51 protein-coding genes, 1 tRNA gene and 2 pseudogenes (1 of these 54 running past the window's edge) are annotated in these 55,987 nt (G+C 73.1%); 27 read left to right on the top strand and 27 right to left on the bottom strand.

Annotated elements, in window-relative coordinates; all coding sequences use genetic code 11:
• The 3 genes in view from ABVB68_RS23415 to hmgA are tightly spaced (at most 27 nt apart) and all read right to left on the bottom strand, a layout consistent with a single transcriptional unit that may run on beyond the window.
• Positions 1–621 carry the 5' portion of a type ISP restriction/modification enzyme gene (locus ABVB68_RS23415; RefSeq protein WP_353603070.1) on the bottom strand. The gene continues 534 nt to the left of window position 1, outside the view, so only the first 621 of its 1,155 coding nucleotides appear in the window; it begins with the start codon at positions 619–621; the stop codon falls past the left edge of the window.
• Between the two features lie 25 nt (positions 622–646).
• Entirely contained in the window at positions 647–1,396 is a 750-nt protein-coding gene (locus ABVB68_RS23410) for a GntR family transcriptional regulator (RefSeq protein WP_353603069.1), read from the bottom strand.
• Between the two features lie 27 nt (positions 1,397–1,423).
• The gene (gene hmgA / locus ABVB68_RS23405) at positions 1,424–2,740 is read right to left on the bottom strand and encodes a homogentisate 1,2-dioxygenase (RefSeq protein ID WP_353603068.1); all 1,317 of its coding nucleotides are present in this window, start codon (positions 2,738–2,740) and stop codon (positions 1,424–1,426) included.
• 152 nt (positions 2,741–2,892) lie between these two features.
• Between hmgA and ABVB68_RS23400 the strand changes: the two genes are divergently transcribed.
• The 9 genes from ABVB68_RS23400 (at position 2,893) to ABVB68_RS23360 (ending at position 14,855) form a co-directional block, all read left to right on the top strand.
• On the top strand, positions 2,893–3,474 hold the full coding sequence (locus tag ABVB68_RS23400; protein WP_353603067.1) for a hypothetical protein: 582 nt from the start codon (positions 2,893–2,895) through the stop codon (positions 3,472–3,474).
• Positions 3,475–3,884: 410 nt separating this feature from the next.
• A complete protein-coding gene (locus ABVB68_RS23395) occupies positions 3,885–4,502 on the top strand; it encodes a TetR/AcrR family transcriptional regulator (RefSeq protein ID WP_353603066.1) in 618 nt (205 codons plus the stop codon).
• A gap of 605 nt (positions 4,503–5,107) precedes the next feature.
• The gene (locus tag ABVB68_RS23390; RefSeq protein ID WP_353603065.1) at positions 5,108–7,339 is read left to right on the top strand and encodes a molybdopterin oxidoreductase family protein; all 2,232 of its coding nucleotides are present in this window, start codon (positions 5,108–5,110) and stop codon (positions 7,337–7,339) included.
• A 124-nt stretch (positions 7,340–7,463) separates the two neighbouring features.
• Positions 7,464–8,966, top strand: coding sequence for a CitMHS family transporter (locus ABVB68_RS23385; RefSeq protein ID WP_353603064.1), 1,503 nt, complete (start codon positions 7,464–7,466; stop codon positions 8,964–8,966).
• Positions 8,967–8,994: 28 nt separating this feature from the next.
• On the top strand, positions 8,995–10,233 hold the full coding sequence (locus ABVB68_RS23380; RefSeq protein WP_353603063.1) for an MFS transporter: 1,239 nt from the start codon (positions 8,995–8,997) through the stop codon (positions 10,231–10,233).
• Positions 10,234–10,335: 102 nt separating this feature from the next.
• A complete protein-coding gene (locus ABVB68_RS23375; RefSeq protein ID WP_353603062.1) occupies positions 10,336–11,031 on the top strand; it encodes a hypothetical protein in 696 nt (231 codons plus the stop codon).
• Positions 11,018–11,719 carry a class F sortase gene (locus tag ABVB68_RS23370; RefSeq protein ID WP_353603061.1) on the top strand — a complete coding sequence of 234 codons (702 nt, stop codon included), beginning with the start codon at positions 11,018–11,020 and terminating at the stop codon, positions 11,717–11,719. The genes ABVB68_RS23375 and ABVB68_RS23370 overlap by 14 nt, the downstream gene beginning before the upstream one ends.
• A 648-nt stretch (positions 11,720–12,367) precedes the next feature.
• On the top strand, positions 12,368–13,756 hold the full coding sequence (locus ABVB68_RS23365) for an aldehyde dehydrogenase family protein (RefSeq protein ID WP_353603060.1): 1,389 nt from the start codon (positions 12,368–12,370) through the stop codon (positions 13,754–13,756).
• 16 nt (positions 13,757–13,772) lie between these two features.
• A complete protein-coding gene (locus tag ABVB68_RS23360; RefSeq protein WP_353603059.1) occupies positions 13,773–14,855 on the top strand; it encodes a Zn-dependent alcohol dehydrogenase in 1,083 nt (360 codons plus the stop codon).
• Between the two features lie 3 nt (positions 14,856–14,858).
• Here ABVB68_RS23360 and ABVB68_RS23355 read toward each other — a convergent pair.
• The 3 genes and pseudogenes from ABVB68_RS23355 to ABVB68_RS23345 form a co-directional block, all read right to left on the bottom strand.
• A pseudogene (locus ABVB68_RS23355) lies at positions 14,859–15,498 on the bottom strand (DMT family transporter); the annotation flags it as partial.
• Positions 15,499–15,735: 237 nt separating this feature from the next.
• Positions 15,736–16,449: an ArsR/SmtB family transcription factor gene (locus ABVB68_RS23350; RefSeq protein WP_353603058.1), complete on the bottom strand. Its 714-nt coding sequence runs from the start codon at positions 16,447–16,449 to the stop codon at positions 15,736–15,738.
• A gap of 180 nt (positions 16,450–16,629) precedes the next feature.
• Positions 16,630–17,271 (bottom strand): TetR/AcrR family transcriptional regulator, encoded by a 642-nt coding sequence (locus ABVB68_RS23345; RefSeq protein ID WP_353603057.1) that lies wholly within the window; start codon positions 17,269–17,271, stop codon positions 16,630–16,632.
• A 102-nt stretch (positions 17,272–17,373) separates the two neighbouring features.
• Between ABVB68_RS23345 and ABVB68_RS23340 the strand changes: the two genes are divergently transcribed.
• The 3 genes from ABVB68_RS23340 to ABVB68_RS23330 all read left to right on the top strand — a co-directional run bounded on the left by ABVB68_RS23340 (position 17,374) and on the right by ABVB68_RS23330 (position 19,568).
• Positions 17,374–18,525, top strand: coding sequence for an acyl-CoA dehydrogenase family protein (locus tag ABVB68_RS23340; protein ID WP_353603078.1), 1,152 nt, complete (start codon positions 17,374–17,376; stop codon positions 18,523–18,525).
• 59 nt (positions 18,526–18,584) lie between these two features.
• On the top strand, positions 18,585–18,872 hold the full coding sequence (locus tag ABVB68_RS23335; RefSeq protein ID WP_353603056.1) for a YiaA/YiaB family inner membrane protein: 288 nt from the start codon (positions 18,585–18,587) through the stop codon (positions 18,870–18,872).
• Positions 18,873–18,944: 72 nt separating this feature from the next.
• Positions 18,945–19,568, top strand: a complete 624-nt coding sequence (locus ABVB68_RS23330) for a TetR/AcrR family transcriptional regulator (protein WP_353603055.1) — start codon at positions 18,945–18,947, stop codon at positions 19,566–19,568.
• Between the two features lie 13 nt (positions 19,569–19,581).
• On the opposite strand, the gene ABVB68_RS23325 is transcribed toward ABVB68_RS23330, so the two are convergent.
• Entirely contained in the window at positions 19,582–20,043 is a 462-nt protein-coding gene (locus tag ABVB68_RS23325; RefSeq protein ID WP_353603054.1) for a MaoC family dehydratase, read from the bottom strand.
• A gap of 107 nt (positions 20,044–20,150) precedes the next feature.
• Here ABVB68_RS23325 and soxR point away from each other — a divergent pair, with 107 nt between their 5' ends.
• Entirely contained in the window at positions 20,151–20,606 is a 456-nt protein-coding gene (gene soxR, locus ABVB68_RS23320; protein WP_353603053.1) for a redox-sensitive transcriptional activator SoxR, read from the top strand.
• Between the two features lie 261 nt (positions 20,607–20,867).
• On the opposite strand, the pseudogene ABVB68_RS36985 reads toward soxR, so the two are convergent.
• Both ABVB68_RS36985 and ABVB68_RS23315 read right to left on the bottom strand, forming a co-directional pair.
• Positions 20,868–21,041, bottom strand: a pseudogene (locus ABVB68_RS36985) (3-keto-5-aminohexanoate cleavage protein); the annotation flags it as partial.
• A 129-nt stretch (positions 21,042–21,170) separates the two neighbouring features.
• Positions 21,171–21,773 (bottom strand): hypothetical protein, encoded by a 603-nt coding sequence (locus ABVB68_RS23315; protein ID WP_353603052.1) that lies wholly within the window; start codon positions 21,771–21,773, stop codon positions 21,171–21,173.
• 207 nt (positions 21,774–21,980) lie between these two features.
• Here ABVB68_RS23315 and ABVB68_RS23310 point away from each other — a divergent pair, with 207 nt between their 5' ends.
• Positions 21,981–24,767, top strand: a complete 2,787-nt coding sequence (locus tag ABVB68_RS23310) for a penicillin acylase family protein (protein ID WP_353603051.1) — start codon at positions 21,981–21,983, stop codon at positions 24,765–24,767.
• Between the two features lie 273 nt (positions 24,768–25,040).
• Here ABVB68_RS23310 and ABVB68_RS23305 read toward each other — a convergent pair whose 3' ends face one another.
• On the bottom strand, positions 25,041–26,339 hold the full coding sequence (locus ABVB68_RS23305) for a serine-threonine protein kinase (protein WP_353603050.1): 1,299 nt from the start codon (positions 26,337–26,339) through the stop codon (positions 25,041–25,043).
• A gap of 83 nt (positions 26,340–26,422) precedes the next feature.
• A complete protein-coding gene (locus ABVB68_RS23300; RefSeq protein ID WP_353603049.1) occupies positions 26,423–27,646 on the bottom strand; it encodes an exo-beta-N-acetylmuramidase NamZ family protein in 1,224 nt (407 codons plus the stop codon).
• A 159-nt stretch (positions 27,647–27,805) separates the two neighbouring features.
• On the opposite strand from ABVB68_RS23300, the gene ABVB68_RS23295 reads away from it, so the two are divergent.
• From ABVB68_RS23295 to ABVB68_RS23285, 3 genes are read left to right on the top strand one after another with little or no spacing between them, the layout of a single operon-like run.
• Complete coding sequence (locus ABVB68_RS23295; protein ID WP_353603048.1) at positions 27,806–28,576, top strand: SDR family oxidoreductase; 771 nt, start codon at positions 27,806–27,808, stop codon at positions 28,574–28,576.
• Positions 28,573–30,255: a class I adenylate-forming enzyme family protein gene (locus tag ABVB68_RS23290; protein WP_353603047.1), complete on the top strand. Its 1,683-nt coding sequence runs from the start codon at positions 28,573–28,575 to the stop codon at positions 30,253–30,255. Before ABVB68_RS23295 ends, ABVB68_RS23290 begins: the two co-directional genes overlap by 4 nt.
• 26 nt (positions 30,256–30,281) lie before the next feature.
• A complete protein-coding gene (locus ABVB68_RS23285; protein ID WP_353603046.1) occupies positions 30,282–30,875 on the top strand; it encodes a TetR/AcrR family transcriptional regulator in 594 nt (197 codons plus the stop codon).
• 297 nt (positions 30,876–31,172) lie between these two features.
• Here the strand turns inward: ABVB68_RS23285 and ABVB68_RS23280 are convergent, their stop codons facing one another.
• The 7 genes from ABVB68_RS23280 to ABVB68_RS23250 all read right to left on the bottom strand — a co-directional run bounded on the left by ABVB68_RS23280 (position 31,173) and on the right by ABVB68_RS23250 (position 36,572).
• Positions 31,173–32,396, bottom strand: coding sequence for an acyl-CoA dehydrogenase family protein (locus ABVB68_RS23280; protein ID WP_353603045.1), 1,224 nt, complete (start codon positions 32,394–32,396; stop codon positions 31,173–31,175).
• 6 nt (positions 32,397–32,402) lie between these two features.
• Positions 32,403–33,425: a phosphotransferase family protein gene (locus tag ABVB68_RS23275; protein ID WP_353603044.1), complete on the bottom strand. Its 1,023-nt coding sequence runs from the start codon at positions 33,423–33,425 to the stop codon at positions 32,403–32,405.
• A 275-nt stretch (positions 33,426–33,700) separates the two neighbouring features.
• Entirely contained in the window at positions 33,701–34,003 is a 303-nt protein-coding gene (locus tag ABVB68_RS23270) for a hypothetical protein (RefSeq protein ID WP_353603043.1), read from the bottom strand.
• A 346-nt stretch (positions 34,004–34,349) separates the two neighbouring features.
• On the bottom strand, positions 34,350–34,670 hold the full coding sequence (locus ABVB68_RS23265; RefSeq protein ID WP_353603042.1) for a DUF202 domain-containing protein: 321 nt from the start codon (positions 34,668–34,670) through the stop codon (positions 34,350–34,352).
• Complete coding sequence (locus ABVB68_RS23260) at positions 34,658–35,050, bottom strand: YidH family protein (protein WP_353603041.1); 393 nt, start codon at positions 35,048–35,050, stop codon at positions 34,658–34,660. The genes ABVB68_RS23265 and ABVB68_RS23260 overlap by 13 nt, the downstream gene beginning before the upstream one ends.
• Before the next feature lie 21 nt (positions 35,051–35,071).
• Positions 35,072–35,587: an NUDIX domain-containing protein gene (locus ABVB68_RS23255; protein ID WP_353603040.1), complete on the bottom strand. Its 516-nt coding sequence runs from the start codon at positions 35,585–35,587 to the stop codon at positions 35,072–35,074.
• Between the two features lie 70 nt (positions 35,588–35,657).
• Entirely contained in the window at positions 35,658–36,572 is a 915-nt protein-coding gene (locus ABVB68_RS23250; protein WP_503006217.1) for a DMT family transporter, read from the bottom strand.
• A gap of 521 nt (positions 36,573–37,093) precedes the next feature.
• Here ABVB68_RS23250 and ABVB68_RS23245 point away from each other — a divergent pair.
• The 3 genes from ABVB68_RS23245 to ABVB68_RS23235 all read left to right on the top strand — a co-directional run bounded on the left by ABVB68_RS23245 (position 37,094) and on the right by ABVB68_RS23235 (position 39,812).
• Entirely contained in the window at positions 37,094–38,068 is a 975-nt protein-coding gene (locus tag ABVB68_RS23245; protein ID WP_353603038.1) for a hypothetical protein, read from the top strand.
• A gap of 405 nt (positions 38,069–38,473) precedes the next feature.
• Positions 38,474–39,202, top strand: a complete 729-nt coding sequence (locus ABVB68_RS23240; RefSeq protein WP_353603037.1) for a molybdopterin-dependent oxidoreductase — start codon at positions 38,474–38,476, stop codon at positions 39,200–39,202.
• Positions 39,186–39,812: a cytochrome b/b6 domain-containing protein gene (locus ABVB68_RS23235; RefSeq protein WP_353603036.1), complete on the top strand. Its 627-nt coding sequence runs from the start codon at positions 39,186–39,188 to the stop codon at positions 39,810–39,812. Before ABVB68_RS23240 ends, ABVB68_RS23235 begins: the two co-directional genes overlap by 17 nt.
• A gap of 245 nt (positions 39,813–40,057) precedes the next feature.
• Here ABVB68_RS23235 and ABVB68_RS23230 read toward each other — a convergent pair whose 3' ends face one another.
• Genes ABVB68_RS23230 through ABVB68_RS23215 form a run of 4 tightly spaced genes read right to left on the bottom strand, consistent with a single transcriptional unit; the run spans position 40,058 to position 43,841 of the window.
• Positions 40,058–41,077, bottom strand: coding sequence for an L-idonate 5-dehydrogenase (locus ABVB68_RS23230; RefSeq protein WP_353603035.1), 1,020 nt, complete (start codon positions 41,075–41,077; stop codon positions 40,058–40,060).
• A 32-nt stretch (positions 41,078–41,109) separates the two neighbouring features.
• Positions 41,110–41,871, bottom strand: coding sequence for an SDR family oxidoreductase (locus ABVB68_RS23225; RefSeq protein ID WP_353603034.1), 762 nt, complete (start codon positions 41,869–41,871; stop codon positions 41,110–41,112).
• A 13-nt stretch (positions 41,872–41,884) separates the two neighbouring features.
• The gene (locus ABVB68_RS23220; RefSeq protein WP_353603033.1) at positions 41,885–43,282 is read right to left on the bottom strand and encodes a GntP family permease; all 1,398 of its coding nucleotides are present in this window, start codon (positions 43,280–43,282) and stop codon (positions 41,885–41,887) included.
• Between the two features lie 40 nt (positions 43,283–43,322).
• Positions 43,323–43,841, bottom strand: coding sequence for a gluconokinase (locus ABVB68_RS23215; protein ID WP_353603032.1), 519 nt, complete (start codon positions 43,839–43,841; stop codon positions 43,323–43,325).
• Between the two features lie 140 nt (positions 43,842–43,981).
• On the opposite strand from ABVB68_RS23215, the gene ABVB68_RS23210 reads away from it, so the two are divergent.
• Positions 43,982–44,683 carry a FadR/GntR family transcriptional regulator gene (locus tag ABVB68_RS23210; RefSeq protein WP_353603031.1) on the top strand — a complete coding sequence of 234 codons (702 nt, stop codon included), beginning with the start codon at positions 43,982–43,984 and terminating at the stop codon, positions 44,681–44,683.
• Positions 44,684–44,689: 6 nt separating this feature from the next.
• Here the strand turns inward: ABVB68_RS23210 and ABVB68_RS23205 are convergent, their stop codons facing one another.
• The gene (locus ABVB68_RS23205; protein WP_353603030.1) at positions 44,690–45,073 is read right to left on the bottom strand and encodes a YchJ family protein; all 384 of its coding nucleotides are present in this window, start codon (positions 45,071–45,073) and stop codon (positions 44,690–44,692) included.
• 145 nt (positions 45,074–45,218) lie between these two features.
• Here ABVB68_RS23205 and ABVB68_RS23200 point away from each other — a divergent pair, with 145 nt between their 5' ends.
• Positions 45,219–45,530 carry a dsRBD fold-containing protein gene (locus ABVB68_RS23200; RefSeq protein WP_353603029.1) on the top strand — a complete coding sequence of 104 codons (312 nt, stop codon included), beginning with the start codon at positions 45,219–45,221 and terminating at the stop codon, positions 45,528–45,530.
• Positions 45,531–46,163: 633 nt separating this feature from the next.
• On the opposite strand, the gene ABVB68_RS23190 is transcribed toward ABVB68_RS23200, so the two are convergent.
• Positions 46,164–46,251 (bottom strand) — tRNA-Leu (locus ABVB68_RS23190).
• A 293-nt stretch (positions 46,252–46,544) separates the two neighbouring features.
• Here ABVB68_RS23190 and ABVB68_RS23185 point away from each other — a divergent pair.
• The 3 genes from ABVB68_RS23185 to ABVB68_RS23175 all read left to right on the top strand — a co-directional run bounded on the left by ABVB68_RS23185 (position 46,545) and on the right by ABVB68_RS23175 (position 49,300).
• Complete coding sequence (locus tag ABVB68_RS23185) at positions 46,545–47,870, top strand: M20/M25/M40 family metallo-hydrolase (protein WP_353603028.1); 1,326 nt, start codon at positions 46,545–46,547, stop codon at positions 47,868–47,870.
• A gap of 145 nt (positions 47,871–48,015) precedes the next feature.
• Positions 48,016–48,249 (top strand): chaplin ChpH, encoded by a 234-nt coding sequence (gene chpH, locus ABVB68_RS23180; protein WP_353603027.1) that lies wholly within the window; start codon positions 48,016–48,018, stop codon positions 48,247–48,249.
• 145 nt (positions 48,250–48,394) lie between these two features.
• Positions 48,395–49,300 carry a chaplin family protein gene (locus tag ABVB68_RS23175; RefSeq protein ID WP_353603026.1) on the top strand — a complete coding sequence of 302 codons (906 nt, stop codon included), beginning with the start codon at positions 48,395–48,397 and terminating at the stop codon, positions 49,298–49,300.
• 182 nt (positions 49,301–49,482) lie between these two features.
• On the opposite strand, the gene ABVB68_RS23170 is transcribed toward ABVB68_RS23175, so the two are convergent.
• On the bottom strand, positions 49,483–49,671 hold the full coding sequence (locus ABVB68_RS23170; RefSeq protein ID WP_014671721.1) for a DUF5703 family protein: 189 nt from the start codon (positions 49,669–49,671) through the stop codon (positions 49,483–49,485).
• A 47-nt stretch (positions 49,672–49,718) separates the two neighbouring features.
• Between ABVB68_RS23170 and ABVB68_RS23165 the strand changes: the two genes are divergently transcribed.
• On the top strand, positions 49,719–50,417 hold the full coding sequence (locus tag ABVB68_RS23165; protein ID WP_353603025.1) for a hypothetical protein: 699 nt from the start codon (positions 49,719–49,721) through the stop codon (positions 50,415–50,417).
• 561 nt (positions 50,418–50,978) lie between these two features.
• Here the strand turns inward: ABVB68_RS23165 and ABVB68_RS23160 are convergent.
• Positions 50,979–53,480 carry a helix-hairpin-helix domain-containing protein gene (locus ABVB68_RS23160; RefSeq protein WP_353603024.1) on the bottom strand — a complete coding sequence of 834 codons (2,502 nt, stop codon included), beginning with the start codon at positions 53,478–53,480 and terminating at the stop codon, positions 50,979–50,981.
• Positions 53,477–54,460 (bottom strand): aldo/keto reductase, encoded by a 984-nt coding sequence (locus ABVB68_RS23155; RefSeq protein ID WP_353603023.1) that lies wholly within the window; start codon positions 54,458–54,460, stop codon positions 53,477–53,479. The genes ABVB68_RS23160 and ABVB68_RS23155 overlap by 4 nt, the downstream gene beginning before the upstream one ends.
• Before the next feature lie 205 nt (positions 54,461–54,665).
• On the opposite strand from ABVB68_RS23155, the gene ABVB68_RS23150 reads away from it, so the two are divergent.
• Positions 54,666–55,721: an LLM class F420-dependent oxidoreductase gene (locus tag ABVB68_RS23150; protein WP_353603022.1), complete on the top strand. Its 1,056-nt coding sequence runs from the start codon at positions 54,666–54,668 to the stop codon at positions 55,719–55,721.
• Positions 55,722–55,987 lie beyond the last annotated feature (266 nt).

The following is a 55,987-nucleotide window of genomic DNA, read 5'->3' as shown; positions in this document are numbered from 1 at the left end:
GTCGGTGAGCGGCACGGTCAGGTCCGGGCGGACCGCCGACAGGATCCAGGCCAGTACGTCCGGCGGCGTCGGCTGCTCGCCCAGCCGCGCGGACAGGTGATCCAGCAGGCCGGGGGCGAGGTTGGGCTCCGTGCCGCCGGGGCGCCGGTACAGCGGGCGGACACGGCCGGCGCGCAGGGTGGGCAGGAGCGACGTCGCCAGCAGCGGGAAGCGGTCGTCACCGGTCTCCACCGTGAACACCTGCTGCGCGTCCGCCACCCGCCACAGTTCCGGGCGGGCCGTGTCGATCAGCCGGTGGTCCGGGATGAGCCACTGCTCGTCGAAGGGCGCCGCCAGGACCCGTACCGGCTCCGGGCACGGCCCTTCCGCGCGTGCGAGCCGTTCGGTGCCGGTGGACCGGCCGGGCAGCTGGCCCACCGCCGACCGCAGCGTGCGCGCGCGGGTCGACTCGAACAGGGCCTCCCGGTCCGGCCCTTCGGCCTTCAGCAGGGCGTCCCAGCGGGCCTTCAGCGAGGCCGGGTCCGGTGCCGTCGGCCAGGCGCGGCCCGGTCGCAGCGGTGCGACGGACCACGGCATCAGGTCCGCCAGCAGCGGAGCGTCGTCGTGCGTCACGCACGGCATCGTACGGCCTGAGCGGTGCCCGGGATCAGGTCGCGTCCAGCGTGACGGTGAACGAGAAGCGGTCGCCCCGGTAGTGGATGACCGCCACGTCCAGCACCCGCCCGGCGGTGTCGTAGGTCACCCCGGTGTAGTGCAGGATCGGGCTGAGCAGCGGCACTTGGAGCAGCCGCGCGGTCTCCGGATCCGCGAGCCGGGCCTCCACGGTGTCCGTGATGCGGCTGATGTCCGCCTTGACGACGTCCCGCAGCACCTTCGTCATCGGCCAGCGGACCAGATCCTCCAGGTCGATCCGCGCGGCGAGTTCGGGACGGACGTGGTTGACGGCGTGGTTGGTCGGCTCGCCCGTCTTCTCGTCGCAGCGCAGCCGGTGGTACGTCGCCACCTCCGCGAGATCCGTGAAGTACTCGGCGATCCCGGTGGGCACCGGTGCGCGCCCGTGGTCCAGCAGCTCGGTCGTCATACCGGACTGCTGGGCCACGATGGCGTCCACCGAGCCCAGGAGGCGCACGGGAGCCCCGCGCCGCGCCCCGGGCTCGATGAACGTGCCGCGCCGCCGGTGCCGGCTGATCAGCCCCTCGTCCTCCAGCTCCTTCAGCGCCTGCCGCATGGTCAGCACGCTGACGCCGTAGTGCTCCGCCAGCCGTTCCTCGGTGGGCAGGCGCAGCGGGTCCTGCGGCGAGCGGCCGAGTATGGAGGCGCGCAGCGACTGCGACACCTGGTACCACAGCGGCAGCTTGCGGTTCAGGACGATCGAGTCCGGGGCGAAGGAGGTCACACGGCTATCCGTACCTGTCGGGGCTGTTCAGTGCAATGGACGGAAATGGCGCTGCAGACCCTGCCACACGTCGTCGTAGCGCCGCTGGAGATGCTCCGCGCCGGCCGCGTGCGGGGTGAGCGTCACCGGCCAGCGGGTCTCGAACATGAACGCCAGACCGTCGTCGATCTTCTGCGGCCGCAGCTCGGCCGCGCTCGCGCGGTCGAAGGTCTCCCGGTCCGGCCCGTGCGCCGACATCATGTTGTGCAGCGAGCCGCCGCCGGGCACGAAGCCCTCCGCCTTGGCGTCGTAGGCGCCCTCGATGAGGCCCATGTACTCGCTCATCACGTTGCGGTGGAAGTACGGCGGCCGGAAGGTGTCCTCACCCACCAGCCAGCGCGGCGCGAACACCACGAAGTCGACGCCGGCCAGGCCCGGGGTGTCCGACGGGGAGGTCAGGACCGTGAAGACGGACGGATCGGGGTGGTCGTAGGAGATGGAGCCGATCACATTGAAGCGGCGCAGGTCGTAGACGTAGGGCACATGGTTTCCGTGCCAGGCGACCACGTCGAGGGGGGAGTGGTCGTAGGTCGCCGTCCAGAGGTTGCCGCAGAACTTGTTCACCACCTCCACCGGTCCCTCGGTGTCCTCGTACGCGGCGACCGGCGCCCGGAAGTCGCGGGCGTTGGCGAGGCCGTTGGCGCCGATGGGGCCGAGGTCCGGCAGCTGGAACGGCGCCCCATAGTTCTCGCACACATAACCGCTGGCCGACTCGTCGAGCAGTTCCACACGGAAGCGCACCCCACGAGGAATCAGTGCGACATGGGCGGGCGCCACATGGAGCCGGCCGAACTCGGTGTGCAGCAGCAGCGCGCCCCGCTCCGGCACGATCAGCAGCTCCCCGTCGGCGTCCGAGAAGACCCGCTCCATCGAGGTGTCGGCCCGGTACAGATGCACGGCCATACCGGTGCGCTGGGTGGCGTCGCCGTTGCCGCCGAGGGTCCACAGCCCGGCCAGGAAGTCGGTACCGGCGGGCGGTTCGGGCAGCGGGTCCCAGCGCAGCCGGTTCGGGTCGGGCACCGTCTCGGTGAACGGCGCCGTACGGATCGCGCCGTTGTCGGTGCGGGTGAACGCCGGGTGCGCCGCCGACGGCCGGATGCGGTACAGCCAGGAGCGGCGGTTGTGCGCCCGCGGCTCGGTGAACGCCGTACCGCTCAGCTGCTCCGCGTAGAGCCCGAGCGGTGCGCGCTGCGGTGCGTTACGGCCCTCGGGCAGGGCGCCCGGCACCGCCTCCGAGGCGTGCTCATTGCCGAACCCGGTCAGATACGACAGTGCCTCGGCGCTCTTCCGCGCGTCCCCGCTCATGCTCGCTCCCTTGCGGTCCTGATTCCTATGCAACACCGTAGGAATGTGCGAGGCCGTCCGCAAGGGGGCCCGGCCTCCTGCGGCCGGGGGACGGGAAGAACCAGACTTCAGGCGGATTCGGGCTTCCGGAGCGTTGTCCTAGTCTGCGGAGCATGTCGTGGACGACGCTGAGGACGCCGAGGACGCCGACGCGCAGATCTCTCGCCGCGCTCGCGGTCTGCGTCCTGTTGCCGTGCGCGGCGGCGGGCTGCGCGACCGGCGAGGCGCACGGCCGTGGGAGCATGCCGTCGCCCTCGCCGGTGGGCAAGGTGCTGGACGACACCGACGACACCGGCCGTCATCTGCGCGAGGTGGCCAAGCGGGACGCGCCGGAGGTCGGCGTCGAGGTGACCCCGGACTCCGGCGGCGGCTGGGACGTCCGGCTGGCCTTCCACCGCTTCCGCTGCTCCGCACCCGGCGCCCGGCCGGCGGCGGCCCCCGGGCGCGGTCTCGCCCATCTCTTCGTCGACGGCCGGCGGGTCGCCCGGCTGCGCGCGCCCGAGTACCACCTGCCCGGCCGCCTCGTCCCACGCGGCACCCACCACGTCACCGCCCGCCTCTACGCGGACGACGGCACGGTGTGGGCCGTGCACGGCAGGCCGGTACAGAGCACCGCCGACATCACGGCGTCGGACTCCGGGTCGGACGCGGACGCGGACGGGGGCGCGGGCGCGGGCGTCGGGCACGGAGGCTGATGCGGATGCGGATGCGGGCGTCGGGCACGGAGGCTGACACGGATGCGGATGCGGGCGTCGGGCACGGAGGCTGACACGGATGCGGATGCGGGCGTCGGGCACGGAGGCTGACGCGGACGCGGACAGGGTGCCGGATGCGGAGAGGGCCTCGGACTCCGTGCCGGACGCGGACAGGGCCTCGAGCTCCGCGCCGGATGCGGACAGGGCCTCGGCCCCGGCGTCGGCACCGAACTCGGACTCGGCACCGAACTCGGACTCGGCACCGAACGCGGACCCGGTGCCGGGCGCGGACGCGGACACGGCCGGTCCCTCGGCCGCGCCCACGACCGTCGGCGCCGGCGAGTGAGTGCAGCGGCCATCGTTCTCCGTACTGTCGGGCGAGGTTCACCGGACCGCGGCGGAGAGGCATCATGAAGTCCGTGCCCGAAGCGACATCCCTCCGCCGCGCGCCCGTACAGCGACGCAGCGCCGAACGGCTCACCAGGATCCTGGACGCGTGCGCCGAACTCCTCGACGAGGTCGGCTACGACGCCCTGAGCACCCGTGCGGTCGCCCTGCGCGCCGGCGTGCCCATCGGCTCGGTCTACCGGTTCTTCGGCAACAAGCGGCAGATGGCCGACGCCCTCGCCCAGCGCAACCTCGAGCGGTACACCGAGCGCGTCGCCGGACGGCTGAAGGAGGCCCCCGAGGGCGACTGGCGGGCCGCGATGGGGGTCGTCCTGGACGAGTACCTGGCCATGAAGCGCACCGCGCCCGGCTTCTCCCTGGTCGACTTCGGCAATCAGATCCCGGTCGGCGTGCGCCAGGCCGAGCCCAACACCCTGGTCGCGGACCGGCTCTCGGGCCTGATCTCCGGTTACCTCGGCCGCACCCCCGACGAGGACCTGCGCCGGGTCTTCCTGGTCGCGGTGGAGAGCGCCGACACCCTGGTCCAACTCGCCTTCCGTACCGACCCCGAGGGGGACGAGGCGATCATCGAGGAGACGCGGGCGCTGCTGCTGGCGTATCTCGCCCGCGCGCTGGACTGAAGCCGCACCGGCTCGACGGGCGTCCTGTTCCCCGCTCCGAGGGTCCTTGCGGCGGGCGTCCTGTTCCGGCTCCGAGGTCCGTCCTTGCGCGGGCGTCCTGTCCCCGCTCCGAGGCCCGTCCTTGCGGCGTACGTCCTGTTCCGGCTCCGAGGAGCTTCCTTGTGACGGGTCCTGTTCCCGCCCCTACGCCCGTCCTTGCGCCGTGCGCCTGTTTCCGCCCCTACGCCCGTCCTTGCGCCGTGCGCCTGTTCTCGCGCCGAGGACCTTTGTTGCGCCGTGCGCCTGTTCCCGCTCTGAGGACCTTCGTTGCGGCGTGCGCCTGTTCCCGCTCCGAGGACCTTCCTTGCGCGGACGCCCTGCTCCCGCCCCAAGGCCCGTCCTCCCCGCCCCCGGGGCCGCCGTGCCCACGGATACGGCCGGCGCCCCGCCGGAAGGCCGTCCTCCCGTCCCAGGGCCGCCCCGGGGTCTTCCGGGAAGCCGCGCTTCTCGTCCCCGTGGCCCTCCTTTCCTCCAAGGGGCTCCCCTCCGTGCATACCGGTCGGTATGCTCGCCCCGAGTTCGCCGCGCCGTGCCACCCGGCACCCCGCTACCCTCCGGGAGGACCCGTGTCCCGCACCGCTCTGCGTATCTGCCCCCTGTGCGAGGCCACCTGCGGGCTGACCCTCAGCATCGAGGGCACCCGTGTCACCGGCGCCCGCGGCGATCGCGAGGACGTCTTCAGCAAGGGCTTCATCTGCCCCAAGGGCGCCTCCTTCGGTGCCGTGGACGGCGACCCCGACCGGCTGCGCGCCCCGCTCGTCCGGGAGGACGGCGTGCTGCGCGAGGCCACCTGGGAGGAGGCCTTCGACGCGGTCGCCGCGGGTCTGCGCCCGGTCGCGGAGCGGCACGGCCCGAACGCCGTCGGCGTGGTCCTCGGCAACCCCACCGTGCACACCGTGGCCGGCGCCCTCTACCCGCCGGTCCTGCTGGGCGCCCTGCGCACCCGCAGCCTGTTCACCGCCTCCACGGTCGACCAGATGCCCAAACACGTCTCCAGCGGGCTGCTGTTCGGCGACGCGGGCGCGATCCCGGTGCCGGACCTCGACCACACCGACCATCTGCTCCTCATCGGCGCCAACCCGCTGGAGTCCAACGGCAGTCTGTGCACCGCTCCCGACTTCCCCGGCAAACTCAAAGGACTCAAGGCCCGCGGCGGCCGGCTCACCGTCGTCGACCCGCGCCGCACCCGCACCGCCAGGCTCGCCGACCGGCACCTGCAGATCCGGCCCGGCACCGACGCCCTGCTGCTCGCCGCGATGGCCACCGTGCTGTTCGAGGAGGACCTGGCCGACCTGAAGGACCTCGCCCCGTACGTCCAGGGCGTCGACGAACTCCGGTCGGCCCTGCGGGACTTCACACCCGAGTCCGTGGCCGCGGCCTGCGATCTCGACGCCGGTGACATCCGTACCCTGGCCCGCGAACTCGCATGCGCGCCCACCGCCGCCGTCTACGCGCGCATCGGCAGCTGCACCGTCCCGCACGGCACCCTGGCGAGCTGGCTGGTCGACGTCCTGAACATCCTCACCGGCAACCTCGACCGGCCCGGCGGCGCCCTCTTCCCGCAGGCCGCCACCGACAGGACACCCCGCCCGGCGGGCCCCGGCCGCGGCTTCGCCCTCGGCCGCTGGCGCTCCCGGGTGAGCGGACACCCGGAGGCCAAGGGGGAGTTGCCGCTCTCCGCCCTGGCGGAGGAGATCGACACGGCGACCGGCGAGGGCGAGCCGGTACGCGCACTGATCGTCGTGGCCGCCAACCCGGTGCTGTCCGCACCCGACGGCGACCGCCTCGACAAGGCGCTGGACTCACTGGACTTCATGGTCTCGGTGGACCCGTACCTGAACGAGACCTCGCGCCACGCCCACGTCGTGCTGCCCCCGCCCCCGCCCTCGCAGAGCCCGCACCACGACTTCGCCTTCAACGCCCTCGCCGTGCGCAACCAGGTCCGCTACAGCCGTCCCGCGGTGCCGCTGGAGCCGGGCCGCATGGCCGAGACCGAGATCCTCGCCCGGCTGATCCTGGCGGCCACCGGCATGCACGGCACCGACCCGGCCGCCGTGGACGCCATGGTCGTCGACCAGACCCTCGGCAAGGCCGTACAGGAGGAGCACTCGCCGGTGCACGGCCGCGATCCGCGTGACCTGGCGGACCGGCTCACCGGCGACACCGGGCCCGAGCGGCGGCTCGACATGATGCTGCGGCTCGGCCCCTACGGCGACGGCTTCGGCGCGCGGCCCGACGGACTGACCCTGGCCAAGCTGCTCGCGCACCCGCACGGCATCGACCTCGGCCCGTTGCGCCCGCGCCTGCCGCAGCCGCTCAGGACCCGCAGCGGCAGGATAGAGCTGCTGCCGGACCCCATCGCCGGCGACCTGCCCCGGCTGCGCCGGGCGCTCGACGAGCGCCCCGACGGCATCGTCCTCGTCGGCCGCCGTCACCTGCGCTCCAACAACAGCTGGATGCACAACGTGCCCGCCCTCACCGGCGGCAGCAACCGCTGCACCCTGCACATCCACCCCGAGGACGCCGGCCGGCTCGGCGTGCGCGACGGGCAGGACGTACGGATCAAGGGCGCCGGGGGAGAGGTGGTGGCCCCCGCCGAGGTCACCGACGGCGTCCGGCCGGGGGTGGTGAGCCTGCCGCACGGCTGGGGACACGACCGCCCCGGCACGCGGCTCGGCCACGCCTCCGTGAACCCCGGCGTGAACGTCAACCAGCTCCTCGACGGCAGCCTGCTGGACCCGCTCTCCGGCAACGCCGTCCTCAACGGCTTCCCCGTCGCCCTCTCGGCAAGCCTGTGACCTGGAGTTCTGCGCTTATTGCTCGCGTGTCAGCATCTTGTTAACGCTGGATGACGGGACCTAACGTCGACGCACCGCCGACCCCCAGGTGCGATGTTCAAGGGCGAACGTTAGGTAACCACTCATGCTCACCATCCTCGGCTTCGCCATGATCGCGGTCTTTCTGGCCCTGATCATGCTGAAGAAGATGTCGCCGATCGCGGCGCTCGTGCTGATACCCGCGCTGTTCTGCGTGTTCGTCGGCAAGGGCGCCGGGCTCGGCGACTACGTCCTCGACGGCGTCACCAGCCTCGCCCCGACCGCGGCGATGCTCATGTTCGCGATCGTCTACTTCGGTGTGATGATCGACGTCGGCCTCTTCGACCCGATCGTGCGGGGCATACTCCGGTTCTGCAAGGCCGACCCGCTGCGCATCGTCGTCGGCACCGCCGTGCTCGCCGCGATCGTCTCCCTCGACGGCGACGGCTCGACCACGTTCATGATCACCGTCTCGGCGATGTACCCGCTCTACAAGCGCCTGAAGATGTCCCTGGTCGTCATGACCGGCGTCGCCGCCATGGCCAACGGCGTGATGAACACGCTGCCGTGGGGCGGCCCGACCGCCCGTGCCGCCACCGCGCTCAAGGTCGACGCGGGCGACATCTTCGTCCCGATGATCCCCGCGCTCGCCATGGGGCTGCTGTTCGTCTTCGCCCTCGCCTACGTCCTCGGCCGCCGCGAGCGCACCCGGCTCGGTGTGCTCACGCTGGACGAGGTGCTGGTCACGGAGCCGGCCGGGCAGGAGACGACGGCCCTGGTGGCTGCCGGCAGCGGCGCGGGTGCCGCGGGTACGACGGGCACGGGTGCCGCCGGTGCCAGGGGCGCGGACGGTGCCGTCGGTGACGGCGCGGAGGGCGCGACCGGCACCGCCGGCGGCAAGGACGCGGCCGGCGCGGAGGGTGCCGGCGGTGACGCGCCCCGGCCCGGGCGGCCCGGGGACGACGGATTCCAGGGTCTCGACCCGAACCGGCCCACGCTGCGCCCGAGGCTGTACTGGTTCAACGCGCTTCTCACGGTCGTCCTGCTCACCGCCATGATCATGGAGTGGCTGCCGATCCCGGTGCTGTTCCTGCTCGGCGCCGCACTCGCCCTGACCGTCAACTTCCCGCACATGCCCGACCAGAAGGCCCGCATCGCCGCCCACGCGGAGAACGTCCTGAACGTCTCGGGCATGGTCTTCGCCGCGGCGGTCTTCACCGGCGTCCTGCAGGGCACCGGCATGGTCGACCACATGGCCAAGTGGCTGGTCGGCAACATCCCCGACGGCATGGGCCCGCACATGGCCCTCGTGACCGGCGTACTGAGCATCCCGCTCACGTACTTCATGTCCAACGACGGCTTCTACTTCGGCATCCTGCCGGTCCTCGCCGAGGCGGGCCACGCGCACGGCGTCTCCTCGCTGGAGATCGCCCGCGCCTCGATCGTGGGCCAGCCCCTGCACATGTCCAGCCCGCTCGTCCCCGCCGTCTACGTCCTGGTCGGCATGGCCAAGGTGGAGTTCGGCGACCACACCAGGTTCGTCGTGAAGTGGGCCGTTCTCACCTCGCTGGTGGTCCTCGGCGCGGGAATCCTGTTCGGCATCATCTGACACGCGTGGTTCACGGGAGGCCCCGACCATGACGCCCGGTGGGAACCGCGGCTGGCTGCTCCGCCTCGTCATCGCCTTCGGCTGCGCCCAGGGGGCGGTGTCCATGGCCCGGCCTGCCGTCTCCTACCGGGCACTCGCGCTGGGCGCCGACGAGCGAGCGGTCGGTGTCATCGCGGGGGTGTACGCCCTGCTCCCGCTCTTCGCCGCGGTACCGCTCGGCCGCCGCACCGACCACGGCCGCTGCACCCCCCTGCTCTACGCCGGAGTGGTCCTCATTTCCGGCGGCTGTGCCCTCAGCGGGGCCGTGAACTCCCTGCCCGCGATGGCCCTGTGGAGCGGGGTGATGGGCCTGGGCCACCTCTGCTTCGTGATCGGCGCGCAGTCCCTGGTGGCCCGCCGCTCCGCCCCGCACGAACAGGACCGGAACTTCGGGCACTTCACCATCGGCGCCTCCCTCGGCCAGCTCGTCGGCCCGGTCGCCGCCGGCGCCCTGATCGGCGGCCACGACATGGCCGGCAGCAGCGCGCTCGCCCTCGTCGTGGCGGGCGCGGGCGCGGCGGTCGCCTGCACCTCGCTGTGGCGCCTCGAGGACCGTGCGGCGGCCGGCTCCCGCCCGCCGCGCGGCCGGCGGGTACCGGTCGGGGGCATCCTGCGCGCCCGGGGTGTGCCCGCGGGCATGCTGATCAGCCTGTCCGTGCTGTCCGCCACCGACATCCTCACCGCCTACCTCCCGGTGGTCGGCGAGCACCGCGGCGTCTCCCCGTCGGTGGTCGGCGTCCTGCTCAGCCTGCGGGCCGGTGCCACCATCGCCTGCCGGCTCGTCCTCACCCCGCTGCTGAACCTGCTGGGCCGGCCCGCGCTGCTGACCGTGACCTGCCTCCTCGCGGCCGTGTTGTGCGCCGGGGTCGCGCTCCCGGTACCGGTGTGGGCGCTCGGCCTGATGCTCGCCGTTCTCGGGTTCTGCCTCGGCGTCGGGCAGCCGCTGTCGATGACGACGATCGTCCAGGCCGCCCCGGCCGACGCCCGCTCGACCGCGCTCGCGCTGCGCCTGACCGGCAACCGGCTCGGCCAGGTAGCCGCCCCCGCCGGCGCGGGCCTGGTGGCCGGACTGGCCGGTGCGGGCGCGCCGTTCGTCATGCTGGGGGTGCTGCTGCTGCTGTCGTCCGGGGTGGCGCTGCGCTCGCCGGGGCGGCCCGGGAGCGCTCCGGGGCAGGCCTCGTGCGAGCGGCCGGGGCGCTCGGGGTTGCGCCGTACGAGCGATATCTGACGACGCGCCGGGCGTCGATGCCGGGAGCGACGCCGACCATGAAGGACAGTTCAGGCGAAAGAGCGATTTGTATGAAAATCGTCTGAACTCGGAGGAGCGCTCATGTCCACCCAGACACTCCCACGTGCCGTCGGCTCCCGCGCGGGCGCCACTGTCGTCCTCACCGCCCTCGCCGCGGCGGGCGCGTCCTGGGTGGCGGCGCCGAACGCGATCGCCGCGGGCGAGAACGGCGACATCAGGATCCACCGAGCCGAGATGTATCCCAGCCTGGGCGGCAAGGACGACCCACTCGTCTGCCGGTTCTACCTCGACGCGGTCAATTTCGACGTCCTGCCCACCATCGCGTACACCGTCACGCCGCAGCCCCCGCTGCCCACCGCGGCCACCGTCTCCGGCACCGTCCAGCTCGCCGGCGGCGCCGGGCACACGGACCCGCTCGGCCTGGCGGACGGCCAGTACAAGATCACCTGGGTCGCGGGCGGTGCCACCAAGGAGAAGGTGTTCCGTGTCAACTGCCGTGACGGCCAGCACGACGGCCAGCACGACGGCGCGCCGGGCCCGGGCGGGCAGATCGAGGACCACCAGCAGGACCATCAGCAGGACCGCCAGGACAACGGGGGCTGGAGCCAGAACGGCCAGCAGCCCCCGAGGGGCGGCGTGCACGCGGGCGGCGGCGGTCTCGTCGACACGGCGGCCGCCTACTCTCCGGTGACCGCGGCGGCGGCGGTGGGCCTGGTGGCGGTCTGCGGTGCGGTGTACTTCCGGCTCATCCGCCGGCGGCCCCATGGTGCCGCGTAGGCGCAGACGCAGGCCCTGGCACCGGACCCGTGCCTACCGCCTCAGCAGGACGGCCCTGCTCGTGTTCGTCCTGGTGGTGGTGGGTACGCGGTGCGGCGGGAACGGCACATCGGCCGTACCCGGCCAGTCGGCCGAATCGGGCGCCGCGGGAGCGCGATCCAGCCGTGCGGACGGAATCGGCCCGGACGGGACGGAGTCCGGCGCGGACCGCACGCCCCCGCCCCGTCCGCTGTCCCGGTCCAGGCCCACGATGTTCCGTGTTCCGTCCCTGGGGGTCGACGCCCCGGTCACGGGTATCCGGCTGAACTCCGAAGGGCAGTTGGAGACACCGCCCGTCGACACACCGAAGCTGGTCGGCTGGTACGAGGGCGGCCCCACCCCGGGCGAGCCCGGCACCGCGGTCGCCGTCGGCCACCGCGACACCTCGACCGGCAGCGCCGTGTTCGCCGGCCTCGCCCAGATCAAGCCCGGCAAACGCATCGAGGTCGAGCGGGCGGACGGGCGCAGCGCCGTCTACAGCGTGGACCGGGTGAAGGTCTTCGACAAGGCGGGCTTCCCGGACAAGGAGGTCTACGGCCCGGCCCGGCGGCCGGAGTTGCGGGTGATCACCTGCGGCGGGCTCTTCAGCCGGCGGACGGGCTACACCAGCAACGTGGTGGTCTTCGCCCACCTGACCGCGACGAAGTGACCCGATGGTGCGGGCGTCGCGCCCGCACCGTCGGCTCCTGTCGGCTCCTGTCGGCTCCGCGGGCCCCGGCGGTCGCGGCTCCCAGTGCTCGCGGGTCCCGAGTGCTCGCGGCTTCCTGGCCCTAGTGGCTCCCCGGCCCTCCCGGCCCTTCCCGCTCCTCCGTTTGCCGGCTTCTCCCCGGCCCCCCGGCTCCTCCGTCGGCTTCTCCCCGGCCGCTCCGGTCCTCGATCAGCCCGGCTTCTCCCCGGCCCCGGGTCCTCCGCTCGCCCGGCTTCTCCCCGGCCGTTCCGGCTTCTCCGGTCCTCCGCTCGCCCGGCTTCTCCCCGGCCGTTCCGGCTTCTCCGGTCCTCCGGCCGCCCGGCTTCTCTCCGCCCCCGGCTCCTCCTGGCCTCCCGGCCCCGGCTTTTCTCCACACCCCGGCCTCTCTCCGCACCCCGGCTTCTCTCGGCCCGGCGGCCCCCTCCCGCAGCTTCTCGGCCGCCGCCTCTGCCGTCCGGGCCGGTGCGCCCCTGCACCGGCCGGCTGCCGTTCCGGCACGGACAGGCGGACGTCCGTCCGGTGTGACGTTCTCCGGGTGCACCTGGCGCCAGAAAACTAACGCCGCTAGTTTGTGTGCCGGACGACGCAGCCCCGCCGGGAGGAACCAGCATGAAGGCACACGACGGCCTGTACATCGACGGCGCCTGGCGCCCCGCCGCGCACGGTGATGTGATCGAGGTCGTGAACCCGGCCGACGAGCAGGTCATCGCCCGGGTGCCGGCGGGCGACGCCGGGGACGTCGACAGCGCCGTACGCGCCGCGCGCGCCGCCCTCCCCGCGTGGGCCGCGACACCCCCGGCCGAGCGCGCCGCACGCCTCACCGCCCTGCGGGACGTCCTCGTGAGCCGCAAGGACGAGATCGCCGAGACGGTCACCGCCGAACTGGGCTCCCCGCTCGCGTTCTCCCAGGCCGTGCACGCGGCCGTACCGATCGCCGTCGCCGGTTCCTACGCCGAACTGGCCGCCACCCACTCCTTCGAGGAGAAGGTCGGCAACTCCACCGTCCTGCACGAGCCGATCGGCGTGGTCGGCGCCATCACCCCCTGGAACTACCCGCTCCACCAGATCGTCGCCAAGGTCGCCCCGGCGCTCGCCGCGGGCTGCACGGTCGTCCTCAAGCCGGCCGAGGACACCCCGCTCACCGCCCAGCTGTTCGCCGAGGCGGTGCACGAGGCCGGCGTACCGGCCGGTGTGTTCAACCTGGTCACCGGCCTCGGCCCGGTCGCCGGCCAGGCCCTCGCCGAGCACCCCGGCGTCGACCTGCTCTCCTTCACCGGCTCCACCGCGGTCGGCCGGCGCATCGGCGCGGTGGCCGGCGCGGCCGTGAAGAAGGTGGCTCTGGAACTGGGCGGCAAGTCCGCCAACGTCATCCTGCCCGGCGCGGACCTCGCCAAGGCCGTGAACGTCGGCGTCGCCAACGTGATGTCCAACTCCGGTCAGACGTGCAGCGCCTGGACCCGCATGCTGGTCCACCGCGACCGGTACGACGAGGCCGTCGAGCTGGCCGCCACCGCCGCCGCCAAGTACGGCGACCGCATCGGCCCGGTCGTCAACGCCGCACAGCGGGACCGGGTGCGCGGTTACATCGAGAAGGGCGTCGCCGAGGGCGCCCGCCTGGTCGCCGGCGGCCCCGAAGCCCCGCGCGAGAAGGGCTACTTCGTCAGCCCGACCGTCTTCGCCGACGTCACCCCGGACATGACCGTCGCCCAGGAGGAGATCTTCGGCCCGGTCCTCTGCGTCCTGCCCTACGAGGACGAGGAGGACGCCCTGCGCATCGCCAACGGCACGGTCTACGGACTCGCCGGCGCCGTCTGGGCGGCCGACGAGGCCGAGGCGGTGGCCTTCGCCCGCCGCATGGACACCGGCCAGGTGGACATCAACGGCGGCCGCTTCAACCCCCTCGCGCCCTTCGGCGGCTACAAGCAGTCCGGGGTCGGCCGGGAACTCGGCGCTGCCGGACTCGCCGAGTACCTCCAGACCAAGTCCCTCCAGTTCTAGAGGAGTTCCCAGAGCCATGGCCGTACGAGCCGCCGTTCTGCCCGCCATCGGCGCCCCCCTGGAGATCACCGGCGTCGACCTGCCGGACCCGGGACCGGGCCAGGTCCGCGTCCGCCTCGCCGCCGCCGGTGTCTGCCACTCCGACCTGTCCCTGACCAACGGCACCATGCGGGTCCCGGTCCCCGCGGTCCTCGGCCACGAGGGCGCCGGCACGGTCGTCGCGGTGGGGGAGGGCGTCACCCGCGTCGCGCCCGGTGCCCCGGTCGTCCTCAACTGGGCGCCATCCTGCGGCACTTGCCATGCCTGCACGCTCGGCGAGGTCTGGCTGTGCGCCAACGCGCTGGCCGGTGCCGCCGGCGTCTACGCCCGCACCGTCGACGGCACCGAACTGCATCCGGGCCTGAACGTCGCCGCGTTCGCCGAGGAGACGGTGGTCCCCGCCTCCTGCGTGCTGCCCCTGCCGGACGGCATCCCGCTCACCGACGCCGCCCTGCTCGGCTGTGCCGTCCTGACCGGCTACGGCGCGGTCCACAACTCCGCGCGGGTGCGAGCCGGCGAGACGGTCGCCGTGTTCGGGGCCGGCGGGGTCGGTCTGGCCACCCTCCAGGCGGCCCGGATCGCGGGCGCCGCCCGCGTCATCGCCGTCGACGTCTCGCCCGGGAAGGAGGAACTGGCCCGCGCGGCCGGCGCCACCGACTACGTCCTCGCCTCCGAGAACACCGCGCGCGAGATCCGCGCCCTCACCGCGAAGCAGGGCGTCGACGTCTCGATCGAGTGCGTGGGCCGCGCCGTCACCATCCGCGCGGCCTGGGACTCCACCCGCCGGGGCGGCCGTACGACGGTCGTCGGCATCGGCGGCAAGGACCAGCAGGTGGCCTTCAACGCCCTGGAGATCTTCCACTGGGGCCGCACCCTCTCCGGCTGCGTCTACGGCGACTGCGACCCGGCCCGCGACCTCCCGCTGCTCGCCGAGCACGTGCGCGAGGGGCGCCTGGACCTGTCCGCGCTGGTCACCGAGCGCATCGGCCTCGAGGACATCCCGGCCGCCTTCGACAACATGCTCGCGGGCAAGGGCGGCCGGGCGCTGGTCGTCTTCTGAGACTCATGGCACCTTCTCGGGTCGCGGCCGCCGGGCCGCGACCCGGGCGGTCCGGCCGCCGCCCGCCCGGGAGCGGGACACCGCCACACCCGCGAGGCACAGCACCCCGCCCGCCAGGGTGAGCGCCCCGGGCACCTCGCCGAGCAGCAGCCACGACATCAGCACCACGAGGGCGGGCACGGCGTACGTCGTCGCCCCCATCCGGCTGGCGGTGGTCCGGGCCAGCGCGTAGGCCCAGGTGGTGAAGGCGAGGGCGGTCGGGAAGACGCCCAGGTAGACCATGTTCAGGGTGGCCGGCAGGGAGGCGTGCGCCGCCTCGTGCGCCAGTTGACCGGCGAACGGCAGGCACGCCACCGACCAGGCAGCCGAACGTCGTCACCTGCAACGCGCTCGCCCCGCCCAGCGCGGGCTTCTGCGCGACGACCCCGCAGGCGTACGCGACGGCCGCGAGGAGGCACAGCAGCACGCCGAGCAGGGAGGAGCCGCCTCCGCCCGACATCGACAGCCCCACGGTCACCGCGCCCGCGAAGGACACGGCCATTCCGGCCAGCAGCCTCGGCGGCATCGGATCACCGAGCAGCCGGGCGCCCAGCAGCGCGATCAGCAGCGGGCCGACGTTGACGACCAGCGCGGCCGTGCCTGCCGGACGTGACGCCCGGTCCGGGCTCAGCGCAGGGCGTCGGACGTGCTGTCCAGGGGTTCGGGGCGGGCGCTGGACGTGACGCCCGGTCCGGGCTCGGCGCGGGGCGTTGGGCGTGATGCCCAGGGGTCTCGGGGGGAGGGCGCCGGACGTGACGCCCGGTCCGGGCTCGGCGCGGGACGTCGGACGTGATGCCCAGGGTTTTCGGGGAGGGCGCCGGACGTGACGCCCGGCCCTGGCTCAGCGCAGGGCGTCGGACGTGATGCCCAGCAGGTCGGACAGGGCCCGTTCTCCCGTCGCGGTCACCTTCACGGCCCGGGCGGAACCGATGCGCACGCACCACCCCGCATCCAGCGCGTGCCGGCACAGCGCGGCCCCCGCCGCGCCCGCGAGATGAGTGCGGCGCTCGGTCCAGTCGAGGCACGCGCGGGCCAGCGGACGCCTGCCGGAGAGGTCGAGGACGATGCCCGCCCCGCCGAACCACTCCAGCCCCGCGTCCGTGAGCGCGAACCCGGTGTCCTGCCGCAACAGCCCGCACTCGGTCAGCGCGTCGGTGACCGCGATGCCCAGTCTCCCGGCGAGATGGTCGTAGCAGGTGCGGCCGCGGGCCATGGCGGCACCGGCGCCCGACTCCCGCAGGGTGTGCGGAGGGTGCCGTACGGCCGCCGCCGGCACCTGCGCGACGAGATCCTCCACGAGCTGCGCCACCCGCGCGCCGGCCAGCCGCACGTACCGGTGGCGGCCCTGGCGCGCCTCGGTGAGCAGTCCGCCCGCGACCAGTTTGCCGAGGTGCTCGCTCAGCGTGGACGCGGCGACCCCGGCATGCCGGGCCAGTTCCCCGGCGGTCCAGGCCCGCCCGTCGAGCAGTGCCAGCAGACACGTGGCCCGTGTCTCGTCGGCGATCAGCGAGGCGAGGGCGGCGAGGCCGGTGGCCCGGGGATCCTTGGTGGTCATACGCCCAGCATGCGCCCCCGACGGTTCGGTACCGGCCGAACCGTCACAGCCCCCGCAGCCGCCCTCACGGCTCCCCGCAGCCGCCTTCCCGCGCTCGCCGGAGCCACTCTCACGCGGGTGCCGGAGCCGTTCTCGCGGCGCTCACCGCGGCCGCCCTCGGACGCTCCGCCGGAGCCGTCCTCACGCGCTCCGCCGCACCTGCTCGTACTGCAGCGCCAGCCCGTCCAGCAGTGCCGACAGGCCGGCCTCGAAGGCGCGTTCGTCGATCTTCTCCTGCTGCTCGGCGAGCAGATGGGCCTGGCCGAGGTGGGGGTAGTCGGCGGGGTCGTAGGCGCTCGCGTCGTCCACGAAGCCCCCGGCGAACGAACCGAGCGCGGAGCCCATGATGAAGTACCGCATCAGCGCGCCGATGGAGGTCGCCTGGGCCGCCGGCCAGCCCGCGTCGACCATCGCGCCGTAGACGGCGTCGGCCAGCCGCAGGGCGGCGGGGCGGCGGCCGGGGCCGCGGGCGAGGACCGGGACGATGTTCGGGTGGTCGCGCAGGGCGGCCCGGTAGGAGACGGCCCAGTCGTGCAGCGCGGTCCGCCAGTCACCGCCGCCGTCGAACATCGACAGGTCCACCAGGGCGCTCACCGAGTCGGCGACCGCTTCGAGGATCTCGTCCTTGGTGCGGAAGTGGTTGTAGAGCGAGGGCCCGCTCACCCCTAGCTCGGCGGCGAGGCGGCGGGTGGAGACGGCCGCGAGGCCCTCCCGGTCCACCAGTTCCCGCGCCGCCCCGATGATCCGGTCGGTGCTGAGGAGGGGCTTGCGCGGTCGGGCCATGGCGCACATAGTAGGGCTGCAAACAGAAACTAGCAGTGCTAATTTAATTGTACGGATTTCAAGATCCAGCGATGGATCCGTTCGGTGTGGGGTGATCTCGTGGTGAACCTGGGACTCAGCGAGGAGCAGACTGCCGTACGGCGGCTCGCCCGGGACTTCGTGGAGCGCGAGATCGCCCCGCACGCGGCCGCCTGGGACCGCGCCGAGGAGGTCGACCGGGGCATCGTGAAGAAGCTCGGCGAGATCGGCTTCCTCGGCCTGACCGTCGACGAGGAGTACGGCGGCTCCGGTGGCGACCACCTCGCGTACTGCCTGGTCACCGAGGAGCTGGGGCGTGGCGACTCCTCGGCCCGCGGGATCGTCTCCGTCTCCCTCGGGCTGGTCGCCAAGTCCATAGCCGCCTGGGGGAGCGAGGAGCAGAAGCGGCGCTGGCTGCCGGGCCTGACCTCCGGCGCGTACGTCGGCTGCTTCGGCCTCACGGAGCCCGGCACCGGGTCCGACGCGGGCAGCCTCACCACCCGGGCCGTGCGCGACGGCGACGACTACGTCGTCAACGGCGCCAAGATGTTCATCACGAACGGCACCTGGGCCGACGTCGTCCTGCTGTTCGCCCGTTCCACCGACGCCCCCGGCCACAAGGGCGTGACCGCCTTCCTCGTGCCCACCGACACCCCCGGCCTGACCCGCCGGACCGTCCACGGCAAGCTCGGCCTGCGCGGCCAGGCCACCGCCGAACTGGTCCTCGAGGACGTGCGCGTGCCCGCCTCGGCGATGCTGGGCGCGGAGGGCAAGGGCTTCTCCGTGGCGATGTCCGCGCTGGCCAAGGGGCGGATGTCGGTGGCCGCGGGCTGCGTCGGCATCGCCCAGGCCGCGCTGGACGCGGCCGTCGGGTACGCCGGTGAGCGCGAGCAGTTCGGCAAGCCGATCGCCCGGCACCAGCTCGTGCAGGAGCTGATCAGCGACATCGCCGTCGACGTCGACGCGGCCCGGCTGCTGACCTGGCGGGTCGCCGACCTCATCGACCGGGGCGAGCCGTTCGCCGTCGAGTCCTCCAAGGCCAAGCTGTTCGCCTCCGAGGCCGCCGTCCGCGCCGCCGGCAACGCCCTGCAGGTCTTCGGCGGTTACGGCTACATCGACGAGTACCCGGTCGGCAAACTCCTGCGCGACGCCCGCGTGATGACGCTCTACGAGGGCACCAGCCAGATCCAGAAGCTGCTCATCGGGCGTTCCCTGACCGGCGTTTCGGCGTTCTGAGTACCGTCCTGAGTATCTCGGCGGATGTGGCGCGGGCCGCGCCCGCCGATGCTGGGGCCATGAGCGACACAACGGTCAGACAGCAGAGCACGGCCGCCTTCTACGGACAGGCCGTCGCCTCCTTCGCGGTCGCCATGGCGGCGACCGCCATCGGCATCCTCCGGCTGGACGCGAACGCCTGGGTCCGCGGCTTCCTGGCGATCGCCGTCCTCTACCTCGTCACCTCCGCCTTCACCCTCGCCAAGGTGATCCGCGACCGGCAGGAGGCCGGGCAGATCGTCAGCCGCGTCGACCAGGCCCGCCTGGAGAAGCTGCTCGCCGATCACGACCCCTTCGAGAAGCTCTGAGCGGCTACGCTAAGCGCTCGCTCACCGTCGGCGGTATGGTGGTGCTCCTGTCACGAGAGGGGCTGACGAGCGATGAGTACGGCGGAGGAGACGACCGGCGGCGAAGTGGAGCCGTGGGACGAGGTCACCCCTGACGCGGCCCGGCGGCTCCTCGTCGCCGCCGTGGAGGCCTTCGCCGAGCGTGGCTACCACGCGACCACGACCCGCGACATCGCGGGCCGGGCCGGCATGAGCCCGGCCGCGCTCTACATCCACTACAAGACCAAGGAAGAGCTGCTCCACCGGATCAGCCGGATCGGCCACGACAAGGCCCTCGACATCCTGCGCACCGCGGCCCGCCGCGAGGGCAGCGCCACGGAGCGGCTCGCCGACGCCGTCGGCTCCTTCGTCCGCTGGCACGCGGGGCGGCGCACCACCGCCCGTGTCGTGCAGTACGAACTCGACGCCCTCGGCCCCGAGGCCCGCGCCGAGATCGTCGCACTGCGCCGCCAGGTGGACGCCGAGGTGCGCGGGATCATCGAGGACGGCGTGGCCGCGGGCGAGTTCGACGTGCCGGACGTCAAGGGCACCACGCTCGCCGTGCTGTCGCTGTGCATCGACGTGGCCCGCTGGTTCGACGTGAACGGCCCGCGCACCCCCGAGCAGGTCGGCGCGCTCTACGCCGACCTGGTGCTGCGGATGGTGGGCGCCGCGTAGGGCGCCCCCGCGCTCACAGGTAGTAGCGGGAGACCGACTCCGCGACGCACACGGGCTTGTCGCCGCCCTCGCGCTCCAGGGTGAAGGCGACCGTGACCTGGATCCCGCCGGTGACGTCCTCGACGCCGGTGATCGTCGCGGTGGCGCGCAGCCGGGAGCCGACCGGGACGGGGGCGGGGAAGCGGACCTTGTTGGTCCCGTAGTTGACGCCCATCTTCACGCCCTCGACCCTGATCAGCTGCGGTCCGAAGAGGGGCAGCAGGGACAGGGTGAGATACCCGTGCGCGATGGTGGTCCCGAACGGCCCGGCGGCGGCCTTCTCCGGGTCCACGTGGATCCACTGGTGGTCCCCGGTGGCGTCCGCGAACAGATCGATCCGCTTCTGGTCGACCTCCAGCCAGTCGGTGTACCCCAGCTGCTCGCCCACGGCCGCCCTCAGCTCGTCGGGGGAGGTGAAGGTCCTCGGTTCTGCCATGTTCCCGGCCTCTCGATCGCGTCTCTAAGCGACTGCTTAGCATGGTCGGGTGGAGGGGGCGATGTCAACGGATGGCGTGCCCCGAGGGGGTGGGTAATCTCTGAGGAGTGCCCCAGATTCCCGTCAAGATCCACGAGCTGACCGTCGGCCAGCTGTCCGCGCGCAGTGGTGCCGCCGTCTCCGCCCTGCACTTCTACGAGTCCAAGGGCCTGATCAGCAGCCGCCGCACGTCCGGCAACCAGCGCCGCTACAGCCGTGACACCCTGCGCCGGGTCGCCTTCGTGCGGGCGGCCCAACGGGTGGGCATCCCGCTGGCCACCATCCGCGACGCCCTGGCCGAGCTTCCGGAGGAGCGGACGCCGACCCGCGAGGACTGGGCGCGGCTGTCGGAGAAGTGGCGGTCGGAACTTGACGAGCGCATCAAGCAGCTGAACCGGCTGCGCGATCACCTCACGGACTGCATCGGCTGCGGGTGCCTGTCCCTGGAGAACTGCGTCCTGTCCAACCCGGACGACATATCCGGCGAGCGGCTCACGGGGTCGAGGCTGCTGGCCGAACACTGACCGCTTGCGCGGTACCGGCCGACACGGGTGCGCGCGGCCGCGTTTCCGTCTGCGGGTTCGCTGGGGCTGGTCGCGCAGTTCCCCGCGCCCCTGGGGTGGTGCCGGTTCGGGTTGTTGTCGGGTGCCGGGGCGTGGGGGTGGTTGCGCAGTTTCCCGGGCGCCTGGGGTGGTGCGGGTTCGGTTTGTTTCCGGGTGCCGGGGCGTGGGGGATGGTCGCGCAGTTTCCCGCGCCCCCAAGACTCTTGCTGGGTTCGGTTTGCTGTCGAGCGACTGGCCGGCGACCGCTTCGGCGTCCGGCTCGTGCCCGTTGACCGAGGCGGAGTCGGGCCGCACCGACCAGCCGCGCACCCGGTCGGGCCGGGCCGCCGGATCGGGCTCGGCCCAGGCGCCGGTGGTCACCCCGAACGGATTCCGTACCCGCGCGGAACGGGTCTCGCGACCGGATCGCGACCGGATTCCGCGGTCGGAGCACATGGCCGGATCAAGCAGAGCCCGATCCCGCGGCCGGGCCCCGTGGCCGGGGGTGCGGCATCCCCTGCGCACCCCACGTGAGAACCCCGGTTCTCAGGCCGACATCAGCAGCCGTTCGCGCCGGGCGTATTCCAGTGCGCGGTCGGTGAGCACGGGGCGCGGCACCAGGATGCCGCAGTCCGTGCAGACCGGGCCGGACGACGGCTCGTGGTCCAGGCCGTAGCGCCAGACCAGGCGTTCCGCGTCGCACACCGGGCAGGAGGAGCCCGGCGCCCGCTCCAGGGCGGCGATCAGCCGGCGCAGCACCTCGGCCAGTGGTTCGGCGGGGTGGATCCGCGGGTCGTCGCACCAGGCGACCCCGAAGCCGCCCCAGGTCAGCCGGTGCCAGTCGTCCACGCTGCCCGGCCGGCGCAGCCCGTCGTGCTTCTCCTTCTTCCGCCGCTCGGTGAACTCCGTCTCGTACCCCAGCCAGACCGAGCGGGCCTCCTCCAGCTCCTCCAGTGCGGCCACGAGCCGCGCTGGTTCGGGAGAGCGGTCCTCGGGGCCGAACCCGGCCCGGGAGCACAGATGGTCCCAGGTCGCCCGATGCCCGTAAGGGGCGAACTTCTCCAGGCACTTGCGCAGCGAGTACCGCCGCAGTGCCAGATCACAGCGCGGATCGCGTACTTGTCTCGCCAGACTCCGGAAACCGGCCATCGTCCTGCACCTCCGTCACACCTGCACCTGTACGTCGGTCACTTCGGCGTCTTGCACGGACGTCGCCGAATAGACGTATCGACAGGCGAATTGGCTCCATCTCTTCTCATCGCTCTTCTCGCGGACTTCAAAAACTGACGCATGTTCATCTTTAAAGCTGGGGATACCGGCGGTAACGTTCGCCCACCCCTGTCGCTAGGAGCTGCCATGCCACGGCGAACCCCACGTACCGCCCCTGACAGAGTGAGAACGTCCCGCCGACTCTTCGGGTTCCTGAAGACCGCGTCCGTATGCGTCCTCATCGCCGGTCTTCTCTCCCCACTGACCCAGACCGCGGCGGCGGCCGGCGCCACCGCCGCCGACGACCACTGCGGTGGCCAGTGCTCGGACATCCTGCCGCCCGGCGAGAACGGCAACGCCACACTCGCGCAGATCCTGCTCAACCAGGCCTTCGGTACCCAGCCCGGGCACGCCGAGGACCAGCTCGGCCCGTACGCCGGCCTGGCCACCGGCTACCCGGGGCTGACCGACGCGAGCCTCAACTCCTTCTTCAACGACGCCTCCTTCGGCGTCCCGTCCGACCAGGTCGCCTCCACCGAGAAGCCGGCCGGGCGCGGCGACGTCACGATCGTCCGCGACAAGAGGACGGGTGTGCCGCACATCACGGGCACCACGCGGTACGGCACCGAGTTCGGCGCGGGATACGCGGCGGCCGAGGACCGGCTGTGGCTGATGGACGTCTTCCGGCACGTGGGCCGCGGTCAGCTGACCTCCTTCGCCGGCGGCGCGCCCGCCAACCAGGGCCTGGAGCAGCAGTTCTACCGCAGCGCGCCCTACACCGAGGCCGACCTCCAGGCGCAGATCGACAGTGCCGTGGCCAGGAGCGGCGCCCGCGGTCAGCAGGCCCTCGCCGACGTCAACGCCTATCTCGCCGGCATCAACGCCTACATAGACGCCTCCGACAGCGGCCGCTACTTCCCCGGCGAGTACGTCCTGACCGGCCACAAGGACTCCATCACCAACGCGGGGACCATAGACCACTTCAAGGTCACCGACCTGGTGGCGCTGGCCTCCGTGGTCGGCTCGCTGTTCGGCTCCGGCGGTGGCGGCGAGGTCACCAACGCGCTGTCCCTGCGCGCCGCCCAGGTCAAGTACGGTGTCGAGGAGGGCACCAGGGTCTGGGAGTCCTTCCGGGAGCGCAACGACCCCGAGGCCGCCCTCACCGTCCACGACGGCGGGAGCTTCCCGTACGCGTCGAAGCCCGCCGACGCCAAGGGGGAGGCGCTGCCCGACGCCGGCTCGGCGACCCAGGAACCGCTGGTCTACGACCGCACCGGCAGCGCGGCCACCGCGGCCGCGAAGGCCGGCTCGGCCGGCGCCGCCGAGGCCGCCCTCGGCTCGGCCCGGCGCGGCATGTCCAATGCCCTGGTGGTGAGCGGCAAGCACACCGCGAGCGGTCACCCCGTCGCCGTCTTCGGGCCGCAGACCGGCTACTTCGCCCCGCAGTTGCTCATGCTGCAGGAGATCCAGGGCCCGGGCATCAGCGCCCGCGGCGCCTCCTTCGCGGGCCTGAGCATGTACGTCGAACTCGGCCGCGGCCAGGACTACTCCTGGAGCGCGACCACCTCGGGCCAGGACATCATCGACAGCTACGCCGTCGAGCTGTGCCAGGACGACTACCACTACCTCTACCACGGCACCTGCACCGCCATGGACAAGGTCGAGCAGAAGAACGCCTGGAAGCCGACGGTGGCCGACGGCACGGCGGCGGGGTCGTACACCATGCGGGTGTGGCGCACGAAGTACGGGCCGGTGGAGTACCGCGCGACCGTCGGCGGCAAGAAGGTCGCCTACACCAGTCTGCGCTCCTCCTACCTGCACGAGGCCGACTCGATCATCGGCTTCCAGATGCTGAACGACCCGGACTTCGTCAAGGGGCCGGCCGGCTTCCAGAGCGCGGCGCAGCACATCAACTTCACCTTCAACTGGTTCTACGCCGACTCCCAGCACACCGCGTACTACAACAGCGGTGACAACCCGGTCCGGGCGAGCGGGGTCGACGCCGAGTTCCCGGTGTGGGCGCAGCCGGCGTACGAGTGGCGCAACTGGGATCCGGCGGCCAACACGGCCGACTACACCCCGGCCTCCGCCCACCCGAACTCCGTCGACCAGGACTACTACATCTCCTGGAACAACAAGCAGGCCAAGGACTACACGACCGCGTCCTGGGGCGACGGCTCCGTGCACCGAGGTGATCTGCTCGACGACCGGGTGAAGAAGCTGGTCGCGGCCGGCGGGGTGACCCGTACGAAGCTGACGCAGGCCATGGCGGACGCCGCGCTCGCCGACCTGCGTGCCGAGGACGTGCTGCCGAACCTGCTCAAGGTGATCGACTCCTCCGCGGTGAGCGATCCCGCGGCCGCCGCGGCGGTGAGCAGGCTGCGGGCCTGGATCGCCGCGGGCGCCAAGCGCACGGAGACCGCCGCCGGTTCGAAGACCTACGCGAACGCCGAGGCGATCCGCATCCTGGACGCCTGGTGGCCGCTGCTGGTCAAGGCGGAGTTCGAACCGGGTCTGGGCAGCGATCTGTACACGGCCTTCACCGCCGCCCTGCCGGTCGACGAGGCCCCCTCGGCCGGACACGGGCCGACCGGCTCGCACGCCGGAAGCTCCTTCCAGTACGGCTGGTGGAGCTATGTCGACAAGGACATCCGGGCGGTGCTCGGGGAGAGCGTGCAGGGCGGTCTGACGCAGAAGTACTGCGGCGGCGGCAGCCTCGGCGCCTGCCGGGACACCCTGATCAGCACCCTGAAGCAGGCGGCAGGGCTGACCGCCGCCCAGGTCTACCCGGGTGACGACCAGTGCTCCGCGGGCGACCAGTGGTGTGCCGACTCGATCGCCCAGCGCCCCCTGGGCGGCATCAAGCACGGCAGGATCAGCTGGCAGAACCGGCCGACCTACCAGCAGGTGGTGGAGTTCACCTCGCACCGCTGAGGTGAGGCGGGCGGCGGGCCGGCCGGTGCGGCCCGCCGCCGGTACCAGCCGTGCGGCTCCGGTTGCGCGGTGATCGGCGGGTCGGCCGTGCGGTCCGCCGTCGGTATCAGCTGTGCGGGTTCGGTTGCGCGGTGATCGGCGGGTGAGCCGTGCGGCCTGTCGCCGGTACCAGCCCGCTCCGGCTCCGGTTGCGCGGTGATCGGCGGGTGAGCCGGTGCGGCCCGCCGCCGGTACCGGCCGCTCCGGCTCCGGGTTGCACGGGTGACCGGTGGGTCAGCCGATGCGGCCCGCCGCCAGTACCAGCCGCGCCAGTTCGGGGTGCACGATGTCGCTGTGTGCCCCGGCCGGCGGGTCCCCGCGGCGGACGACGGCGCTCGCATCCACGTTCACGCACCCCGACGCCGGCAGCGGTCCGCCCAGGGCCGCCGCGAGGTCCAGCCGGGCGGTGCCCGGCACCGCCTGAACCCCGTCGTGGCCCATGGCACCCCACTCGGGGCCGAGGACGGCCGCGATCCGGTCGCCCGCGCACGACCGGTCGTCCCCGGACAGCCGCGACGCCAGCGGGTAGAGAGTGCCGAGCGACGAGTCGAAGCGCGAGTGGCAGCACACCAGCGGGCCGTCGATCCGCCGCTGCCGGTCCTCGAGCGCACCCGCCCGGCCCGGGGCGTGCGGCAGCCGGGCCGCGAACGCGTAGTGCGAGAAGGCGCCCTGCAGCAGCGTCACCGACTTCACCGCGCGCACCCCCTCGGGCAGCCCGCTCAGCGCGAATGCCACCAGCCGCCCGCCGAAGCTGTGCCCGACCAGATGCACCCGCACCCCCGGCGCCGCACCGGCCAGCCGGCCGAGCAGCGGCCCCAGTCCGTGCTCACCGACCGTGCCGGCCCGCCGCTTCATCGTGTAGTACGCCGCCTGCCGGAGCAGCTCCTTGGCGCCGTTCCACGGGTCGGGGATGCCGAAGCCGGCCACGGGCCCGGGCGAGCGGAGCGCCGCCAGCGCCTCGGCGAACTCCTCGCACGCGGTCACCGGGTCCTGCGTGAACACGGCCGGTTCGCCCTCCTCGTCCGTGTCCGCCGGACCGGGGCGCCCCTCCTCCGCCAGCAGCCGCGCCAGCCGCCCGAACTCCGCCAGTGCCTCGGCGCCGTCCGGCCGTTCGTCCAGCAGCCGGGCCAGCCGGTCGAGGACGGCCGCCCGGCCCGGGAACGTCTCCAGAAGCGCGCGCCGGGTGTCCTTTTCCAGCGCCGGGCCGGGTGCCGCCCCCGCCTCGACGGCCGCCACGGACCTGGGGAAGTCGGGGATCGGCTCGTCGCTGAACCGCATCGACGGCCAGATCACGCCCACGTACCCGAGCCGGGCCCGCGGGGCGAGCCGCGGGACCGGCGCGAGGAAGCGGCGGTACAGCGCGGTCGCGCCGGAGCGGTCGTTGTTCCAGCCGTGCGCGAAGACGATCAGGTCACTGACGCCGCGCTCCGCGACCTGCGCCGTCAGCCGGTCGCGTTCGGGACGGTCCACGTCCCCGTCGGCGTCGAAGGTCAGCTCCCAGTAGGGAGTCACGCTCATCCCAGGATCCGCCATGCCAGGCTCCCTCGTCCCCCCGGAAACGATGCGATACGGGCGTATCGTCCTGCCGGGGAGCGAGGTTGGCGATACACCGTGCCTCACCGGTAGAGCAAATACTCCTTCCGGACCCGCCGGAACGCGGCCAGTTCCTCCTGCCAGGCGCCGGTCACCTCGTCGGTGCCGGCGCCCGCGTCGATCATCGTGCGCACCCGGGAGGAGCCGGTGAGCTTGTCGATCCAGTTGTCCGGCCGCCAGGCGAAGCCGTCCCACACCCGCCTGGCGGTCACCAGCAGCGCGATCCCGGTCCGCACGGGGTCGTAGGCGGCCCGGTCGTGGACGTGGATCTGCACCCCGCCGACGGTCCTGCCCGCGAACTTGGAGAACGTCGGCGCGAAGTACGCCTCCCTGAACCGCACTCCGGGCAGCGCGAGTTCGTTGGCGGCGGCGGCCCAGCGTCCGTCGACGCCCTCCGCGCCCAGGAGTTCGAAGGGCCTGGTGGTGCCCCGGCCCTCCGAGAGGTTGGTGCCCTCGAACATGCAGGTGCCGGAGTACACCAACGCCGTGTCCGCGGTCGGCATATTGGGGCTCGGCGGCACCCATGGCAGTCCGCTGGCGTCGAAGAACCGAGTGCGCCTCCAGCCCGTCATCAGCACCGTCTCCAGCGGTACGGGCGCGTCGAGGAACTCCCCGTTGAACAGCCGGGCCAGCTCCGCGACCGTCATCCCGTGCGCCTGGGCGATCGGCTGCCGGCCGACGAAGGTGGCGAACTCCCTGTGCAGCACCGGCCCCTCGGCCGCGCGTCCGGTCACCGGATTGGGACGGTCCAGGACGACGAAGCGCTTGCCGGCGAGCCCGGCCGCCTCCATGCAGTCGTACAGCGTCCAGATGTAGGTGTAGAAGCGGGCACCCACGTCCTGGATGTCGAAGACGATCGTGTCGACACCGGAGGTGGTGAAGACGTCGGCGAGCGGGCGGCCGCTCTTGAGATACGTGTCGTAGACCGGCAGGCCGGTCGCCGGGTCGTCGTAGCGGCCCTCGGAACCGCCGGCCTGCGCGGTGCCGCGGAAACCGTGCTCGGGGCCGAAGACGGCGGTCAGCTTCACCCGCGGATCCCGGTGCATGACGTCCACGATGTGGGCGGCGGCCGGGGTGATGCCGGTGGGGTTGGTGACGACGCCGACCTTCTGGCCGGCCAGCAGGGAGTAGCCGTCGGCCGCGAGCCTGTCGAAACCGGTGCGCGGCCGCTCCTCGCGATGCCCGGCGGTGACCGGTACGGCGGACAGGGTCGCCGATGCGAGCAGGTTCCGTCTCGACAGGTGCATGGGTGTCCTCCGTACGTGTGGGCGGTGCCGGCCGTCTGCGGTCGCTCGCGCGGTTGCCCGCATCCCTAGAGGTTGGTGCGCCTGCTCTTCCTTCACACATACCGACCGGTTAGTCTGGCGTCGCTGAGCCGAGTCACATCGCGTCGAAGGAGACCGAGCGTGGAAGCCGTGCAGGATGCGTCAGTGGTCGTCACCGGGGCGGGCGGCGGGATCGGGGCCGCGCTGGCCCGCAGGTTCGCCGCCGAGGGCGCCCGGGTGGTCGTCAACGACCTGGACGCCGTGAAGGCCAAGGCCGTGGCGGAGGAGATCGGCGGGATCGCCGTGCCCGGCGACGCCTCCGCGATCGTCGCCGACGCCCGCGACGCGCTCGGCGGCACCGTCGACGTCTACTGCGCCAACGCCGGCGTCGCCTTCGACGACGGCGGCACCGCCGGGCCGCTGGACGAGCAGAGCTGGGCGCTGTCCTGGGACGTCAACGTGATGGCCCACGTCCGCGCGGCCCACGCACTGCTGCCCGCCTGGCTGGAGCGGGGCAGCGGCCGGTTCGTGTCCACCGTGTCGGCCGCCGGGCTGCTGACCATGATCGGCGCGCCGTCCTACAGCGTCACCAAGCACGGTGCCCTCGCCTTCGCCGAATGGCTGTCCCTCACCTACCGCCACCGGGGCCTGAAGGTGCACGCCATCTGCCCGCAGGGGGTGCGCACCGACATGCTGGCCGCCACCGGAAGCGCGGGCGACCTGGTGCTCAGGCCGACCGCGATCGAACCGGACGGCGTCGCGGACGCCCTGTTCCGCGGCATCGAGGAGGACCGCTTCCTGATCCTGCCGCACCCGGAGGTGGCCGGCTTCTACCAGGCGCGGGCCGAGACCCCCGACCGCTGGCTGGCCGGCATGAACCACCTCCAGCAGAAGTGGGAGGAGGCCCGGTGACCGCCCCCACCCGGTACGCGGACCGGCCCTGGCTCGCCCTGCTCGGCGAAGCCCAGCGCGCCCCCGTCGAGCCCGCCGACTCCCTCGTGCACGCCCTGCGCGACGCGGTCGCCGAGGCACCCGAGCGGACCTTCCTCGCCTACTTCGACGCCCGGCTGACCTACCGCGAGGCCGACGAGCTGAGCGACTCCGTCGCCGCCCACCTCGCCGGGCGCGGGCTGGCGCGCGGCGACCGGGTCGCCGTACTCCTGCAGAACTCCCCGCACTTCGTGCTGGCCGTGCTCGGCGCCTGGAAGGCCGGGGCGACCGTCGTCCCGGTCAACCCCATGTACAAGTCCGCCGAGGTGGCGCACGTCCTGCGGGACGGCGAGGTGACGGCGCTGGTCTGCTCCGACCGCGCCTGGGAGGAGTACCTCAGGGACACGGCCGCCGACTCCCCGGTGCGGATCGTGCTGACCGCCTGCGAGCTGGACTTCCAGACCCGCGACGACCGGCGCGTCCTGTCCTTCGAACGGCTGCCGAAGGCCCCCGACGCCGACGACCTCGTGACGGTGGCGCGGCAGGGCGGCACGGCACCCGGGGGCCGCGCCCCCCGCCCGGACGACATCGCGCTGATCAGCTACACCTCGGGCACCAGCGGCGCGCCCAAGGGCGCCGTCAACACGCACGCCAACATCATGTACAACGCCGAGCGGCAGCGGACCGGGCTCGAGCTTCCCGAGGCGCCCGTCTACTACGCGCTCGCGCCCCTGTTCCACATCACCGGCATGGTCTGCGAGTTCGGCGCCTGCCTGAACAGTGCGGGCACCCTGGTGCTGACCTACCGCTTCGAGGCCGGCGCCGTCCTGGACGCCTTCGCCGAGCACCGGCCCCACTACACGGTGGGCCCCTCCACCGCCTTCATGGCCCTGGCCGCCCACCCGGACGTCACCCCGGAGCACTTCGCGTCCTTCCGGTGCATCTCCTCCGGCGGCGCCCCGCTGCCGCCGGCGCTGGTGGAGAAGTTCCGGGCCGGCTTCGGGCCCTACATCCGCAACGGCTACGGCCTCACCGAGTGCACCGCGCCCTGCGCCTCCGTGCCGCTCGGCCTTGAGGCGCCGGTCGACCCCGCCTCGGGCACCCTCGCCGTCGGCTTGCCCGGCCCGGACACGGTGGTACGGATCCTGGACGAGACGGGCGCGGAGGTGCCGTTCGGCGAACAGGGCGAGATCGTCGTACGCGGGCCGCAGGTGGTCCCCGGCTACTGGCGGCGCCCGGAGGCCACCGCCCAGACCTTCCCGGACGGCGAGCTGCGCACCGGCGACATCGGCTTCATGGACGAACAGGGCTGGCTGTACGTCGTCGACCGCAAGAAGGACATGATCAACGCGTCCGGGTTCAAGGTGTGGCCGCGCGAGGTCGAGGACGTCCTGTACACCCACCCCGCGGTGCGCGAGGCGGCCGTCGTCGGCGTGCCCGACGGCTACCGTGGGGAGACCGTCAAGGCGTATATCAGCCTGCGTCCCGGTGCCGACACGGACCCGGATGAACTGTCCGTGTACTGCAAGGAGAGACTGGCCGCCTACAAGTACCCGCGCCAGGTGGAGATCCTGCCCGACCTGCCGAAGACGGCGAGTGGCAAGATCCTCCGCCGGGAACTGCGTTCCCGCGCGCACGACGACAGCGACGCCGGTCAGTAGGCGACGAGGAAAGGCAGGTGGCGGAAGTGCCCAGGACTACGGACGGAGACGGCACGCCCGTTCCGCAGCGGCTGCTGGCCGCCGCCACCCGGCTCTTCGCCGAGCAGGGCTACGACCGTACCTCCGTGCAGGAGATCGTGGAGGCGGCCGGCGTCACCAAGGGGGCGCTGTACCACTACTTCGGCTCCAAGGACGACCTCCTGCACGAGGTCTACGCCCGCATGCTGCGCCTCCAGCAGGAGCGGCTCGACGCGTTCGCGGACGCCGACGAGCCGGTCGAGCAGCGACTCAGAGCCGCTGCGGCGGACGTCGTGGTCACGACGATCGAGCACCTCGACGACGCGTCGATCTTCTTCCGGTCCATGCACCAGCTGAGCCCGGAGAAGAACAAGCAGGTCCGCGCCGAGCGCCGCCGCTACCACGAACGCTTCCGCGCGCTCATCGAGGAGGGCCAGAAGACGGGCGTGTTCTCCACGGCGACCCCCGCCGACCTGGTCGTGGACTACCACTTCGGTTCGGTCCACCACCTGTCGACCTGGTACCGCCCGGACGGCCCCCTCGAGCCCCAGCAGCTCGCCGACCATCTCGCCGACCTGCTGCTGCGCGCGCTGCGGCCCTGACGAGCGGCGAACGGCCGCGGAAGCCGCGTACACGGCACACATCGCGCACGAACGAGCCACGAGCGGCGCACGAACGAGCCACGAACGGCGCACCAACGAGCCACGAGTGGCGCACGAACGAGCCACGAGCGGTGTGCGAGATGGCGGGAACGGTGTGCGAGACTCCCGGAACGGCGTGTGAGACGCCACGACCGGTGTGCGTCACGGCGGGGACGGCGCGCGAGACGCCCGGAACGGCGTGCGAAGACGGTACGGACGGGGGGCGGTCGCCCAGGCGACCGCCCCCCGTCCGTGTCCTCACAGGTACCGCTTCAGCTCCCTGCGCGCCAGCGACCGCTGGTGCACCTCGTCCGGGCCGTCGGCGAGCATCAGCGTGCGGGCAGCGGCGTACAGTTCGGCCAGCGGGAAGTCCTGGCTCACCCCGCCCGCCCCGTGCAGCTGGATCGCGCGGTCCAGGATGCCCACCACCGCACGCGGAGTGGCGATCTTGATGGCCTGGATCTCCGTGTGGGCGCCCTTGTTGCCGACGGTGTCCATCAGCCAGGCCGTCTTCAGCACCAGCAGCCGCAACTGTTCGACGGTGACCCGGGCGTCCGCGATCCACTCCTGGACCACGCCCTGCTGTGCCAGTGTCTTGCCGAACGCGGTGCGGGACACGGCGCGCCGGCACATCAGCTCGATCGCCCGCTCGGCCATGCCGATCAGCCGCATGCAGTGGTGGATCCGGCCGGGGCCGAGCCGCGCCTGGGCGATGGCGAAGCCGCCGCCCTCCTCGCCGACGAGGTTCGACACCGGCACGCGCGCGTGGTCGAACACCACCTCGGCGTGGCCGCCGTGGGAGTGGTCCTCGTAGCCGAAGACCCGCATCGCGCGCGTGACGGTGACGCCCGGGGTGTCGCGCGGGACCAGGACCATGGACTGCTGGCGGCGGATGTCCGCCCCCTGAGGGTCCGTCTTGCCCATGACGATGAAGATCTTGCAGTCCGGGTTCATCGCCCCGGAGATGTACCACTTGCGGCCGGTGATGACGTACTCGTCCGAGCCGTCGGAGGCCCGCTCGATGCGGGTGGTGATGTTGGTGGCGTCCGAGGAGGCCACCTCCGGCTCGGTCATCGCGAACGCGGAGCGGATCTCGCCCGCCAGCAGCGGCTCCAGCCACCGCTTCTTCTGCTCATCGGTGCCGAACTGCGCCAGCACCTCCATGTTCCCGGTGTCGGGCGCGGCACAGTTCGTCGCGGTCGGCGCGAGGTGCGGGGACCGGCCGGTGATCTCGGCGAGCGGGGCGTACTGGAGGTTCGTCAGCCCCGCCCCGTACTCGGTGTCGGGGAGGAAGAGGTTCCACAGGCCCTGCCTGCGCGCCTCGGCCTTCAGCTCCTCGACCACGGCCGGGGTGTCCCACGGCGAGGCGAGCGCGGCCCGCTGCTCCTCGGCGACCGCCTCGGCCGGGTGGACGTGCTCGTCCATGAAGGCGAGGAGCCTGGCGCGCAGTTCCTCGGTGCGCGCGTCGAACGCGAAGTCCATGTCCGGTCAGCCTTCCTGAAGGGTCGTCAGTCCGTGGTCGATGAACACGGGCACGAGTTCGCCGATCCGGTCGAAGCCGCGCCCGACCGTCTGCCCGAGGGTGTACCGGTAGTGGATGCCCTCCAGGATCACGGCGAGCTTGAACCAGGCGAACGCCGTGTACCAGGAGACGTCCCCGACGTCCCGCCCCGAGCCCGCGGCGTAGCGCTCGATCAGCTCGCGCGGGGAGGGGTGCCCCGGGGCCTCGGCGGTGGTGGAGACGGGGGACTCGGGCATCCCCAGCGGCCGGCTGTACATCACCAGCAGGCCGAGGTCGGTCAACGGGTCCCCGAGCGTCGACATCTCCCAGTCGAGGACCGCCTTGATCCGGTCGTCGTCCCCGATGAGAACGTTGTCCAGGCGGTAGTCGCCGTGGACGACGGTGGCCGCGGGCGAGACGGGCAGGGCGCGTCCGAGCGCCGCGTGCAGTTCGTCGATGCCGCGCAGGTCGCGATTGCGGGAGGCGTCCAGCTGCTTGCCCCAGCGGCGCAGCTGCCGGTCCAGGAAGCCCTCCGGGCGGCCGAAGTCGGCCAGGCCCACCTCGCCGGGGTCCACCGCGTGCAGCTCCACGAGGGTGTCGACCAGCGACAGCACCGCGTTCCGGGTGCGCTCCGCGCCCAGCGGGGCGAGCTGCTGGGCGGTGCGGTACGGGGTGCCGTCGACGAACTCCATGAGGTAGAAGGGCGCTCCGAGCACCTCGGCGTCCTCGCACAGCAGCAGCGTCCGGGGGACCGGCACCCGGGTCGGGTGCAGGGCGCTGATCACCCGGTGCTCGCGCTTCATGTCGTGCGCGGTGGCCAGGACATGGCCGAGCGGAGGCCGCCGTACGACCCACTTGGAGGTGCCGTCGGTGAGCGAGTACGTGAGGTTCGACCGTCCGCCCTCGATCAGCCGGCCGGTCAGCGGGCCGTTCACCAGACCGGGGTGCTCACGGTCGAGCAGGGTGCGCAGCCGGTCCAGGTCGAGTCCGGGCGGGTGGTCGGCGCTCATACATCACTCCTACGAACGGGTGAACCAAGACCCACTCATGATGCCGACCGGTCGGTATGTCGTCCAGTGCGTGGGCCGAACCCGCCCCGAAACGTGACCGGGGCCACCCCGGGCTCTGCCGGAGATTCCCGCCACGTGCGGGGCGGATCGTCGCCGGACGTGCGGGGCGGATCGTCGCCGGGCGGGCGGGGCGGACGGGAATCGCCGGACAGGTGTCAGACCGAAGGCCCCCCGGTGGAGCGCCGGGGAGCCTTAGGTCGTCGCCCGCGGGCGGGTCAGTGGTCGTCCCAGTGGTCGCCGTGCTCGGCGTGCCGGTGCCCGTCGTGCAGATAGTCGACGTGATCGCCGTGCCGCACCTGCGGGTGCCCGCACTCGTCGTGGTGCACGTGGTCGTGTTCCTCGTGCGTGGTGTGCCCGGCCGGTTCGCACTCGTCCCAGTGGCCCGCGTGCTCACGGTGCAGATGGCCGTCGTGCGCGTAGTCGAGGTGGTCGCCGTGCGGCACGGCCGTGTGCCCGCAGTCCGGCCCGTGGGCGTGCGTCCCGTGCTCGGTGTGTTCCTGGTGAAGGGTGGTGTCCATGGTGCTCACCTTCGGGATACGGGGGTTGACGACGGACAGGCTGCCACGCGAAAGGTGCATATAGGGGCATCCCGGTTGCGTGGCGTACGACTACCCCGAGCCCGGTTGCGGCCGCAGCGCCGGACGGGACACGTGCGGCGGACGGCGGGCCGTGGCTCCGGCAATAGACGGCGGGTGGTGGCTCCGGCAGGCAGCGCTCGGGGTCGGCAGCGGGCGGCGGTCGGTGGGCAGCGCTCGGGGTCGGCAGCGGGCGGCGGTCGGTGGGCAGCGCTCGGGGTCCGCAGCGGGTGCCGGTGGTCGGTCCAGGGCGCGCTCGGTGGCCGGAGGCCGGCGCGGGGGACGGTGCCTAGACCACGAGTACGGCCGCGCACACCGCCAGCGCCACCACGCACAGGACCGCCGTCGTCGCGTGCCGGGGGCTGAGCGCCGGCGGCGGCGTAGCGCCGGACAGGGCGCGGATCCGGCGGTGGGAGATCCGCAGGAAGCCCAGCCAGAGCGCGCAGCACACCGCGCACACGACGGCCCCGGCGACCGACACACCGTGCAACGCGGCGCGCGCGGCGAGCACGGTGGCCACGGCGGCGGACAGGGTCGTACGGCGCCAGGCCAGCCGGGTGCGCTCCGGTTGCAGCCCGGGGTCCCGGACGGCGGTGCTCATCCCTCCCATCCGACCAGCACCACGACCACCATGGCGATGGCCACCACCGCCACGACCAGGCTCAGCACCGCCGGGAACCGGGACGCGGGCAGGTCGTCACCGCGCCGGATGGCCCGCTCGCAGCGCACCCAGTGGTTCACCGCACGCAGGGAACACAGCACACCGGCCGCCAGCAGGGCGAGCGCGAGACCGACCCGCCACGCCCAGCGCAGGTCCGGCAGGAACTGGTCCACCGCGAATCCGCCGCCGATCAGCGCGAGCGCGGTCCGCAGCCAGGCCAGGAAGGTGCGCTCGTTGGCCAGCGAGAACCGGTAGTCGGGTGTGCGGCCCTCTTCCCGCACCCGGTCCGGGGCGAACCACAGCCTGATGTTCGTCACGAATTCGCTCACACCGCCGACCCTACCGGCGCCTCACCCCCCGGCCCGGAACGCCCGCAGCCTCTCGTAGGCGGCCAGCCCGTCCGGCACCCACTCCCACGCGCCGAGCCGGGACTCGACCTCCTCCTCGGGCAGGAAGTCGTACCACTGGACCTCCTCCGCCTGGGGCCGCACGGGCAGCTCGCAGCGCACCTCGTACACCGCCGACCACCAGCTCTTCCCGGCCCCGTCGTCGTACAGGAACTTGAAGAGGAACGCCGGCCGGGGCAGTCCGCTCACGCCCAGTTCCTCCTCGGCCTCCCGCAGGGCCGCCTCGTCGTAGGACTCGCCCGCCCCGACGACCCCGCCGACGAACATGTCGTACAGGGCGGGGAAGACCAGCTTGGTCGCCGTACGCCGGTGCACGAAGAGCCGGCCGGCCGCGTCCCGGGCCTGGACGAACACGCAGCGGTGGCGCAGCCCGCGGGCGTACACCTCGCCGCGCGGGCGGCGGCCGACGACCCGGTCGTGCTCGTCGACGATGTCGAGGATCTCGTCAGCAGGGTTCATGGCGTTCATCCAAGCAGGGGTCCTTCAGCGTCGCTGCAGGTCCCGGGCCGGGGGCTCGCGTCCGGGTTCTTCAGCGTCGCTGCAGGTCCCGGGCCGGGGGCTCCGCGTCCGTCGCGCCGCACGGCATCGCCGGGTGCATCCCGAGCAGCACGATGCCCACGACCACGGCCGCGAGCCCCGACGCCTGCCAGGCCAGCGCCCCGGTGTCGGTGCGCAGCCGGTCGCCGAGGAAGCCGACCCCGCACAGGATCCCGGCGAGCGGTTCGGCCGCGGTGAGCGCCGGCAGCGACATGCGCAGGGGAGCCGTCTCGAACGCGCTCTGCACGAGTATCAGCCCGGTGATCCCGCAGGCCAGCACGCCGTACGGCTGCCAGCCGGTGAACAGCTCCGTGAGGCCGCCCTCGGAGAAGCGGGTGCCGCTCACCCGGGTGAGCGCGTCCTGCACGCCGTACAGCAGCCCGGCGGCGGTGGCCAGCAGCACGGGGCCCCAGCTCAGCCGGGAGCGCTTGGCGTACGCCGTGAGTACGAGCGCGGCGCCCACCATGACGCCGATGATCAGCCAGTGCCGCAGCGGGTCGGTGACGGCGCTGCCGCCGCGCGGTTCGCCCGCCAGGATGAACGCGCTCACCCCTCCGGCGAGCAACACCAGACCGGCCCAGCCCTGGCGGCCCAGCGACTGCTTGGTCTGGTGGCGGGAGAGGGCGAGCGCGAACAGCAGATTGGTCGCGAGCAGCGGCTCGACCAGGGAGATCTCGCCCTTGCCGAGCGCGACGGCGCCCAGCACCATGCCGGCCACCATCAGGCCCAGACCGCCCAGCCAGCGCGGCACCCGCATCAGGTCGAGGAGCAGGCGGGGCGAGAGGAAGTCGTTGAGCGGTGCCCGCTGCGCGGCGTTCTGCTGGAGCACGAAACCGAAGCCCAGACAGCAGGCCGCACTCACGGCGAGGAGGAGAACCAGAACGGACACGCTGCGTACCTCGATCATCCGGCCGGACCACGGACGCGTAGTGGCCGACTGTAGCGCTCCGGGGCGGCGATGACCCGGAGAGTACCCGGAACCGGGCGGTTGATTCGGTCACGCTGCCGGGCCGGCCGCAGGGCGGCGGAGCGGCCGGGAAGCCGGGAAGGCGGCGGGACCGTCAGGCCATCGTCCGCGGCCGGGCGGCCCGGCGCCATGGCCTACGCCACAGCGGTCCGTCCGGAGCCATGGCGTACGCCACAGATCGCCCAGGGGACGCGCCGACGCCGTACGGCGATGCGAGCGCGCCGATGTCCGACGGGTGGGGTCCGGGGGCCGGGCCATCCGCCGGGGCCCCGTGGCCCATGCCGCGGCAGTCCGCTTGGCGCCGCCGCACGGGTCGCCGACCGGTCCCGCGTCCCTCAAATACCCTTTTGCACACGGTAGTTGAAGCGAGCAACCTGAGCGTTCCGCTTGACGTGATCCTTGGCTGGGGGTTTGCTGTGCGTGATCGGTCGATGGCAGCCCGAGAAACAGGAAGTCGCGCGGTGCCTCCACTCCCGCCTCTGCTCCACCCTCGCCGGGCCCGCACGGACGAGTCCGGCGGCGCCGCCCCGGACGGCCGCGGCGCCTTCGACGACGCGCTGGACGACGCCGAGCTGCGCACCGCGAGAGCCGCGTTGGCGCAGGGCCGCCGGCAGGCCGCCCGTGCCCTGCTGCTGCACACCGGTGACGACTGGGACCGCCGCGGCCACCGTCTCACCGTGCTCGCCCGGGAACCGTACGCCGCCGCCTGGGCGCACGACTGGGTGCGCGCGGAACCCGGGTCCGCCGATGCCGCCACGCTGTACGCCCTCGCCCTGGTCCGGCGTGCCCTGCGCGGCAAGGACGACCCCGACGAGGCCCGCGAGGCCTGTGCCGCGGCCGCCGGACTCGCCCCCGCCGACCCCACGCCGTGGCTCGGCCTCCTCCTGCTCGCCCGCACCCTGGGGCCGGAGCGCGAGGTGCTCGGCACCTTCGCCGAGCTGCGCCGCCGCCACCCCGAGCACCACCACGCCCACCATCTGTTGATCGCCCGCCTCGCCGAACGGCCCGCCGCCGGCCGGGCCGAGTCCCACGAGGTCTACGACCTCGCCGAGTCGGCCGCCGCCCAGGCCCCCGCCGACTCCCCGCTGGCCGTCCTGCCGGTCGTCGCGTACGCCGAGCGCCACCGGGTCCTCGCCGCCACCGGCCGGGGCCCGGCCGACCCGGCCGCCCGCGGGCACTGGTCCGGCCCCCGGGCCCGCCGGATCCTGCGCGCCGGGTTCGACTGGTGGCTGGAGTGGGAGCACGACGAGCACCCCCGCCGCCACCTCGATCTCAACCACCTCGCCTTCGCCCTGTCCTCAGCCGGCCGCCCGGCCGAGGCGGCGGCCCTCTTCCAGCGCATCGGCGAGCACGCCACCCCGGTGCCCTGGTCGTACGGACACGGCGACCCGTCGGCCGCCTTCCAGGCGGCCCGCGCCCGCGCGCTGGGGCACTGAGCGCCGCGGCCCGCGCCCGCGCCGGGGCCGCGCCGGGGCACCGAGCGACGGGTCTCCGCCAAGTCTCGCGGCGTCCGTCTAGTCCCGCGGGGTCGGCCAAGTCCCGCGGGAGTCCCGCGGGGTCGGCCAAGTCCCGCGGGAGTCCCGCGGGGTCGGCCAAGTCCCCCGGGAGTCCCGCGGGGTCCGCCAAGCCCCGCGGGGTCCGCCAAGCCCCGCGGGGTTCGCCAAGACTCGCGGGGTTCGCCAAGACTCGCGGCGTCGGCCAAGTCCCGCGGCGTCCGCTGAGACACCCGGCTGCGCGAGACGTACGTAAACGGTGATGACGTACGTGAGAAGTGATTACGGAACTCTGACCGACGTCCCGATTCCCTGGTCCTCCGGGGCCCCGAGTGCTCGAATGAACAGGTGAACCCTGAACAGTCCGAGGAGCCGGACGGCCGGCCGATCGGCCGCCGCGTCTTCCTCGGTACCCTCGGCCTGGGCGCGCTCGGCGTGGTCGCCGCGCCGGCGCTGCAACGCGGTCTCGAAGGCTTCTTCGGAGCGGTCGCCGGCAAGGACCCCACGGGCCTGACCGGCCTGCTGCCCAACGGCGGGGGCTTCCGCTACTACTCCGTGGCCGCCTCCGTGCCGCACAAGAGCGCCGCGGACTACCGCCTCACCATCGACGGCCTGGTCGACCACCCGCGTGGCTACAGCCTCGCCGACCTGCGCGCGCTGCCGCAGACACGGCTGGTCAAGGACGTGCAGTGCGTCACCGGCTGGCGGGTCCCCGGCACCCCCTTCGAGGGCGTCCGCCTCTCCGACCTGCTGGACGCCGCCGGGGTCCGCTCCTCCGCCAAGGCCCTCCGCTTCACCTGCTTCGACGGCACCTACACGGAGAGCCTCACCCTCGACCAGGCCCGCCGGCCGGACGTCCTGGTCGCCCTGCGCATGCAGGACAAGGACATCGGCCACGACCACGGCGGTCCCGTCCGCCTCTACGTCGCCCCGATGTACTTCTACAAGTCGGCAAAATGGCTCTCCGGCATCACGGTCACCGACCGGGTGAAGCCCGGCTACTGGGAGAACCTCGGCTACGACGTCGACGCGTGGGTCGGCCGTTCGAACGGACGCACCGATGCCCCCACGAACTGACACCCCGGCCCCGCCCACCGCCCGGGTGCGCCGCTTCAGCCCGGCCGAACGATGGGTGCACCGTACGACGGCTGCGCTGATGGGCGTGTGCGTGGTGACCGCGGCCGTCCTCTACATCCCGCAGCTGGCGGTCATGGTCGGCCGCCGTGAACTGGTCGTGCGGGTCCACGAGTGGGCGGGTCTGGCGCTGCCGGTGCCCGTTCTGCTGGGCCTGGCCTCCCGGGCCTTCCGCACCGACCTGCGCTTCCTCAACCGGTTCGGCCCGCACGACCGGCTCTGGCTGCGCGCGGCCCTGCGCCGGGACAGACGCCACTCCTCGCGTCCGGCCGGCAAGTTCAACGCCGGCCAGAAGATCTACGCGGCCTGGATCGCCGGAGCGACACCGGTGATGCTCGGCACGGGCCTGATGATGTGGTTCACGCATCTCACGCCGCTGGTGTGGCGGACCTCGGCGACCTTCGTCCACGACTGGCTGGCCCTGACGATCGGCGTGGTCCTGGCGGGCCACATCGGCATGGCCCTGGGCGACCCGGAGGCGAGGAGGGGCCTGCGCACGGGAACGGTCTCGAGAGCCTGGGCGGACCGCGAACACCCACTGTGGCGCCCCTGACCCCCCCGACCCACGGGCGGTCACGGTCCCGCCGCGCCTCTGCTCCTCCGCCGCGCCTCTGCTCCTTCGGCCGCGACGGCGCCCGGCCGTACGTGGCCCGGCCCGGCGGTGCCGTACGTGGCGCGGCCCGGCGTGCCTCTACGTGGCGTGGCCGGGCGGTGTCGTCCGTGGCGTGGCCGGGCGGTGTCGTACGTGGCGTGATCCGCCTCCGGACCCCGCCCGGGAACCCCGATCCGGGTGCGCTCTCAGAACTCCAGCAGCACCTTGCAGGACCGCTCCCGGTCCGCCGCCAGAGCGAACGCGGCCGCGGCGTCCCGGACCGGAGCCACCGCGCTGATCAGCCCGTCGAACTCCCCACGGGCCGCCAGCAGTCGCAGGGCCTCGTCGAACTCGGTGTCGAAGCGGAATGCCCCCCGCAGCTCGATCTCGCGGCTCACCAGAAGATTCCCGGCGAACGGGCTCTGCCCGGGCGGCAGCATCCCGAGCTGCACGACCACGCCCCCGCGCCGCACCAACCGCAGACAGGTGCCGAGACCGGCCGCCACCCCGGACGCCTCGACGGCCACGTCCACCTCCCGCGGCCACCCGGAGTCGTCCGGATCGTCGGCCCGCACCAGTGTGTCGGCCCCGGCGACGGCCGCGTACCGCAGCGCCTCCGGCACCAGGTCGGTCACCGTCACCCGCGCCGCACCGGCCGCCTTCGCCGCGGCGACGACCAGGCAGCCGATCGGCCCGGCCCCGGTCACCAGCACGTGCCCGCCGGAGACGGGTCCGGCCCGCCGCACCGCGTGCAGCGCCACCGAGAGCGGCTCGGTGAGGGCGGCCCGCCGCAGCCCGAGCCCGTCCGGCAACGCCCTCAACTGCCCGGCCGGTACGGCCACATGCGCCGCGAACCCGCCCTGTACGTGCGGAAAGCGGGCCGCACTGCCCAGATACCGGGTGTCGCGGCACACGTGCGCCCGCCCGCCGGCACACTCCGGGCAGGCCCCGCACGGCGTCGCCGGGTGCACGGCGACCGCCGTACCCGCCCCGGGACCCGTGGCCCCGGGGCCGTAGGAGACCACGGTGCCCACCACCTCGTGCCCGAGGACCATCGGTTCCCGGAGCCGGAAGTCGCCGACGCCGCCGTGCCGCCAGTAGTGCAGATCGGAGCCGCACACGCCGCCGTACCGGACGGCCACCAGAGCCTCACCCGGCCCGGGTTCGGGAGCCGGCAGTTCCGCCACCCGCAGGTCGCCCGCGCCGTGGATCACACAACCCAGCATGTCCGCCGCCTCTTTCCCCAGGACGTCCGTCCCTACAGGACGCTCGTCATCCCGCCGTCGACGTACAGCACCTGTCCGCCGACGAAGTCCGCAGCGGGCGAGGCGAGGAAGAGCAGTGCGCCCACGAGGTCCTCGGTACGGCCCCACCGGCCGGCCGGGGTGCGCCCGCGCACCCACGCGCTGAACTCCTCGTCCTCGACGAGGGGCCGGGTCAGCTCCGTCTCGATGTAGCCGGGGCCCAGGCCGTTGACCTGGACGCCGTACGGCCCCCAGTCCGCGCACATGCCCTTGGTGAGCATCTTCAGCGCGCCCTTGGTCGCCGCGTACGGCGCGATGCCCGGCCGGGCCACCTCGCTCTGCAGCGAGCAGATGTTGACGATCTTCCCGCGGCCGCGCCGCGTCATCCGCCGGGCGGCCTCCCGGCCGACCAGGAACGCGCTGGTGAGGTTGGTGTCCAGGACGCGGTGCCAGTCGGCGTCGGTGAACTCCAGCAGCGGGGCCCGCAGTTGCATGCCCGCGTTGTTCACGAGGATGTCGAGCGGGCCCACCCGCTCCTCGACGTCCGCCATCCCGGCGGCCACGGCCGGGCCGTCGGTCACGTCGAACACGGCCGTGCGGACGTCACCGGGGAGTTCGGCCGCGGCCTCGGCCAGCCGGTCGCCGTCGCGCCCGTTGAGCACCACGGTGCAGCCGGCCTCGGCCAGCCCACGGGCCAGCGCGAGGCCGATGCCCCGGCTGGAGCCCGTGACCAGGGCCGTACGGCCGCCGATGTCGAAGAGGGGGTGAGCCGTCATCGTCGCAGCGCTCCTAGATCACCAGCGACAGCAGCAGGATCAGACCGCCGGCGACCACCGAGATGATCGTCTCCATCACCGACCAGCTCTTGACGGTCTGCCCGACGCTCAGTCCGAAGTACTCCTTCACCAGCCAGAAGCCGGCGTCGTTGACGAAGCTGAAGAAGAGCGAACCGGCGCCGATGGCGAGGACCAGCAGCGCGGTGTGCGTCGTCGACATGTCGGCCGCGAGCGGCGCGACCAGACCGGCCGCCGAGACCGTCGCCACCGTGGCCGAGCCGGTCGCCAGCCGGATCACCACCGCGATCAGCCAGCCCAGCAGCAGAGCGGGGATCGACCAGTTCTTGGAGACGTCCAGGATCATCTGGCCCACGCCGGAGTCGATCAGCGTCTGCTTGAAGCCGCCGCCCGCGCCGACGATGAGCAGGATGCCGGCGATGGGCATCAGGCCCTTCTCGACGGTCTGCTGCAGCCGGTCCTTGGTGAATCCGGCGGGGCGTCCCAGCGTGAAGAACCCGACGAGCACGGCGGCGAGCAGGGCGATCAGCGGGGAGCCGATGACGTCGAAGGCACGCTGGGTGCGGTTCGCCGGGTCGTCGATGACGATGTCCACCAGCGCCTTGGCCAGCATCAGCACCACCGGCAGCAGCACGGTGGCGAGCGTCGCGCCGAAGCCCGGCCGGCGCTCCAGCTCCTCCGAGGCGCGCTGCGGCAGCATCCGGTCGGGGGCCGGCACGTCCACCCAGCGGGCCGCGACCTTCGAGAACAGCGGGCCGGCGACGATCACCGTGGGTATGGCGACGAGGATGCCGAACGCCAGGGTCACGCCCAGGTTGGCGTGCAGTGCGTCGATCGCGACCAGGGGGCCGGGGTGCGGTGGGATCAGGCCGTGCATCACGGACAGACCGGCCAGCGCCGGGATGCCGATGCGCATCAGGGAGTAGTTGCCCCGCTTGGCGACCATCAGCACGACCGGGATCAGCAGCACGATGCCGACCTCGAAGAACAGCGGCAGGCCGATCACGGAGGCGATCAGCACCATCGCCCAGGGCATGGCGCGCCCGCTCGCCCTGGCCAGGATCGTGTCGACGATCTGGTCGGCGCCGCCGGAGTCGGCGAGCAGCTTGCCCAGGACCGCCCCGAGCGCGATCAGGACGCCGACGCCGGCCACGGTGTTGCCGAGCCCGGTGGTGAAGCTGGTGATGGCCTTGTCGAGCGGCGCTCCGGCGACCGCTCCGAGCACCAGTGACCCGATGGTCAGGGCCAGAAAGGCATGGAGCTTGAACTTGGTGATGAGCAGGACGATCACTGCGATGCCCACCAGGACGGCGATGCCCAGCTGGGCGTGTCCGGCGGTGGTGATCGGCGGAGGCGCGTCCGCTGCCAGCATCTCGACGCTGAGTCTGGTCACGGGGGTTCCCTTGCGGTTACGGGGGACTTTTTCGGGGGTGCTACGCGGATGCGGCGGAAAGGGCGTCCAGCGCCCGTACAGCGCGTTCGGTGATGTCCTGCGGGCTGCCGCTGACGTCCACGGCGACACCGGCCTCGTCCGGCTCCAGCGGCTGGAGCGTGGCGAACTGGGAGTCCAGCAGCGCGGTCGGCATGAAGTGCCCCTGACGCTGGCTCATCCGGTCCTCGATCAGCTTGCGGTCGCCCGTGAGGTGCAGGAACACCGCTCCCGGGGCCACGGCCCTGAGCCGGTCGCGGTACGACCGCTTCAGCGCCGAACTGCTGACCACCCCGCCGAGCCCTGCCCGGTCGTGCGCCCAGTGCCCGATGGCGTCGAGCCAGGGCCACCGGTCGCCGTCGTCGAGCGGGGTGCCGGCCGACATCTTGTCGATGTTGGCCTGCGGGTGGAAGTCGTCGCCCTCGGCGTACGGGACGCCCAGCCGAGCGGCGAGCAAGGGACCGATCGTCGTCTTGCCCGTCCCCGCGACGCCCATCACGACGACGACCTGGGGGGTACGCATCACTGCCTCGCTGTCTTCCTCGACATCCGACGCCACATCGGCGTCGCCACACTGAAACCCATTAGGTACGACGAATTCAAGAGCCTGTGACATATAAGTCTGACTTTTTGTCTCCGTGATCCACGCCGTACGCTGAGTGCATGACCACACCGGGCCGCGGGCTGCACGGCCGCGTTCTCGACTCCCTCGGCCCCTCGATCACGGCGGGTGAGTACCCCCCTGGCAGCGTTCTGCGCACGGACGAACTCGCACAGCACTTCGAGGTGTCACGCTCCGTGATGCGGGAGGCGGTCCGGGTGCTCGAATCCATGCACCTGGTCGAGTCCCGCCGCCGCGTGGGCGTGACGGTCCGCCCCAAGGCCGAGTGGAACGTCTACGACCCACAGGTCATCCGCTGGCGCCTGGCCGGCGCCGACCGCCCCCACCAGCTGCGCTCCCTGACCGTGCTGCGCTCCGCGGTCGAACCGGTCGCGGCGGGCCTCGCCGCGAAGAACGCCACGGCGCAGCAGTGCGCGGAACTCACCGAGTGCGCCCTCGGCATGGTGGCCAACTCACGCGGCCACAAGCTGGACAAGTACCTCGTCCACGACGTCGCCTTCCACCGGATCGTGCTGTGCGCCTCCGGCAACGAGATGTTCGCCCGCCTCGGCGACGTCGTCGCCGAGGTGCTGGCCGGCCGCACCCATCACGAGGTCATGTTCGAGGACCCCGACCCGGCCGCCGTGACCCTGCACGTGCAGGTGGCGGAGGCGGTCCGGGCCGGTGACGCGGTCCGCGCGGAGGAGCTGACCCGGCAGATCACCGTGGGCGCCCTGCAGGAACTGGACATCCTGGCGCCCTAGCCGGCGCTAGGCGCGCTCTTCGGGAAACTCCCCGTCCACATACACCCACGCCCCGTCCACCCGCTCGAACCGGCTGCGCTCGAGCAGCGAACCGCCCCGGTAGGAGGCGCGGAAGGTCACCGTGCCCGTGCTGTGGAACGCGGACCCGTCGGTGCGGCCGAGGACCTCCAGTCCGGTCCACCTCGTCCGCGGATCCAGGTCCAGCCGCCCCGGCCGGGTGTCCGGGTGCCACGTGCGCAGCAGATAGCCCGCGTCCCCCCGCACGAACGCGGCGTACCGCGACCGCATCAGCGCCTCGGCGGTCGGCGCGGCGGCCGCGCCCGCGTGGAAGCGGCCGCAGCAGGCGTCGTAGGGCAGGGGCAGTCCGCAGGGGCAGGTGAGCGTGGTCATGCGTCACATTCTGCAACCCCCTGCGCGACGGCCGTGGCGCCGCCCGGCACGCACCCTGCGGGCACCGCCCGGCCGGTGCACAGTGGAAGGGATGACGCGCCGGTGCGTCACCCGGGCTCGCCACGCAGTGAGGGAGAGACGGACGATGACTCGACCCGTGAACAGCCGTCCGGCGTCCGTCAAGGAATGGCGGCTGAACCTGTACCTGTCCGAACACGACCCCGACACCACGGCCCGGATCATCCTCGACACCGGGGACAACGTGCTGGAGAGCTGTGCGGAGGCGCGCCGCAGCCCCTACGACCGGGCGATGCCGGACATCGGTGACGAACTCGCCGCCGGACGCGCGCTGATCGCCATGGGCCGGCTCCTGGTGCGCGCGGCGGAAGGCGACATCGAGGCCATGGGCGCCGCCGAGACCACAGCGCCGGCCGGCCTCTGGCAGCCCCAGGAGTGACGCACCCCCGGCGCGCTCGGCCACCCACCCGTCCGCCGGGCCCCGCACCCGGCCGTCGGGCTCGAAGAGGGGACGGCGTGCGCCGGCACCCGCGAGACGGCCGGCCGCTCGAAGCAGGCCGTTCCCGAGCGGGAGGCGGTCGGGCTGCTGGAAGCGGCCGTTCCCGAGCGGGAGGGGGTCGGGCTGCTGGAAGCGGCTGTTCCCGAGCGGGAGGGGGTCGGGCTGCTGGAAGCCGGCCGGCCCGAGCGGGGGAGGGGGCCGGGCTGCTGGAAGCGGCTGTTCCCGAGCGGGAGGGGGTCGGGCTGCTGGAAGCCGGCCGTTCGCGCGCCGGAGACCGCCATCGTCTCGGTGCGCCGGTACTCGGCCACCTTCTCGGCGATCGACCGGCCCGCGTTCGGGATCTCCCTGAGCGCGTCGGCGCCCGTCCGCGAGACGTCGGCGGGATGGCCGCCGATGGCACGCCGCCTGCTCGTAGGCACGCGGCCCGAAGGCGTCGCCTTCCGTGATCGCGACGAGGCCGGCGTACTCCCGCAGGAGCGCCTCGACCTCCTCGTCGCGCCGGGCCACGCCCCAAGTCCAGGAAGGCCGGCAGGCCGGGGCACGAAGAAGGCCCCCGCATCGCGGGGGCCCCACTGGTGTCCGAGGGGGGACTTGAACCCCCACGCCCGATAAAGGGCACTAGCACCTCAAGCTAGCGCGTCTGCCATTCCGCCACCCGGACAAGGTGTCTGTCGTACGAGCTTCCCTCGGCGGGTTCTCCTCGCGGCGACGAAGGAAACACTACCAGGCTTCCGGGGGTGGCCGATCACCCCCCGTCCCCGGTGCGGGCCTGGCGTGAACGGCGTGTGACGGGCCGGGACCGCTCTTGGGCCCCGGGCGCGGGCGGAGGGAGGATGAGGAGGCACGGCAGGACGGCCCCGGCACGACGGCGGGCCGGACGGCCGGCGGACAGCGGCCAGTGACAGCGGGCCGGACGGCCGGCGACAGCCGGCAGTGACAGCGGGAGGAAGCAGCGTGAGCGAGACGGACACGGGCAGGGGCGTCACCGGCGAGGACGAGGTCGTGGACCTCTGCCGCGAGCTGATCCGGTTCGACACCAGCAACTACGGCGACCATTCCGGACCCGGTGAGCGCAAGGCCGCCGAGTGGGTCGCCGAGAAGCTCGCCGAGGTCGGGCTGGAGCCGCAGATCTTCGAATCGCACCCGGGGCGCGCCTCGACGGTGGCCCGCATCGAGGGCGAGGACCCGTCCCGGCCCGCACTGCTGATCCACGGCCACCTCGACGTCGTACCCGCCAACGCCGACGACTGGACCCACCACCCGTTCTCCGGCGAGATCGCCGACGGGTGCGTGTGGGGGCGCGGGGCCGTCGACATGAAGGACATGGACGCCATGACGCTCGCGGTCGTGCGCGACCGGCTGCGCAGCGGGCGGCGGCCTCCGCGGGACATCGTGGTCGCCTTCCTCGCCGACGAGGAGGCGGGCGGCACCTGGGGCGCCCGGCACCTCGTCGACCGTCACCCCGAGCTGTTCGAGGGCGTCACCGAGGCGATCAGCGAGGTGGGCGGCTTCTCCTTCACCGTGAACGAGCAGCGGCGGCTCTACCTGATCCAGACTGCCGAGAAGGGCATGCACTGGATGAAGCTGACCGTGGCCGGGACCGCCGGGCACGGGTCGATGATCCACCGCGACAACGCCATCACCGAACTGTCCGAGGCCGTCGCCCGGGTCGGCCGGCACAAGTTCCCGGTGCGGGTCACCAAGACCACGCGCGCCTTCCTCGACGAGCTGGGCGACGCCCTCGGCACCGAGCTGGACCCGGAGGACATGGAGTCCACCCTCGCCCGGCTCGGCGGCATCGCCAAGCTCATCGGCGCGACCCTGGGCAACACCGCCAACCCCACCCAGCTGAACGCCGGGTACAAGGTCAACGTGATCCCGGGCGAGGCCACCGCGCACCTCGACGGACGGTTCCTGCCGGGCCACGAGGAGGAGTTCCTCGCCGACCTCGACCGGCTGCTCGGGCCGCACGTGCGCCGCGAGGACGTGCACTCCGACAAGGCGCTGGAGACCACCTTCGACGGCGCGCTGGTGGCGGCCATGCAGTCCGCGCTGCTGGCCGAGGACCCCGCGGCCAAGGCGGTCCCGTACATGCTCTCCGGCGGCACCGACGCCAAGTCCTTCGACGACCTCGGTATCCGCGGCTTCGGATTCGCGCCGCTGAAGCTCCCGCCGGAGCTGGATTTCGCCGGCATGTTCCACGGTGTCGACGAGCGGGTGCCGGTCGACGGCCTGCAGTTCGGGGTGCGCGTACTCGACCGCTTCATCGACCAGTCGTGACGTCCTGCCCGCAGGTAATCGGGCAGTCGTACGAGATCCACTGAGAAGGGTGAATGCGACCATAAGCTCGTAGCTCGATTAGTCCCTCCTCGTTACAGGTGATGCGATCAGCTAATTGTGATCGCATTGTCAACGAGGAGGAATAATGATCAAGAAGGTCGTCGCTGCCGCGGCTGCAACCGGTGGTCTGGTTCTGGCGGGCGCGGGCCTGGCCGTCGCGGACTCCGGTGCCCAGGGTGCCGCCGTGCACTCCCCGGGTGTCGTCTCCGGCAACGTCATCCAGGTGCCCGTGCACGTCCCGGTGAACGTCTGCGGCAACACGGTCAACGTGATCGGGCTCCTGAACCCCGCCTTCGGCAACACCTGTTTCAACAAGTGACGCCGGCTTTCTGAGGAAGCGACTTCCACGAGCCGTCGGCCTCGGAGCGCGCGCCACGCGTTCCGAGGCCGACCGGTCTTTTTCATACCGGTCTGCTTTTCGGACCGGTCGTTCTGGGGAAATCGAAGGCAGGGGGGAATTCAGCATGCGACTGGGCACCCGCAAGGGTCTGATGACCATGGCCGCGGCAACCGGCGTGATCGCCGCCGCGAGCGGCTACGCGCACGCCGACTCGGGCGCGGCGGGCACCGCCAGCGGCTCACCCGGCGTACTGTCCGGCAACACGGTGCAGGCGCCGGTGCACGTGCCGGTGAACGTCTGCGGCAACACCGTCAACGTGGTCGGGCTCCTCAACCCGTCCGTCGGCAACAAATGCGCCGAACACGGCGGCACTTCGGGGGGATACGGCGACACGGGCGGCCACGGCGGCTCCGGCGGCTCGCACGCGGGCGGCCACACCGGCGGCTCACCGGGCGTGGGCTCCGGCAACACCGTGCAGGTGCCGATCGACGTCCCGGTGAACGTCTGCGGCAACAGCGTCAACGTCATCGGTGCCGGAAACGTCGCGACGGGCAACGACTGCGCCAACGGCGGCGGTCACCACACCCCGCCCGGAAACCCGGGCCACCCCGGCCATCCCGGTGAGCCGGGCCACCCGGGCCATCCTGGTGAGCCGGGGCACCCGGGCCATCCTGGTGAGCCGGGGCACCCGGGCCATCCTGGTGAGCCGGGGCACCCGGGCCATCCTGGTGAGCCGGGGCATCCGGGCAACCCCGGGCATCCGGGCAACCCCGGGCATCCGGGCAACCCCGGTAGCCCGCAGCACCCGGGCGGACCGGGCAACCCGGGCCCGCGCCCCGCTGTGGACGGCTCGACCCACGAGGGTTCCTCCCAGGTCAGCGCGCGCGGTCGCGGCTCGTCCGGCGAGCTGGGCGTCACCCAGCTCGCGCACACCGGCAGTGACGTGCCGCTGGGCGTGGCCCTGCCGGTCGGCGCGGGCGCGCTGCTCGCGGGCGCGGTGCTCTACCGCAAGGCGCGCGCCGCGGCGTAGGCCCGGGCCGGGCACGAAGGCGGTACCGGCCGGCCGGGAAGGTGCTCCGCGGCCGGGACGCTCGCTCCCGGGGCGGGGCGGTCGTGCCGCCTGCCGCCGAGGCCCGTCGAGGGTGTCCGTCCGGTACCGAAGGAGCGGGCCCCGCCATGCCGGCGGGGCCCGCTCCGTTCATCGCCGCCGTCTCACCACGTGGCACGCACCTGGCGGATGATCCGCCGGCGCAACCGCACCCTGCGGCTGCCGTCCCGCAGGAGGCTCAGTCGGTCCAACTCCCAGTGTCCGTACTCGGCATGGTCCGTCAGCAGGCGTGTGGCCTCTTTGCGGGACACCCCGCGAGGCACATACACGTCGACAAATTCGTATTCCGGCATCGCATCTATTGTGCGGGCTGGTGCCCGGTACGGATAGCGTCTGCACTATGTCTGATGCTGCGCAGCCCACCGCTGCCGAGGTACGTGCCGCCGCCGAGGCGGTGAAGACCGCGCTCGACCGTCACCTGGCGGCGGTCGAACGCAGGTCGGGGGAGGACGACCCGGCCGTCTCCGAGGCGTTCAACCAGCTGGCCGCGGCCGCCGAGGCGTACGACGAAGTGCTCTACGACCGCTACGACGAGGTCACCCCCTTCGAGATCCCGGGTGCGGAGGACACGCTGCCGCCGTACGCGGGCCCCGAGGAGCCGAACGCCCTCAGCGTGCTGATCCGGCGCGACTACACCGTGGCGGAACCCCAGCGGCTGCTGGCGCAGGCCCAGCGGGTGGAAGCGGCCGACGAGTACCAGGACATCGGCGGGAACGGCGAGGGTGCCGTCGCCACGGTCCCTGGTGCGCTGGGCATCCTCTTCGGCGAGTTCGAACCGGACGAGATCGCCTCCCGGCACAAGGAGTTCGGCCTGGAGGAGGGCGACTCCACGCTCTGGGTCACCGCGGCGGACGAGGCTCCCGAGCCCGGGGAGTGGCTGGACGCCCCGTTCGAGCAGGCCGACCAGCAGCCGGTGGTGTGCCGGTTCGACGTCAGCGCCGTCTTCGACGACGAGGACGAGTCCGACGAGGAAGACGATCTCGAGTTCGTGGAGGACGTGGAGGACGAGGACCTGGAGCCGCTCGACACCGAGAAGTGAGGGGCGGGGCGGGGCGGTGCCGTCGGACCGAGGCCGGCCCGGCCCCGCCGCCGGGCCGCTCCGGGCGAGGCCGGTAGGGCACCCCGGGCAAGGCCGGTAGCGCACTCCGGTCTCCGCCGTCGAGGCCGGTCCGGGCCGAGGCCGGTACGGTGCCTGTGTGCCGGGCTGTCGGGGTCGGTCCGGGCCGAGGCTCGTACGGCATCGCCGGGCCCTGTCCCGGGCGGCTTCCGGCCAGGGCCGGTACGGCAGCACCCGTGCACGGCCGGGCCCTGCCGGTGCCGGGCCGTCGGGGGCGGTCCGGGCCGAGGCTCGTACGGCATCGCCGGGCCCTGCCCCGGGCGGCTTCCGGCCAGGGCCGGTACGGCAGCACCCGTGCACGGCCGGGCCCTGCCGGTGCCGGGCCGTCGGGGTCGGTCCGGGCCGAGGCTCGTACGGCATCGCCGGGCCCTGCCCCGGGTGGCTCCCGGCCAGGGCCGGCACCGGCACCACCCAGGCATCGCCGGGCCACGCCGGTGCCGCGCCGTCGGGGCCGATCGCCGTGGCGGACGGGGACGAAGCGGCTCAGTCCGCCGCCGGCACCTGGGTGCGCAGCAGGGTCTGCAGGCGGGTCGTGCGGGGCTTGGCCTGGATCTCCGCGACCGCCCTCGGCAACGCCTGCTCCACCCCGTGGACCACGGACAGGTGCCGCTCCGCCCGGCCGAACGCCGTGTACACCCAGGGCCTGCTCAGGGCCTGGGCGGCGTCGCCGGGCAGCACCACGACCGCCGCCGGCCAGCGGGCGCCCACCGCCTGGTGCGCGGTCAGCGCCCAGCCGAACCGCACCTGGCTCTCCACCCGCTCCCGCGGTACGACGACGGCGACGCCCGCGCACGTCAGGTGCAGCCCGTCGGCGTCGGCCCGCACCACCACCCCCGGCACCGAACGACCCGGCGCGGGGGAGTGGACGATCCGGTCGCCCGGGTCGAAACCGCCGAAGCGGCCGGGGCCGGGGTTGAGGCGTTCCTTCAGAGCGGCGTTCAGCGCACGGGTGCCCGCGGCACCACCGTGGCCCGGCGTGATCACCACGGTCTGCCCGGCCGGGACGCCGATCGCCCGGGGCACCGAGTCCGCGACCAGCTGCACCGTCCGGTGCACGGCCTCTCCCGCGTCCCGCACGGGGACGATGACGACCTCCTTGCCCGGGGCGGCCACCTTGTTCAGCTCGCCGATGCCCACACCGGAGACCAGCTCGCCGAGCGGGCCGGGGTCGGGCAGCCGGGAGGCGATCTGGGGGCAGGCACGGGCGGCGAGGAGATCCGCGAAGACCCGGCCGGGCCCCGCGGACCACAGCACCGCGGGATCGCCGCTGAGCACCAGCCGCGCCCCGTCGGGCAGTGACTCCACGAGCATCGCGGCGCCTTCCACGTCCAGTTGGGGCGCGTCCAGCACGATCAGCAGATCGAGGTCCAGCGCCCCGTCCGGGTCCCGGCCGGGGCCCTCGGTGCCGGACAGCAGACCGGCGACCGTGCCCACACTCCGCCCCGCCGGATCCTCGCCCGCCAGGGCGGCGAAGCGGTGGCTGCCGTCGGGCGTGTGGCAGGCGGCGAAGGCCCGCAGACCGGCGGCGCGGGCGGCACCGAGCAGCGCGGCCGGTTCGCAGCGGGCCGCCTCCCCGCCGGTGTGCAGCACCAGCCCGTGCCCGGCGACCGCGCGCACCAGCTCGGCCGCACCGCCGGACACCGTGGAGGACACCGTCTGCCAGGCCTGCTCGGCCTCCTTGGACAGCGAGTTGACCAGCCGGGCCAGGCCGTCGGCGAGGCTCTCCTCCGCCAGCGCGTACCGCTCCAGGCCGACGAGGACCCGGACCGGCCGTTCCACCTCGCCGTCCTCGCCGGCGTCTTCCCCGGTGTCCCGGCCGGGCTGCGCGGCCTGGGCGGCCGGAGGCGTGTGTTCCTCCAGCGCGTCCTGGAACACCAGGGCCTCGCCCTCCGCGAGGCAGCTCTGCACCGCCGCGTCCGCGTCCGGCACGCCCTGCCGCCCGAGAGCCGTGACGAGCGTGGGCAGTTCCACGGCGGTGTGTCCCGCTACGGCGGCCTGCTCCAGCAGCCAGCCGGTGACCGCGCGGCCCCGCCGCTCGTCGTCCGGGCCGCAGCCGGCACCGAGCAGCCCCCGTGCGAAGCCGTCGGCCTGCTCGGGCCGGACCCCGGTGACGCGGAGCAACCGCCAGGGGTCCTCCCGCAGCGCGCCGCCCGCGCCCTCGCCCAGGGCCGCGGCAACCTGCGGGGCCAGCGTGTCGGGCGCACCGCCCTCGGCCAGCACCTGGCGCACATCCGCCACGGTCTCCGGTGCGGGCACGCCGGGTCCGCCGGAGACGGGGGCGGCCTGCGGCCGCCGGGCGGGCTCCGGAGCCGGGCGGCGCGGGGCCGGTGCGGGCTCGGCGAACACCGTGGCCGCAGGCTTGTCTCCGCCCTCCACGGCGCGCACCGCGGCGAGCAGGTCGGCGGCCGTGCCGCTGAGCTTGGAACCGGCCTCGATCGGAGCCTTCTCGGCCTTGCGCCGCTCGATCCGCTCCCGCTCGATGCGCTGCGCGGCCAACTCGGCCTCCGCCTCGGACAGCTGGGCAGCGGCACCCTTCTCGGCCCCGGTTCCGGCCGCCCCGGCCTCAGCCGTCTCGGCCCCGGTTCCGGCCGCCCCGGCCTCAGCCGTCTCGGTCTCGCTTCCGGCGGTCCCGGCCTCAGCCGTCTCGGCTTCGCTTCTGGCCGTCCCGGTGTCGGCTGTCTCGGCCTCGGTCCCGGCCGTCCCGGCCTCAGCCGTCTCCGTCCCGGCCGCTTCCGAGCCAGCCGCCTCCGATTCGGCCACTTCCGACTCAACCGTCTCCGAGCCAGCCGTCTCCGCCCCGGCCCCCTCGGCCCCCTGGGCCGGCTCGACCTGGGCCCCCTCGGCTCCTTCGCGGTCCACGACGGCCGCCGCCGTACCGCCGTCGCCCGCACCGCTCCCGGTGGGCGCGGCTGCCTGCCCCGGCGCCTCCGGGGTGTCCGGCGTCCCCGGCCCGGCCTTCTCCGTGGTCTCCGGCTCCGTGCTCACAGCGTGCTCCAGTCGTGATCGGGATAGCGGTGCACGGGCGCCGACACATCGTCCAGCGCCCGGCAGATCTCGTCAGGAAGACTAAGGGCCTCCACTGACAACGCCGCCGTGAGCTGCTGCGCGTTGCGCGCGCCGACGATCGGCGCGGCCACGCCCGGCCGGTCCCGGACCCAGGCGAGGGCCACCTGCAGCGGGGTGACCGCGAGCCCGTCGGCCGCCGTCGTCACCGCGTCCACGATGCGCGTCGCCGCGTCGTCCAGGTACGGCTCGACGAACGGCGCGAGCTGCTCGGAGGCGCCGCGCGAGTCCGGGGGAGTGGTGTGCCGGTACTTGCCGGTCAGCACCCCGCGGCCCAGCGGCGAGGACGGCAGCAGGCCGACGCCCAGGTCGAGCGCGGCGGGCAGCACCTCGCGCTCCACGCCCCGCTGGAGCAGGGAGTACTCCAGCTGCGTGCTGGCCAGCCGGGTGCGGATGCCCGGCGCCGCGAGCTGCCAGGTGGCCGCCTTGGCGAGCTGCCAGCCGCAGAAGTCGGCCACTCCCGCGTACCGGACGCGGCCGCTGCCGACCGCCAGGTCGAGGGCCTGGAGCGTCTCCTCGAGCGGCGTCAGGGAATCGAAGGCGTGCACGTGCCACACGTCGACGTAGTCCGTGCCGAGGCGGGCCAGGGAGGCGTCGAGGGCGGCGAGGAGATGGCCGCGGGAGCCGTCGACGCGGCGGTCGGGGTCGGGCACGCTGCCCGCCTTGGTGGAGATCACCAGGTCCCGGCGCGGCACCAGCCCGTCCATCAGCCTTCCGAGCAGGTACTCCGCCCCGCCGTCGCCGTACACGTCCGCGGTGTCGACGAGGGTGCCGCCTACCTCCCAGAACGCCTTCAGCATGTCCGCGGCGTCGTGCTCGTCGGTGTCCCGGCCCCAGGTGAGGGTGCCGAGTCCGATGCGGGACACGCGCAGGCCGGTACGGCCGAGATGCCTCTGCTCCATGCTCGCGAGATTACTGGCCAGAACTGCTGCCGTGGGTTGCCTGTGGACAACCCGGACGCCTGCGGGTGCCCGGCTCCGCGGCAGGCCGTGGGACAAGCGCGCGGAACCCGTGGGCACGCCCCCGCCCCGGTGCCCTGCCGTCGGCCCGCACCTCGCGCTAAGGTCTGCCCACAGGGACGTTACTCACGGGTAAGGGGAATCGGTCATGGAGCTCGGGATCAACCTCGGCTACTGGGGTGCCGGAATGGACGGGGACAACCTGGCGGTGGCGCAGGAGGCCGACCGGCTGGGCTTCTCCGTGTGCTGGGCCGCCGAGGCGTACGGCTCCGACGCCGCCACGGTGCTCAGCTGGGTCGCCGCGCAGACCGAACGCATCGACGTCGGCTCGGCCATCTTCCAGATCCCGGCCCGGCAGCCGGCGATGACCGCCATGACGGCGGCGACACTGGACTCCCTGTCCGGCGGCCGGTTCCGGCTCGGCCTCGGCGTCTCCGGTCCACAGGTCTCCGAGGGCTGGTACGGCGTCAAGTTCGACAAGCCGCTGGCGCGCACGCGCGAGTACGTGGAGATCGTCCGCCGGGCGATGACCCGGGAGCGGCTGACGTACGACGGTGCGCACTGGACGCTGCCGCTGCCCGGCGGCCCGGGCAAGCCGATCAAGCTGACCGTGCACCCGCAGCGCGAGCACATCCCGCTGTACATCGCCGCCATCGGCCCGAAGAACCTGGAGCAGACCGGCGAGATCGCCGACGGCGCGCTGCTGATCTTCCCCGCCGCGGAGCACCTCGAGGAGACCACGCTCACCCACCTGCGGGCCGGCCGCGAGAAGGCGGGCAAGACCCTGGACGGGTTCGACGTGTGCCCGACCCTGCCGCTCGCCGTCGGCGACGACAAGGACGTGACCCGCCTCGCCGACACCTTCCGCCCCTACACCGCGCTGTACGTCGGCGGCATGGGCAGCGCCAAGCAGAACTTCTACAACCAGCTCGCGCAGCGCATGGGTTACGAGAAGGAGGCCGCCGAGATCCAGCAGAAGTACCTGTCCGGCGACAAGCAGGGCGCCGCGGCCGCCGTCCCGCACGACCTCATCGACAAGACCACCCTGCTGGGCTCCGTCGACCGCATCGCCGACCGGATGAAGGCCTACGCCGCCGCCGGGGTCACCACCCTCAGCCTCGCCCCCGCCGGCTTCACGCTCGACGAGCGGCTGGCCTCGCTGCGGGCCGGCAGCGAGGCACTGGAGCGCGCCGGTCTCGCCTAGGCCCGTCCGCCACCGGAGGAATTTCCCACGGCCGTGGTGGGGGCTCGGGGGTCTTCCCCGCCACGGCCGTCACGGGGAACAACGCGCGCGGCGCCGCGCGGTTACGACTCCCGCGGTCCTTCTTCCGGCCGAGTCGGCGCGCATCCCCGTCGGGGTTCCCCTCTGTCCGCCTTTGTCCGGATGGTCGCGTACGGCGAGGACAACCGCCGGCACGCCGCGACGCCCTCGCCGGCACCGCGACGGCGGCCGCCGGGTACGCCCGAGCC

Source organism: Streptomyces sp. NPDC096012, from assembly GCF_040426375.1.
Lineage (GTDB): Bacteria > Actinomycetota > Actinomycetes > Streptomycetales > Streptomycetaceae > Streptomyces.
This window is presented reverse-complemented; position numbering and strand designations above follow the sequence as displayed.

Coding starts and splice junctions, on each gene's coding strand:
- ABVB68_RS23235 (WP_353603036.1), top strand. CDS start 39,186: ATGCCCCCACGAACTGACACCCCGGCCCCGCCCACCGCCCGGGTGCGC.
- ABVB68_RS23370 (WP_353603061.1), top strand. CDS start 11,018: ATGGTGCCGCGTAGGCGCAGACGCAGGCCCTGGCACCGGACCCGTGCC.
- ABVB68_RS23335 (WP_353603056.1), top strand. CDS start 18,585: ATGAGCGACACAACGGTCAGACAGCAGAGCACGGCCGCCTTCTACGGA.
- ABVB68_RS23175 (WP_353603026.1), top strand. CDS start 48,395: ATGCGACTGGGCACCCGCAAGGGTCTGATGACCATGGCCGCGGCAACC.
- ABVB68_RS23170 (WP_014671721.1), bottom strand. CDS start 49,671: ATGCCGGAATACGAATTTGTCGACGTGTATGTGCCTCGCGGGGTGTCC.
- ABVB68_RS23350 (WP_353603058.1), bottom strand. CDS start 16,449: ATGACCACCAAGGATCCCCGGGCCACCGGCCTCGCCGCCCTCGCCTCG.
- ABVB68_RS23330 (WP_353603055.1), top strand. CDS start 18,945: ATGAGTACGGCGGAGGAGACGACCGGCGGCGAAGTGGAGCCGTGGGAC.
- ABVB68_RS23315 (WP_353603052.1), bottom strand. CDS start 21,773: ATGGCCGGTTTCCGGAGTCTGGCGAGACAAGTACGCGATCCGCGCTGT.
- ABVB68_RS23310 (WP_353603051.1), top strand. CDS start 21,981: ATGCCACGGCGAACCCCACGTACCGCCCCTGACAGAGTGAGAACGTCC.
- ABVB68_RS23270 (WP_353603043.1), bottom strand. CDS start 34,003: ATGGACACCACCCTTCACCAGGAACACACCGAGCACGGGACGCACGCC.
- ABVB68_RS23360 (WP_353603059.1), top strand. CDS start 13,773: ATGGCCGTACGAGCCGCCGTTCTGCCCGCCATCGGCGCCCCCCTGGAG.
- ABVB68_RS23200 (WP_353603029.1), top strand. CDS start 45,219: ATGACTCGACCCGTGAACAGCCGTCCGGCGTCCGTCAAGGAATGGCGG.
- ABVB68_RS23380 (WP_353603063.1), top strand. CDS start 8,995: ATGACGCCCGGTGGGAACCGCGGCTGGCTGCTCCGCCTCGTCATCGCC.
- ABVB68_RS23205 (WP_353603030.1), bottom strand. CDS start 45,073: ATGACCACGCTCACCTGCCCCTGCGGACTGCCCCTGCCCTACGACGCC.
- ABVB68_RS23280 (WP_353603045.1), bottom strand. CDS start 32,396: ATGGACTTCGCGTTCGACGCGCGCACCGAGGAACTGCGCGCCAGGCTC.
- ABVB68_RS23300 (WP_353603049.1), bottom strand. CDS start 27,646: ATGCACCTGTCGAGACGGAACCTGCTCGCATCGGCGACCCTGTCCGCC.
- ABVB68_RS23275 (WP_353603044.1), bottom strand. CDS start 33,425: ATGAGCGCCGACCACCCGCCCGGACTCGACCTGGACCGGCTGCGCACC.
- ABVB68_RS23265 (WP_353603042.1), bottom strand. CDS start 34,670: ATGGGAGGGATGAGCACCGCCGTCCGGGACCCCGGGCTGCAACCGGAG.
- ABVB68_RS23365 (WP_353603060.1), top strand. CDS start 12,368: ATGAAGGCACACGACGGCCTGTACATCGACGGCGCCTGGCGCCCCGCC.
- ABVB68_RS23305 (WP_353603050.1), bottom strand. CDS start 26,339: ATGGCGGATCCTGGGATGAGCGTGACTCCCTACTGGGAGCTGACCTTC.
- ABVB68_RS23375 (WP_353603062.1), top strand. CDS start 10,336: ATGTCCACCCAGACACTCCCACGTGCCGTCGGCTCCCGCGCGGGCGCC.
- ABVB68_RS23385 (WP_353603064.1), top strand. CDS start 7,464: ATGCTCACCATCCTCGGCTTCGCCATGATCGCGGTCTTTCTGGCCCTG.
- ABVB68_RS23395 (WP_353603066.1), top strand. CDS start 3,885: ATGAAGTCCGTGCCCGAAGCGACATCCCTCCGCCGCGCGCCCGTACAG.
- ABVB68_RS23250 (WP_503006217.1), bottom strand. CDS start 36,572: ATGATCGAGGTACGCAGCGTGTCCGTTCTGGTTCTCCTCCTCGCCGTG.
- ABVB68_RS23400 (WP_353603067.1), top strand. CDS start 2,893: ATGTCGTGGACGACGCTGAGGACGCCGAGGACGCCGACGCGCAGATCT.
- ABVB68_RS23210 (WP_353603031.1), top strand. CDS start 43,982: ATGACCACACCGGGCCGCGGGCTGCACGGCCGCGTTCTCGACTCCCTC.
- chpH (WP_353603027.1), top strand. CDS start 48,016: ATGATCAAGAAGGTCGTCGCTGCCGCGGCTGCAACCGGTGGTCTGGTT.
- ABVB68_RS23150 (WP_353603022.1), top strand. CDS start 54,666: ATGGAGCTCGGGATCAACCTCGGCTACTGGGGTGCCGGAATGGACGGG.
- ABVB68_RS23345 (WP_353603057.1), bottom strand. CDS start 17,271: ATGGCCCGACCGCGCAAGCCCCTCCTCAGCACCGACCGGATCATCGGG.
- hmgA (WP_353603068.1), bottom strand. CDS start 2,740: ATGAGCGGGGACGCGCGGAAGAGCGCCGAGGCACTGTCGTATCTGACC.
- ABVB68_RS23255 (WP_353603040.1), bottom strand. CDS start 35,587: ATGAACCCTGCTGACGAGATCCTCGACATCGTCGACGAGCACGACCGG.
- ABVB68_RS23155 (WP_353603023.1), bottom strand. CDS start 54,460: ATGGAGCAGAGGCATCTCGGCCGTACCGGCCTGCGCGTGTCCCGCATC.
- ABVB68_RS23225 (WP_353603034.1), bottom strand. CDS start 41,871: ATGACGGCTCACCCCCTCTTCGACATCGGCGGCCGTACGGCCCTGGTC.
- ABVB68_RS23230 (WP_353603035.1), bottom strand. CDS start 41,077: ATGCTGGGTTGTGTGATCCACGGCGCGGGCGACCTGCGGGTGGCGGAA.
- ABVB68_RS23165 (WP_353603025.1), top strand. CDS start 49,719: ATGTCTGATGCTGCGCAGCCCACCGCTGCCGAGGTACGTGCCGCCGCC.
- ABVB68_RS23215 (WP_353603032.1), bottom strand. CDS start 43,841: ATGCGTACCCCCCAGGTCGTCGTCGTGATGGGCGTCGCGGGGACGGGC.
- ABVB68_RS23325 (WP_353603054.1), bottom strand. CDS start 20,043: ATGGCAGAACCGAGGACCTTCACCTCCCCCGACGAGCTGAGGGCGGCC.